The sequence below is a fragment of the Caproiciproducens galactitolivorans genome (assembly GCF_004768785.1).
In the GTDB taxonomy this organism is placed as follows: domain Bacteria; phylum Bacillota; class Clostridia; order Oscillospirales; family Acutalibacteraceae; genus Caproiciproducens; species Caproiciproducens galactitolivorans.
This window is the reverse complement of the sequence record NZ_SRMQ01000005.1, coordinates 1-57,671: the sequence shown is the minus strand read 5'-3', so window position 1 is coordinate 57,671 and position 57,671 is coordinate 1. Positions and strand designations below refer to the sequence as shown.

The 57,671-nt window shown below is 47.4% G+C and carries 56 protein-coding genes and 1 other annotated feature (1 of these 57 running past the window's edge); of the genes, 10 read left to right on the top strand and 46 right to left on the bottom strand.

Going from position 1 to position 57,671, the window contains the following annotated elements; all coding sequences use genetic code 11:
- Together yfmH and yfmF are read right to left on the bottom strand one after the other, a co-directional pair.
- Positions 1-471 carry the 5' portion of an EF-P 5-aminopentanol modification-associated protein YfmH gene (yfmH, locus tag CAGA_RS06930; RefSeq protein ID WP_135659198.1) on the bottom strand. Its footprint begins 813 nt before the window's first position, so 471 of the gene's 1,284 nt are visible here — the first part of the coding sequence; its start codon is at positions 469-471; its stop codon lies beyond the left edge, outside the window.
- Positions 468-1,751, bottom strand: coding sequence for an EF-P 5-aminopentanol modification-associated protein YfmF (yfmF, locus tag CAGA_RS06925; RefSeq protein WP_135659194.1), 1,284 nt, complete (start codon positions 1,749-1,751; stop codon positions 468-470). The genes yfmH and yfmF overlap by 4 nt, the downstream gene beginning before the upstream one ends.
- Before the next feature lie 206 nt (positions 1,752-1,957).
- Between yfmF and CAGA_RS06920 the strand changes: the two genes are divergently transcribed.
- Entirely contained in the window at positions 1,958-2,866 is a 909-nt protein-coding gene (locus CAGA_RS06920) for a DMT family transporter (RefSeq protein ID WP_135659191.1), read from the top strand.
- Between the two features lie 54 nt (positions 2,867-2,920).
- On the opposite strand, the gene uvrA is transcribed toward CAGA_RS06920, so the two are convergent.
- Genes uvrA through pyrE form a run of 4 tightly spaced genes read right to left on the bottom strand, consistent with a single transcriptional unit; the run spans position 2,921 to position 9,075 of the window.
- Positions 2,921-5,740 (bottom strand): excinuclease ABC subunit UvrA, encoded by a 2,820-nt coding sequence (gene uvrA / locus CAGA_RS06915; RefSeq protein ID WP_135659188.1) that lies wholly within the window; start codon positions 5,738-5,740, stop codon positions 2,921-2,923.
- Between the two features lie 19 nt (positions 5,741-5,759).
- Positions 5,760-7,721: an excinuclease ABC subunit UvrB gene (gene uvrB, locus CAGA_RS06910; protein WP_135659186.1), complete on the bottom strand. Its 1,962-nt coding sequence runs from the start codon at positions 7,719-7,721 to the stop codon at positions 5,760-5,762.
- Between the two features lie 3 nt (positions 7,722-7,724).
- Positions 7,725-8,474: a JAB domain-containing protein gene (locus CAGA_RS06905; protein ID WP_135659184.1), complete on the bottom strand. Its 750-nt coding sequence runs from the start codon at positions 8,472-8,474 to the stop codon at positions 7,725-7,727.
- Positions 8,475-8,493: 19 nt separating this feature from the next.
- Positions 8,494-9,075 (bottom strand): orotate phosphoribosyltransferase, encoded by a 582-nt coding sequence (pyrE, locus tag CAGA_RS06900; protein WP_135659182.1) that lies wholly within the window; start codon positions 9,073-9,075, stop codon positions 8,494-8,496.
- 161 nt (positions 9,076-9,236) lie between these two features.
- Here pyrE and CAGA_RS06895 point away from each other — a divergent pair, with 161 nt between their 5' ends.
- Entirely contained in the window at positions 9,237-10,196 is a 960-nt protein-coding gene (locus CAGA_RS06895; protein ID WP_135659180.1) for an RluA family pseudouridine synthase, read from the top strand.
- A 30-nt stretch (positions 10,197-10,226) separates the two neighbouring features.
- On the opposite strand, the gene hisE is transcribed toward CAGA_RS06895, so the two are convergent.
- The 19 genes from hisE to CAGA_RS06800 all read right to left on the bottom strand — a co-directional run bounded on the left by hisE (position 10,227) and on the right by CAGA_RS06800 (position 29,323).
- Positions 10,227-10,574, bottom strand: a complete 348-nt coding sequence (gene hisE / locus CAGA_RS06890; protein WP_135659178.1) for a phosphoribosyl-ATP diphosphatase — start codon at positions 10,572-10,574, stop codon at positions 10,227-10,229.
- The gene (gene hisI, locus CAGA_RS06885; RefSeq protein WP_135659177.1) at positions 10,546-10,905 is read right to left on the bottom strand and encodes a phosphoribosyl-AMP cyclohydrolase; all 360 of its coding nucleotides are present in this window, start codon (positions 10,903-10,905) and stop codon (positions 10,546-10,548) included. The genes hisE and hisI overlap by 29 nt, the downstream gene beginning before the upstream one ends.
- A gap of 2 nt (positions 10,906-10,907) precedes the next feature.
- Positions 10,908-11,624, bottom strand: coding sequence for a 1-(5-phosphoribosyl)-5-[(5-phosphoribosylamino)methylideneamino]imidazole-4-carboxamide isomerase (gene hisA, locus CAGA_RS06880; RefSeq protein ID WP_135659175.1), 717 nt, complete (start codon positions 11,622-11,624; stop codon positions 10,908-10,910).
- A 15-nt stretch (positions 11,625-11,639) separates the two neighbouring features.
- The gene (gene hisB, locus CAGA_RS06875; protein ID WP_135659172.1) at positions 11,640-12,218 is read right to left on the bottom strand and encodes an imidazoleglycerol-phosphate dehydratase HisB; all 579 of its coding nucleotides are present in this window, start codon (positions 12,216-12,218) and stop codon (positions 11,640-11,642) included.
- 13 nt (positions 12,219-12,231) lie between these two features.
- Complete coding sequence (hisC, locus tag CAGA_RS06870; protein WP_135659170.1) at positions 12,232-13,287, bottom strand: histidinol-phosphate transaminase; 1,056 nt, start codon at positions 13,285-13,287, stop codon at positions 12,232-12,234.
- Positions 13,288-13,289: 2 nt separating this feature from the next.
- Positions 13,290-14,573 (bottom strand): histidinol dehydrogenase, encoded by a 1,284-nt coding sequence (hisD, locus tag CAGA_RS06865; protein WP_135659168.1) that lies wholly within the window; start codon positions 14,571-14,573, stop codon positions 13,290-13,292.
- On the bottom strand, positions 14,570-15,208 hold the full coding sequence (gene hisG, locus CAGA_RS06860; RefSeq protein ID WP_207669561.1) for an ATP phosphoribosyltransferase: 639 nt from the start codon (positions 15,206-15,208) through the stop codon (positions 14,570-14,572). The genes hisD and hisG overlap by 4 nt, the downstream gene beginning before the upstream one ends.
- Positions 15,195-16,418 (bottom strand): ATP phosphoribosyltransferase regulatory subunit, encoded by a 1,224-nt coding sequence (gene hisZ, locus CAGA_RS06855; protein ID WP_135659166.1) that lies wholly within the window; start codon positions 16,416-16,418, stop codon positions 15,195-15,197. Before hisZ ends, hisG begins: the two co-directional genes overlap by 14 nt.
- Before the next feature lie 74 nt (positions 16,419-16,492).
- Positions 16,493-20,833: a PolC-type DNA polymerase III gene (locus CAGA_RS06850; protein WP_135659164.1), complete on the bottom strand. Its 4,341-nt coding sequence runs from the start codon at positions 20,831-20,833 to the stop codon at positions 16,493-16,495.
- Positions 20,834-20,846: 13 nt separating this feature from the next.
- Entirely contained in the window at positions 20,847-21,890 is a 1,044-nt protein-coding gene (gene ispG, locus CAGA_RS06845; RefSeq protein ID WP_135659162.1) for a flavodoxin-dependent (E)-4-hydroxy-3-methylbut-2-enyl-diphosphate synthase, read from the bottom strand.
- The gene (locus CAGA_RS06840; protein WP_243112972.1) at positions 21,890-22,927 is read right to left on the bottom strand and encodes a M50 family metallopeptidase; all 1,038 of its coding nucleotides are present in this window, start codon (positions 22,925-22,927) and stop codon (positions 21,890-21,892) included. Before CAGA_RS06840 ends, ispG begins: the two co-directional genes overlap by 1 nt.
- A 45-nt stretch (positions 22,928-22,972) precedes the next feature.
- Positions 22,973-24,127 carry a 1-deoxy-D-xylulose-5-phosphate reductoisomerase gene (locus CAGA_RS06835; RefSeq protein ID WP_135659158.1) on the bottom strand — a complete coding sequence of 385 codons (1,155 nt, stop codon included), beginning with the start codon at positions 24,125-24,127 and terminating at the stop codon, positions 22,973-22,975.
- A gap of 43 nt (positions 24,128-24,170) precedes the next feature.
- Positions 24,171-25,019: a phosphatidate cytidylyltransferase gene (locus tag CAGA_RS06830; RefSeq protein WP_135659156.1), complete on the bottom strand. Its 849-nt coding sequence runs from the start codon at positions 25,017-25,019 to the stop codon at positions 24,171-24,173.
- The gene (locus CAGA_RS06825; protein WP_135659154.1) at positions 25,020-25,727 is read right to left on the bottom strand and encodes an isoprenyl transferase; all 708 of its coding nucleotides are present in this window, start codon (positions 25,725-25,727) and stop codon (positions 25,020-25,022) included. It abuts the gene before it with no gap.
- Positions 25,728-25,738: 11 nt separating this feature from the next.
- Positions 25,739-26,293 (bottom strand): ribosome recycling factor, encoded by a 555-nt coding sequence (frr, locus tag CAGA_RS06820; RefSeq protein WP_135659152.1) that lies wholly within the window; start codon positions 26,291-26,293, stop codon positions 25,739-25,741.
- Positions 26,290-27,006, bottom strand: a complete 717-nt coding sequence (gene pyrH, locus CAGA_RS06815; RefSeq protein ID WP_135659150.1) for a UMP kinase — start codon at positions 27,004-27,006, stop codon at positions 26,290-26,292. Before pyrH ends, frr begins: the two co-directional genes overlap by 4 nt.
- A 188-nt stretch (positions 27,007-27,194) precedes the next feature.
- Entirely contained in the window at positions 27,195-28,109 is a 915-nt protein-coding gene (gene tsf, locus CAGA_RS06810; protein WP_135659148.1) for a translation elongation factor Ts, read from the bottom strand.
- 35 nt (positions 28,110-28,144) lie between these two features.
- A complete protein-coding gene (gene rpsB / locus CAGA_RS06805) occupies positions 28,145-28,891 on the bottom strand; it encodes a 30S ribosomal protein S2 (protein WP_135659146.1) in 747 nt (248 codons plus the stop codon).
- Positions 28,892-29,029: 138 nt separating this feature from the next.
- Entirely contained in the window at positions 29,030-29,323 is a 294-nt protein-coding gene (locus CAGA_RS06800) for a YlmC/YmxH family sporulation protein (RefSeq protein WP_243112971.1), read from the bottom strand.
- A 120-nt stretch (positions 29,324-29,443) separates the two neighbouring features.
- Here CAGA_RS06800 and CAGA_RS06795 point away from each other — a divergent pair, with 120 nt between their 5' ends.
- Positions 29,444-29,974, top strand: coding sequence for an inorganic diphosphatase (locus CAGA_RS06795; protein WP_135659144.1), 531 nt, complete (start codon positions 29,444-29,446; stop codon positions 29,972-29,974).
- A 51-nt stretch (positions 29,975-30,025) separates the two neighbouring features.
- Here the strand turns inward: CAGA_RS06795 and CAGA_RS06790 are convergent, their stop codons facing one another.
- Positions 30,026-32,089: an ArnT family glycosyltransferase gene (locus CAGA_RS06790; RefSeq protein ID WP_135659142.1), complete on the bottom strand. Its 2,064-nt coding sequence runs from the start codon at positions 32,087-32,089 to the stop codon at positions 30,026-30,028.
- 74 nt (positions 32,090-32,163) lie between these two features.
- On the bottom strand, positions 32,164-32,934 hold the full coding sequence (sigG, locus tag CAGA_RS06785) for an RNA polymerase sporulation sigma factor SigG (protein WP_135659140.1): 771 nt from the start codon (positions 32,932-32,934) through the stop codon (positions 32,164-32,166).
- Between the two features lie 174 nt (positions 32,935-33,108).
- On the opposite strand from sigG, the gene CAGA_RS06780 reads away from it, so the two are divergent.
- Both CAGA_RS06780 and CAGA_RS06775 read left to right on the top strand, forming a co-directional pair.
- The gene (locus CAGA_RS06780) at positions 33,109-34,419 is read left to right on the top strand and encodes a CCA tRNA nucleotidyltransferase (RefSeq protein ID WP_135659138.1); all 1,311 of its coding nucleotides are present in this window, start codon (positions 33,109-33,111) and stop codon (positions 34,417-34,419) included.
- On the top strand, positions 34,406-34,906 hold the full coding sequence (locus CAGA_RS06775; RefSeq protein WP_135659136.1) for a DNA-deoxyinosine glycosylase: 501 nt from the start codon (positions 34,406-34,408) through the stop codon (positions 34,904-34,906). The genes CAGA_RS06780 and CAGA_RS06775 overlap by 14 nt, the downstream gene beginning before the upstream one ends.
- Here the strand turns inward: CAGA_RS06775 and sigE are convergent.
- The 11 genes from sigE to malQ all read right to left on the bottom strand — a co-directional run bounded on the left by sigE (position 34,899) and on the right by malQ (position 44,627).
- On the bottom strand, positions 34,899-35,627 hold the full coding sequence (gene sigE / locus CAGA_RS06770) for an RNA polymerase sporulation sigma factor SigE (RefSeq protein WP_207669560.1): 729 nt from the start codon (positions 35,625-35,627) through the stop codon (positions 34,899-34,901). The two genes, CAGA_RS06775 and sigE, sit on opposite strands and share 8 nt — an antisense overlap.
- A gap of 55 nt (positions 35,628-35,682) precedes the next feature.
- A complete protein-coding gene (locus CAGA_RS06765; protein ID WP_135659134.1) occupies positions 35,683-36,504 on the bottom strand; it encodes a sigma-E processing peptidase SpoIIGA in 822 nt (273 codons plus the stop codon).
- Between the two features lie 120 nt (positions 36,505-36,624).
- Positions 36,625-36,924 carry a spore coat protein gene (locus CAGA_RS06760; RefSeq protein WP_243112970.1) on the bottom strand — a complete coding sequence of 100 codons (300 nt, stop codon included), beginning with the start codon at positions 36,922-36,924 and terminating at the stop codon, positions 36,625-36,627.
- Between the two features lie 11 nt (positions 36,925-36,935).
- Positions 36,936-37,118 (bottom strand): spore coat protein, encoded by a 183-nt coding sequence (locus tag CAGA_RS06755; protein ID WP_135659132.1) that lies wholly within the window; start codon positions 37,116-37,118, stop codon positions 36,936-36,938.
- Positions 37,119-37,203: 85 nt separating this feature from the next.
- A complete protein-coding gene (locus CAGA_RS06750; RefSeq protein ID WP_407932243.1) occupies positions 37,204-37,593 on the bottom strand; it encodes a type II toxin-antitoxin system PemK/MazF family toxin in 390 nt (129 codons plus the stop codon).
- Between the two features lie 82 nt (positions 37,594-37,675).
- Complete coding sequence (locus CAGA_RS06745; protein WP_135659127.1) at positions 37,676-38,233, bottom strand: hypothetical protein; 558 nt, start codon at positions 38,231-38,233, stop codon at positions 37,676-37,678.
- Between the two features lie 62 nt (positions 38,234-38,295).
- Complete coding sequence (locus CAGA_RS06740; RefSeq protein WP_135659125.1) at positions 38,296-39,831, bottom strand: NAD(P)H-hydrate dehydratase; 1,536 nt, start codon at positions 39,829-39,831, stop codon at positions 38,296-38,298.
- Positions 39,812-40,198, bottom strand: a complete 387-nt coding sequence (gene acpS / locus CAGA_RS06735) for a holo-ACP synthase (RefSeq protein ID WP_135659123.1) — start codon at positions 40,196-40,198, stop codon at positions 39,812-39,814. The genes CAGA_RS06740 and acpS overlap by 20 nt, the downstream gene beginning before the upstream one ends.
- Positions 40,179-40,691 carry a DUF6106 family protein gene (locus tag CAGA_RS06730; protein ID WP_135659121.1) on the bottom strand — a complete coding sequence of 171 codons (513 nt, stop codon included), beginning with the start codon at positions 40,689-40,691 and terminating at the stop codon, positions 40,179-40,181. The genes acpS and CAGA_RS06730 overlap by 20 nt, the downstream gene beginning before the upstream one ends.
- Positions 40,692-40,770: 79 nt before the next feature.
- Entirely contained in the window at positions 40,771-43,107 is a 2,337-nt protein-coding gene (locus tag CAGA_RS06725) for a glycogen/starch/alpha-glucan phosphorylase (protein WP_135659119.1), read from the bottom strand.
- Between the two features lie 20 nt (positions 43,108-43,127).
- Positions 43,128-44,627, bottom strand: coding sequence for a 4-alpha-glucanotransferase (gene malQ / locus CAGA_RS06720; RefSeq protein WP_135659117.1), 1,500 nt, complete (start codon positions 44,625-44,627; stop codon positions 43,128-43,130).
- Between the two features lie 189 nt (positions 44,628-44,816).
- Here malQ and CAGA_RS06715 point away from each other — a divergent pair, with 189 nt between their 5' ends.
- The 5 genes from CAGA_RS06715 to CAGA_RS06695 all read left to right on the top strand — a co-directional run bounded on the left by CAGA_RS06715 (position 44,817) and on the right by CAGA_RS06695 (position 50,219).
- Positions 44,817-45,812: a LacI family DNA-binding transcriptional regulator gene (locus tag CAGA_RS06715; protein WP_135659116.1), complete on the top strand. Its 996-nt coding sequence runs from the start codon at positions 44,817-44,819 to the stop codon at positions 45,810-45,812.
- Positions 45,813-45,859: 47 nt separating this feature from the next.
- Positions 45,860-46,069 (top strand) — a binding site (T-box leader).
- 58 nt (positions 46,070-46,127) lie between these two features.
- Positions 46,128-47,147, top strand: a complete 1,020-nt coding sequence (pheS, locus tag CAGA_RS06710; protein ID WP_135659113.1) for a phenylalanine--tRNA ligase subunit alpha — start codon at positions 46,128-46,130, stop codon at positions 47,145-47,147.
- Between the two features lie 13 nt (positions 47,148-47,160).
- Positions 47,161-49,539 carry a phenylalanine--tRNA ligase subunit beta gene (gene pheT / locus CAGA_RS06705; protein WP_135659111.1) on the top strand — a complete coding sequence of 793 codons (2,379 nt, stop codon included), beginning with the start codon at positions 47,161-47,163 and terminating at the stop codon, positions 49,537-49,539.
- A gap of 72 nt (positions 49,540-49,611) precedes the next feature.
- Complete coding sequence (locus CAGA_RS06700) at positions 49,612-49,857, top strand: IreB family regulatory phosphoprotein (protein WP_135659109.1); 246 nt, start codon at positions 49,612-49,614, stop codon at positions 49,855-49,857.
- A 62-nt stretch (positions 49,858-49,919) separates the two neighbouring features.
- Positions 49,920-50,219 carry a hypothetical protein gene (locus CAGA_RS06695; protein WP_135659107.1) on the top strand — a complete coding sequence of 100 codons (300 nt, stop codon included), beginning with the start codon at positions 49,920-49,922 and terminating at the stop codon, positions 50,217-50,219.
- A gap of 51 nt (positions 50,220-50,270) precedes the next feature.
- Here the strand turns inward: CAGA_RS06695 and purD are convergent, their stop codons facing one another.
- From purD to CAGA_RS06655, 8 genes are all read right to left on the bottom strand, one after another.
- The gene (gene purD, locus CAGA_RS06690) at positions 50,271-51,530 is read right to left on the bottom strand and encodes a phosphoribosylamine--glycine ligase (protein WP_135659104.1); all 1,260 of its coding nucleotides are present in this window, start codon (positions 51,528-51,530) and stop codon (positions 50,271-50,273) included.
- Positions 51,531-51,565: 35 nt separating this feature from the next.
- Positions 51,566-52,744 carry a phosphoribosylaminoimidazolecarboxamide formyltransferase gene (locus tag CAGA_RS06685; protein WP_135659101.1) on the bottom strand — a complete coding sequence of 393 codons (1,179 nt, stop codon included), beginning with the start codon at positions 52,742-52,744 and terminating at the stop codon, positions 51,566-51,568.
- A 14-nt stretch (positions 52,745-52,758) separates the two neighbouring features.
- Positions 52,759-53,457 (bottom strand): IMP cyclohydrolase, encoded by a 699-nt coding sequence (locus tag CAGA_RS06680; protein WP_135659098.1) that lies wholly within the window; start codon positions 53,455-53,457, stop codon positions 52,759-52,761.
- A complete protein-coding gene (gene purN, locus CAGA_RS06675; protein ID WP_135659096.1) occupies positions 53,454-54,089 on the bottom strand; it encodes a phosphoribosylglycinamide formyltransferase in 636 nt (211 codons plus the stop codon). Before purN ends, CAGA_RS06680 begins: the two co-directional genes overlap by 4 nt.
- A complete protein-coding gene (purM, locus tag CAGA_RS06670) occupies positions 54,083-55,117 on the bottom strand; it encodes a phosphoribosylformylglycinamidine cyclo-ligase (protein ID WP_135659094.1) in 1,035 nt (344 codons plus the stop codon). The genes purN and purM overlap by 7 nt, the downstream gene beginning before the upstream one ends.
- 20 nt (positions 55,118-55,137) lie before the next feature.
- Entirely contained in the window at positions 55,138-55,644 is a 507-nt protein-coding gene (purE, locus tag CAGA_RS06665; protein ID WP_135659092.1) for a 5-(carboxyamino)imidazole ribonucleotide mutase, read from the bottom strand.
- Between the two features lie 312 nt (positions 55,645-55,956).
- The gene (locus tag CAGA_RS06660) at positions 55,957-56,859 is read right to left on the bottom strand and encodes an SPFH domain-containing protein (protein WP_135659090.1); all 903 of its coding nucleotides are present in this window, start codon (positions 56,857-56,859) and stop codon (positions 55,957-55,959) included.
- A 13-nt stretch (positions 56,860-56,872) separates the two neighbouring features.
- Entirely contained in the window at positions 56,873-57,313 is a 441-nt protein-coding gene (locus CAGA_RS06655) for an NfeD family protein (protein WP_135659088.1), read from the bottom strand.
- Positions 57,314-57,671: the final 358 nt, after the last annotated feature.

Here is a 57,671-nt window from a genome sequence, read left to right as displayed (position 1 = left end):
TACGCGCCATTGCGGATCATCGTCGTACATGCGAATTTCCTGTCCGATAATGCCCTGCTCCTTCTGTACCGTCTGCTCAGTAAAATAAGGGGACTGGACAAAATCCAACAGGATTTCCAAAGATTCATATACATTTTCCGTACAGGAAAACAGATAGCAGGTTTTATCGAAGGAAGTATACGCGTTTGCCGAAGCGCCTGTCTTTGCAAAGCGTGCAAAAGCGTCGCCGTCTTCACTTTCAAAAAGCTTGTGTTCCAAATAGTGGGCAATCCCAGCGGGGACTTTATTCGGCTCACTATCATCACTCGACTTGAAACACATATCAATTGACCCGTACCGGGTTCCAAAAACTGCGTAAGTGGAATTATTATTCTCTTTCGGATAAACAAAAATTCTGAGCCCGGATGGATGCTCTACTTCATAATATCGGTCACCGACCCGGTCGCTTTTAATCTCCTTGATAATATTCATACTTGTTCCTCCCCGTTTCCCTCTAAACGATAAACCGTATCAAGCGTTACACGGTTTGCCGCGTCAATGATTTCCTGACGGGTGACGGAATTAACAATTGCCGCCGCTTCCTCCGGACGTTTGATCTGATTGGAGAAGGTCTGAGAAAGGTACCAAGCTTCCAAGCCGCCTAGTGAATCGGACAGTGTGCGGTAGCTGTTGCTCAAGCTCAGCTTAGCCGCATCCACTTCACTATCGTCAAATTCGCCTTTTTTAATTTTTTCAAGCTGAACCAGAATTTCTTCGCGGGCCTTGTCGATATTTTTTGTTTCGACTCCGCTTTGCACCAGCATAATGCCCTTCATCGCATTGTACAACGCGCTGCAATAATAGCAAAGGCTCAGCCTTTCACGGACATTCAAAAACAGCTTAGAGTTCGGCGTCCCGCCGTATAAAGAGGCCATTAGTGTCGATGTTTCCACTTTTTCATCGGGAATCGCCGTCTGGGTCCGGAAGCCCATAACCAGCTTGGACTGCGCGACATCCATTTTATCGGTAACGTCTTTCACCCGATCCGCCTGTTTTATGATTTTCGTCGGGCAATCTACTGTGGATTTTTTCCCTACCTTTTGGAATGCTTCACAAAAGCCCTCGTAAACCGGAGCCGGGTCGCAATCCCCTAAGACCATAATCTCCGCTTTGGCGTTGTGAATCAAATAGAGCCACGCTTCGGTAAGCTCTTCGCGCTTCAGATTCTGAATCGCTTCTCTGCTGCCGTAGCGCTTGATTCCGTACGGCTCGTTGCTGCACATAATCTCCTCGCAGCGCTGCCTCGCATAAATACGCTTATCGTTAAATTCAGAATCGATCAGCTCGATCGTCTGCCGTTTTTCCTGTTCGAAGCCCTCCTTCGGAAAGAGGCCGTCCTCAAACGGAGGGTCAAAAATAATACTGCAAAGCAGCTTAGAAAGTTCCCCCGCAATATTTTCGCCTTGTAGTGCATAACGATTTGCAATGCCGACAGCGGAAACGGAAAGAAGCTGTGCGTCGCCGAGCTTCTGGACATCCGCGTTCAATTCGGCGCCATACAATTCCGCCAGACGCTGGCCGAGTTTTGTAAAATCAGGGTACTCTCTGCTGGCCCGGCTAAGCAGAAACGGCAAAATCGCATAGGAAGCCGCGGTTTGCTTTTGTATCGGCAATAAAAAATTAACGGACATACGAACCGTTTTGAAACGGGTATCTTTCACGCTTCTGAAATTTACGCCTTCACAAACGGAACGCTGTTCTATACCTAACATTCAATTATTCATCTCCAAAATTTTACTTACTAAAATTCAAAAAACATTATATCACAAACCCTTACTTTAGAAAAGAAATAATATAATAAAAATTTATGAACATGCAATGATTTTTGTATTATATTAGCATTTTATCCGAATAACCGGCTTTGCTGCTTGCAGCAGAAACGTATAAATGATATAATAATGCAACGAGGTGTAAAGATTTGGAAATAAAAAATAAAGCAATGGCAGCCGATTTAGGACTGGTTTTTATAACCATCATCTGGGGCAGCGGATTTGTTGTCGTAAAGAATACTGTCGATGCAATTCCGCCCGGCTATATGATAGCCATGCGTTTTGGAATCGCGGTCGGCCTGATGTGTTTGATCTTCTTTAACCGGCTGAAAAAACTAAATTGGAACTGCATAAAATCCGGGATAATCCTTGGTTTGCTGATGTTCATTTCCTATTATCTGCAAACCGTTGGAATACAATATACGACAGCCGGGAACAATGCGTTTCTCACAGCAGTATATGTGGTTGTCGTCCCCTTTTTGTACTGGATTATTCGAAAAGAAAAGCCGGACGCATATAATATTTTCGCTGCGCTTCTATGCATTGTGGGTATTGGGTTGCTTACTCTTCGCTCGGGTTTCTCCATGAATACTGGCGATATGCTTTCCCTGTTCTGCGGGATCACCTTTGCCGCGCAAATCGTAGCTGTAAGTATTTTAGCCGAAAAGAATGATCCTATTCTCATTTCGTTTACGCAATTTGTTGTTACTGCAATTTTCGCATTCGCTGTGGCCCTTTTCACCGAACCGTTTCCGGAAGAAATGGACACAAACGCTGTCTTGTCCACTTTTTATATCGGAATTTGCTGTACGCTGATTGCGCTTGTTCTTCAAACGGTCTGCCAGAAATACACGCCGCCGGCAAGGGCTTCGTTGATTATGTCTTTGGAATCCCTCTTTGGTTCCATATTCGGAATCATTTTCTTGAGTGAATCGCTGACAATGAAAACCTTTTTCGGGTCAATTTTGATTTTCCTTTCTATTATGATTTCGGAAATGAAACCTTCCTTTTTAAAGCTGGAAAAGAAGAGTTTGGAAGTACCGGATCATTCAAAATAACAAAAACTTAAAAAAGAACGGCTATCTGCTTTGCTGTTGGATAGCCGTTCTTTTTTACAGCATTTTTTTCAGATACTGCCCGGTATAGGATTCTTTTACTTCCACAATTTGCTCCGGAGCCCCTTTGGCGATCACTCTACCGCCGCCGTCCCCACCTTCCGGTCCAAGATCAATAATATAATCCGCCGTCTTAATCAAATCCAGATTATGCTCGATGACTACAACCGTGTTGCCATTGTCCACCAGCTTCTGCAAGACTTCGATCAGCTTGTGGACGTCTGCAATATGCAGGCCGGTTGTCGGTTCGTCCAGAATATAAATGGTTTTGCCCGTCGGGCGCTTGGAAAGCTCGGTGGCAAGCTTTACACGCTGTGCTTCGCCGCCGGACAGCGTAGTGGCTGGTTGCCCTATTTTAATATACCCCAGCCCTACTTCTTGCAGGATTTTCAGTTTCCGCGCGATTTTCGGTATGCTGGAAAAGAACTCCAACCCTTCCTCCACCGTCATTTCCAGAACGTCGTAAATGCTTTTTCCCTTATACTTGATTTCGAGCGTTTCCCGGTTGTAGCGCCTCCCCTTACACACATCGCATGAGACGTACACATCCGGAAGAAAATGCATTTCAATTTTAATAATGCCGTCGCCTTGACAGGCTTCGCAACGCCCGCCTTTTACATTAAAGGAAAAACGGCCCGAATTGAAACCGCGCAGCTTAGCGTCCTGTGTGGAAGCGTACAGCTCGCGTATATCCGTAAACACACCCGTATAGGTTGCTGGGTTGGAGCGCGGTGTTCTTCCGATGGGGGATTGGTTAATCTGAATCACCTTGTCCAGTTCCGAAACACCCTTAATCGCTTTAAACGCGCCCGGGCGGCATTTCGCACCGTTAAGCTCCGAAGCAAGGTATTTATACAGGATTTCATTGATCAGCGAGGATTTTCCGGAACCGGAAACCCCGGTAATGCAGACAAACTCGCCGAGCGGGATTTCCACATCCACATCCTTCAGGTTGTTCTGGGCCGCTCCCAGAATCGCGAGCTTTTTCCCGTTGCCCTTGCGCCGGGTTTTGGGAACCTCGACCTTTTTCGCACCGCTCAGATACTGTCCGGTTATGGATTTTTCACATTTGATAAGATCCTCCACCTTGCCGTTAAACACGACATTCCCGCCGTGAATTCCCGCACCGGGGCCGATATCCACAACGTGGTCGGCCGCACGTATGGTATCCTCGTCATGTTCAACCACAATTACGGTGTTCCCTAAATCACGCAGGTGCTTGAGGGTGGCAAGGAGCTTGTTATTGTCGCGCTGGTGAAGCCCGATACTTGGTTCATCAAGGATATACAACACGCCCATGAGGGAGGAACCGATCTGTGTAGCAAGACGGATGCGCTGGCTCTCCCCTCCGGAAAGCGTGCCAGAGGAACGGGAAAGAGTCAGATACTCTAACCCGACACTTTTCAGGAATCCCAGCCTGCTTTTGATTTCCTTTAAAATAGAGGAAGCGATCATGGCTTCCCGGTTCGAAAGCGTAAGGTTATTGAGAAAATCCAGCGCCTGTGTGACGGATTTGTCGCAGAAATCACTAATATTGATTCCGCCGACCGTTACGCCCAGACTGATGGGAGACAAGCGCTTCCCATGACAGGCGTCGCAGGGAATTGCGCTCATGTAGGCCTCGATTTCTTCCTTAATCCAACTGCTCTGGGTTTCCCGAAAACGACGCTCCAGATTATTGATAATCCCTTCGAATTCCACCTCATAAACGCCGCTTCCGTATTCGTTGCGGCGCTCCACCTTGATTTTTTCGCCTTTCGTACCATAAAGGATAATATCGATAATTTCCGGCGGAAGCTCCCCGATTGGGGTATCCAGAGAAAAATGATAGTGCTTTGCAAGCGCGTTAAGATACATGGAGGCAATCGTACTGCCTTCCATGGCCCAGCCACTCGCCTTTAATCCGCCCTTATTAATGGAAAGTGCTTTGTTCGGAATAATCAGATCCGGGTCAATTTTCATAAATACGCCGAGCCCGGTGCATTTCGGGCAGGCGCCGAACGGGTTATTAAAGGAAAACATCCTTGGGGAAAGCTCCTCTACGCTGATGCCGTGTTCCGGACAGGCGTAGTTCTGTGAAAACGTAATGTCCTCCCCTCCAACAATGCTTACAACCGTAATTCCGCCCGCCAACGCGGAGGCCGTTTCAATCGAGTCCGATAAACGCGACTGAATCGATGGATGAATTACGAGCCTGTCCACAACGATTTCAATGGTATGCTTTTTGTTTTTCTCAAGCTTGATATTTTCGGATAGGTCGTAAATGATGCCATCCACGCGAACGCGGACAAAGCCGCCCTTCCGGGCGGCTTCAAATTCTTTTACGTGCTCTCCCTTACGGCCGCGGACAACCGGAGCCAGCACTTGAATTTTCGTTTCCTCCGGTAAATTCAGAATCCGATCGACAATCTGGTCAATCGTTTGCTGTTTGATTTCTCTGCCGCAAATCGGGCAGTGAGGTACCCCGATCCGCGCATACAAAAGGCGCAGGTAATCGTAGATTTCCGTTACGGTCCCAACCGTGGAACGCGGATTTTTCGACGTTGTTTTCTGATCGATGGAAATTGCGGGAGAAAGCCCTTCAATATAATCCACATCCGGCTTTTCCATTTGCCCCAGGAACTGGCGTGCGTAGGAAGAAAGCGATTCAACATAACGGCGCTGCCCCTCGGCATAGATCGTGTCGAAAGCAAGGGAGGATTTCCCCGACCCGGAAAGGCCGGTAAATACAATCAGTTCGTCACGTGGAATTTCAATATCGATATTTTTTAAATTATGTTCTCTCGCGCCTTTTACAAAAATGTTCTTTGTCGTCATTAAATTGAAACCTCCATGCTCATTTGCCGCCGCTGAGCTGTTTGATTTTATCACGTAGATAAGCCGCGTGTTCAAATTCAAGCAGCTTTGCAGCCGCTTTCATTTCCTTTGTAAGCTGCTCAATCATCCGTATGCGTTTGGCCGGGCTTAAGCGCTTCTGCTTCTTCTCTTTATCATCCTCTTTATGCGTCGAAATTTCAAGGATTTCCGATACTTTCTTGGTAATCGTCTTCGGAACGATGCCATGCTCCTTATTGTAAGCCGTCTGGAGCGCGCGACGGCGTTCCGTTTCCCGGATTGCCGACTCCATGGAAGGTGTGACGGAATCGGCATACATGATGACCTGTCCGTGCGCGTTGCGCGCGGCGCGGCCGATCGTCTGTATCAGCGAGCGCTCCGAACGTAGGAATCCTTCCTTATCTGCATCCAAAATGGCAACGAGGGAAACCTCCGGAATATCCAGCCCCTCGCGCAGCAAGTTGATTCCGACCAGCACGTCGAACTCGCCAAGGCGCAGGTCGCGGATAATTTCCATGCGTTCAACCGTATCAATATCATGGTGCATATAGCGCACGCGGATTCCCATACTCTCCAGATATGAGGTCAGATCCTCCGCCATTTTCTTCGTTAATGTCGTTACAAGAACGCGCTCCCCGTTTGCGGTTCGCAGATTGATTTCCGAAATCAAGTCGTCGATTTGCCCGTCCGTGGGCTTCACAATAACTTCCGGATCGACAAGGCCGGTGGGGCGAATTACCTGCTCCACAATCTGGGTTGATTTTTCCTTTTCAAAATCGCCGGGAGTTGCGCTGACAAAAACAGCCTGATTCAAATGACTGTAAAATTCATCAAAATTCAGCGGACGGTTGTCGTAAGCCGACGGAAGCCGGAACCCATATTCAATCAGCGATTCCTTGCGCGCCCGGTCGCCGGCGTACATGGAACGGACCTGGGGCAGAGTAACATGCGATTCATCCACAAATAGCAAAAAATCCTTCGGAAAATAATCCAGAAGAGTAAACGGCGCGCTTCCTGGCTCCCGTCCGGACAATACGCGTGAGTAATTTTCAATCCCTTTGCAAAAACCGATTTCCTGCAGCATCTCGACATCATACAGCGTACGCTCCCGGATCCGCTGCGCTTCAATCAGTTTATCCCTGCTTTTAAAGTTTGCAACGCACTCTTCCATTTCCTCTAGAATTTCTTTGACCGCACGTTGCATTTTTTCTTTGGGTACAATATAGTGGGACGCAGGATAAATGGCAACATGTTTCAAGACGGCTTTTAATTCTCCGGTCAAAGCATTGATTTCGCTGATCCGGTCAATTTCGTCCCCGAAAAATTCCACGCGGATAACCGTATCGTTTGACTGAGCCGGAAAAATCTCTACAACATCGCCCCGTGCGCGGAACTTATTGCGGGTTAAACTGATATCGTTCCGCTCGTATTGTATTTCGACCAGCTTGCGAAGTAGTTCGTCCCTGCTCTTCTGCATTCCCGGGCGTAGGGAAATAACCATTGTACGGTAATCAATTGGGCTGCCGAGGCTGTAGATACAGGATACGCTGGCGACAATAATTACATCGCGGCGCTCCGAAAGAGCTGAGGTAGCAGAGTGCCTCAGCTTATCGATTTCATCGTTAATCGCAGAATCCTTTTCAATATAGGTGTCCGTCGTGGCAATATACGCTTCCGGCTGGTAATAATCATAATAGCTTACAAAGTACTCAACCGAATTTTCCGGGAAAAACTCACGAAACTCGGAACAAAGCTGTGCCGCAAGCGTTTTATTGTGCGCAAGAACCAGCGTCGGGCGGTTCAGTTTTGCAATGACATTTGCCATTGTAAACGTTTTTCCGGAGCCGGTAACGCCAAGAAGCGTCTGTTCCCTATCGCCTCGTAAAATCCCGTCAACAAGCTGTTGAATTGCTTTGGGTTGATCACCCTTCGGCTGATATTTTGAAACCAATTTAAAATCCATAGTCTACTCCGTATCGATTCCGGAATCAAAAACCTCCGGTAAAATACCACTATTTGCAATAGAAAAGAAATCATTTCCGCTTACGATAATATGATCAATCAATTTAACTTCTACTGTTTTCAGCGCTTCGCTGATCCATTCGGTTGAACGAAGATCCTGCCTGGACGGCATACAATCCCCGCTTGGATGATTATGCGAAAGGATCGCATAGGCCGCGTTATATTGAACGGCAAGCCGGACAATATTTTTCACGTAAATGTTTGCCGTCGTTACCGTCCCTTCGTTCATAACGCTGCAATAAATCATCCGGTTTCTGCTGTCCAGAAGCATGAGGACAATGACTTCCTCGGGACGGCCGATAAATTTATTGACCAAAATTCTGCCGGCTTCCTCATAGCTGAAAATCATGACTTTGTCCTTGTCCAAATTCTCCTGGTACCTACGGCAAAGCTGTGGGATTAATTTTATCAGCGTAGCGGCGGACTTACCCATTCCGTCCACTTTTAGGAGCTCTTCGTACGGTGCGTCGAACACCGCAGAAAGTGAACCGAATTTCTGCAGCAGAGCATGTCCAATCGGATTCGTGTCCTTTAATGGGATTCCATAATAAAGAAGCAATTCCAAAACCGCGTGCGGTTCAAAGCCGTCAAGTCCTTCTTTCAGAAACTTGTTTTTTACTCGTTCTCTGTGTCCAGTATGAACAGGCTTGGCCGCATTTGCCTTTTTCTCATGGCCATCCTTGTTTTGAACCAACGGCGCCTGCCCCCTATTTTTATATTTTTCGGCTTCCGGGTTTTACGGGTGCCGGCGCACCGGCCTTACAGAGGGGACATTCTTCCGGCTCCCAGGACTGCACATCTACAGATATAACGGCCTTAAACGGCACGCCGAAATCAATTTTTCCTCCGGTGCGGTCTACAATAGAGCCTACGCCAACAACCACGCCGCCCGCTTCCTTCACAAGGTCAATGACCTCGCGGACGGAACCGCCGGTTGTAACAACATCCTCTACAATCAGGACTCTGTCGCCGGGTGTAACGGCAAACCCACGCCGCAAAGTCATTTTGCCGTTTTCATCCCGTTCGGTGAAAAAGTTTTCGCAATGCAGGGAGCGGCTTACCTCATAAGCCATTTGCACCGCGCCCATTGCCGGTCCGATTACGATTTGCACGTTGTCGTTCTGATACTTTTCCGCAAGGGCGGAGCAAAGCTCCTCGCTGTATTTTGTATTTCGAAATATTTTTGCACATTGCAAATATTTATTGCTATGTCTTCCGGAAGTTAATTTGAAATGCCCTTCGAGCAATACCCCCGCTTCCTGTAAGATTTCCATAACTCTCTTCTGTGTTATCATAAACAGCTCTTCTCCTTAATCACATTTCATTTTATTATATACTAAAATGTCTTTTTTGCAAAGCATTTAATCTTTCCGTATTCGTTGATCTATGTTATAATTTTACACATATTTGAGGTATTTACGGCAAATCCTTATATTAAGGAGCGGTCTTAAAAAATATGAAAGAAATAGTAATCGGAAAAAATGACGCCGGACAAAGACTGGATAAATTCCTAACCAAAACCTTCCATAACCTTCCGCAGTCCATGATGTATAAATGTATCCGGAAAAAGGATATCAAGCTGAACGGAAAGCGATGTGAAATTTCAACCCGTCTGAGCGAGGGCGACGTCCTGACAATGTATTTAAAAGACGAATTTTTTCAGCAGGAACCGGAAGAATATGATTTTCTGAAGGCTCCGGACAAGCTGAATATCCTTTATGAGGATCAAAACATCCTGATTTTAGATAAAAAGCCGGGGCTGATTGTCCACCCGGACGAAAATTATCATTTTGACTCCCTGATTGCGCGCATACAACATTATTTATATAAAAAACAGGAATACCGTCCGGAGGACGAAAATTCCTTCGCCCCCGCCCTCATTAACCGGATTGACCGGAATACTGGCGGGATTGTAATGGCGGCGAAAAATGCCGAAACGCTCCGTATAATGAATGAAAAAGTGAAAAACCGTGAAATGAAAAAGCTGTACCTGTGTATCGTAAATGGCAGGATGGAAAAGAGCGAGGACACTTTAGAAGCTTTCCTGGAAAAGAATGAAAGTCAAAATCGTGTCTATATATCCAAGAAAGCGTCAAGAGGGACAAAAACGATCCGCACCCGCTACCGCGTGTTGGACGAGAGGGTCGACTTCAGCCTTCTAGAAGTCGAACTGCTGACAGGTCGAACCCATCAAATCCGCGCACATTTAGCGTCCATCGGCCATCCGATTGCCGGGGACGGAAAATACGGAACAAACGCATTGAACAAGAAAACCGGTTTTCCTTATCAGGCGCTGTATTCCTACCGGCTAAAATTCACCTTTTCAAGCGACGCGGGAATTTTAAACTACCTGAACAATCAAAAGTATGAAGCAAAAGAAATCTGGTTTTTAAAAGATTTTTACAATTGGAAATAGCAAAGGCCGGCGTATTGTGCCGGCCTTTTGTCAACTGTTTTTATCAACCTGATGGAACGTTTTCAGGTTCCCCGTTTTTTTGCTACGTTTCTCTAGTTCCGTTTCTACATCTTCAAGGCTGATTCCCTGGTTTACCATTAAAACAGTCAGATGATAAAGCATATCGGAAATTTCAAGTACGGTTTCGGCATTGTCGCCGTTTTTTGCCGCGATGATCACTTCACTACACTCTTCCCCGCACTTTTTTAAAATTTTGTCAATTCCTTTTTCAAACAAATAGCTGGTATAAGAACCCTCTTGGTGACTCTCTTTCCTGCTCTGCACGGTTTTGTACAGTTCCTGCCAAACATCATTCACCAGAATCCCTCCAAATCTCATAAAAGAAACAACTGTGCGCGCCCGTATGGCAGGCGGCGCCAGTTTGCTTTACAATTACCAAAAGTGTGTCATTATCGCAGTCGCCGTAAATTCGCACGACCTTCTGCAAATGTCCGGAAGTTGCTCCTTTATTCCAAAGCTCCTGCCTTGAGCGGCTGTAAAACCAAGTGTATCCGGTTTCTAATGTTTTTCGCATGGATTCACGGTTCATATAGGCAAGCATTAAAACCTCGTTCGTTTCAAACTCCTGTATGATGGCCGGAATCAGCTCCGACTTTTCAAAAAATTTATCTATAAAGTCTTTTGACTTTACATCTATTTCTGTTTTCATGTTCAGTCCTCACATAAGCAGATCGCGGCTTGCAAATCCAGATCGCCAGAATAAATCGCCTTTCCGCAAATAGTGCCATAAAGGCCCAAATCCCGCAAATTTGCGATGTCTTCAAGGCTTCCGACACCGCCACTTGCGATAATATTGCTAGTTACGGCATGGTTCAGCGCATATAGCATTTCAAGGTTCGGTCCGGAAAGGGTTCCGTCCCGGCTTATATCTGTAAATATAATATACTTTACACCAATTTGTTCCATTTGCTTCGCCAGTTCGATATAATCGATATCTGAAGTTTCCGTCCAGCCTTGCGCGGCAACTTTCCCGTTTCGCGCGTCGATTCCGACAGCGATTTTTTCTCCATATTGAAGAACCGCTTTCTTCACAAGCGCGGGATTATTTAATGCGGCGGAACCTAAAATCACCCGCGAAACACCATTGTCAATATAATGGCTGATCGTCTTTTGGCTGCGTATGCCCCCGCCAACCTCGACTTTCAAGCCGCAATTTTTCACGACTTTGAAAATCAGCTCTGAATTCACCGGTTCCGCCACCTTCGCGCCGTCTAAATCGACCATGTGGATCCATTGGGCCCCGGCGGTACGAAAGCTGTCCGCGGTCTTTTCGGCATCTGCAGCAACCCTATGCGCGGTTGCATAATCTCCTTTTACAAGGCGTACGCATTCGCCGTCTTTGATATCAATGGCAGGTAAAAGAATCATTGGAACCTCCTGAAATTAGGAAAGACAGCCCTTCGTAGACAGCATGCCGGCACCCGTCTGGGTAACCGCCAGCCGCAAAGCATGGGCAACCGCTTTCATTAAGGCTTCGATTTCATGGTGCGCATTCGCGCCGTATTTCACCCGGGTGTGCAACGTAATACCGGCATTTATCGCAAAGGCGCGCAGAAATTCCTCTGTCAGGCAGGTATCGAACCCGCCGACGCGTTCCTGCTGAAAATCCGCCTGAAAAACAAGAAACGGCCTGCCGCTGATATCCACGGCGGCAAAAGCGAGCGCTTCATCCATAGGAATAAAAAAAGAACCGAAACGGGCAATACTGGAACGGTCTCCAAGCGCTTGTGCAAAAGCCTTCCCCAGCACAATCCCCACATCCTCCACGGAGTGGTGCCCGTCAACCTGTAAATCGCCTTTTGCCCGAATTTTCAAACCAAACCCGCCATGAACAGCAAAAGAATGCAACATATGGTCAAAAAAACCGATTCCCGTAGAGATTTCCGTTTCCCCTCCGTCAAGATTCAGTTCGACGCAAATATCGGTTTCTTTCGTTTTTCTCTTTTGAATGGACGTTCTCATGGATACACCTCTTTTACAAGCGGATAGCTTTTTCAAACGCCAGAAGGAATTTTTCGTTTTCTTCCTTTGTTCCGGCGGTGATTCTTAGAAAATCCCCGAAATACCGTACGGCGATACCGGATTTCACAAGTTGGTAGTAGACATCATCCGCCTGAGAAATTTTTACGAATAGGAAATTGGTAACAGAAGGATATACATGCATCCTCTGGGCGTAATTGCTTTCGAGAATGCTCATCCTTTCATAAAGCATATCACGCGAGGCTTTGACTTCTTCAATGCAGGAGCGCAGCCATTGCCCTTCCTGTAAAATAACGAAGCCTGCCTTCTGCGTCAGAGTATTTACATTATACGGAGATTTTACCGCCTTCATCGCGTTGGTCAGTTCCCGGTTCGCAACCGCGAAGCCCAACCGGATTCCCGCCATTGCAAATGCTTTGGAACATGTGCGAAGGATTATCAGGTTATCGTAGCTTACCACCTCATCCAGCAAAGATTCATCCCAAAAATCCATATAGGCTTCGTCAAGAACCACAAGGGCGTTTACGGAAGTAACCAACCGCCGGACATCCTCCCTTTTTAAGCCGAGCGAAGTTGGATTGCATGGGTTGGAGAAAATCACTAGTTTCGCATTGCTGCTGTTTGCCATGGCAATTAATTTATCAACATCAATGGTCATGTCGGGCTTCTTGTAATACAATTCGGCTTTTGCTTCGGCAATGGAGGCGTAGAAGCGGTACATGGAAAAATCCGGGGACATCGTGAGCATCGTGTCGCCTTTCATCAAAAATGCGCTGCAAATCACCGAAATCAATTCGTCAGAACCGTTTCCGGCAGTAACCAAACCCGAATTGAGATGATAGTAATTTCCAAAGCTTTCACAAAGTTCCTTTGCAAGCGGGTCCGGATACCGGTTGTATGGAATTGAAAGAACAGCATCCGAAATCTTCTGTAATATTTTTTGCGGTACTTGGATGAACGACTCGTTCGCGTCCAGCCGTACGGGAAAATCCCCGCTTATCGGGTCGTATGGCTTTAAATCGCGTATTTTTTCATTCAACTCGTATCCCAAAATCAACGCCTCACTTCAATTGAATTTGCGTGGGCAGTCAGGCCTTCCGCCTTTGCGAGCCGGATAATATCTTCCTGGGCTGCTTTCATTGCTTCCTCCGTGTAATAAATGAAACTGGATTTTTTGATAAAGCTGTCTACGGAAAGCGGAGAGAAAAATCTTGCCGTACCGCTTGTCGGAAGGACATGATTCGGGCCGGCGTAATAATCGCCAAGGGGCTCAGGCGAAAAATTCCCTAAAAAGACGGAACCCGCGTTATCGATCTTTCCGATGTATTCCATCGGATTCGCCGCGCAGATTTCCAAATGCTCGGGCGCCAGTTCGTTCGCAAACGCAACCGCTTCATCCACATCCCGGCATTGAATTACCGCACCGAAGCGGTCAAGGGACTGGCGAATGATCTCCTTGCGCGAAAGGTGCTCTAATTGCTCGTATATCTGCGCGACGGTCTGCTCCGCAATTTTTTCCGAAGGAGTCAGCAGGATTGCGGACGCAAGCACGTCATGCTCCGCCTGTGACATCAGATCGGCCGCCAGGAATTTCGGATTAGCGGTTTCGTCGGCAATAATTAAAATTTCACTCGGCCCGGCGATCATATCAATATCGACCGTTCCGTACAACTGCTTCTTCGCGGTCGCAACATAAATATTTCCCGGGCCAACAATTTTATCAACCTTCGGGATGCTTTCCGTTCCGAAAGCGAGGGCGGCAACCGCCTGCGCGCCCCCAACCAAAAAGACCCGGTCAACCCCCGCGGTAAGCGCCGCCGCCATAATTTCCGGATTCGGCTTCCCGTCTTTGCCCGGAGGCGTAACCATAACGATTTCGTCCACGCCCGCAATTTTTGCTGGAATCGCGTTCATAAGCACCGAAGAAGGGTAGGCCGCCGTGCCGCCCGGCACGTAAATCCCAACCTTTGCAAGGCCCCGGATCCGCTGTCCCATAATTACGCCGTCGGAACGGGTATTCATCCAGCTTTGCTGCTTCTGGCGCATATGAAAATCGCGGATGTTATCCGCGGCATTCTGGAGGGCGTTTAAAAATGCAGGCTCACAGCGGTCTGCCAACGCCTTGATTTCATCCCGACGGATTTCCATTTTATCAGGGATTCTGCCGTCAAATTTCTTTGTATAAGCAAGGAGTGCCTTATCGCCGTCCGTCCGGACATTTTCTATAATTTCCGCTACGGCGGCTTCCACCTGCTTATTTGTTTCCTCGCTGCGCAGTTTTAATTGCCGGATAAAGTCAATGCCAATGCTTCCGCCTTCTTTTACAACCCGAATCACAGCTTTCCCTCCTTTGCCCTATCCATTTTCTCCGCAAGATCCTCAATTTCGGCTTTCCGAAGCTTCAGACTTGCCGCATTCACAATCAGCCTTGCGGAAACATCGCAGATGGTTTCAATGACTTCCAGACCGTTTTCCTTTAGCGTAGAACCAGTTTCCACGATATCGACAATTGCGTCAGACAGTCCAAGCAGGGGGGCAAGCTCCACGGAGCCTTCGATTTTAATAATCCGCACATCCATTCCTTTGCTTTCAAAGAAATTCCTTGCCACATTGGGATATTTCGACGCAATGGTCTTAGCGGAATATCCTCCAAAAAAATCCGTACCCTTTGGGCCGGCAAGCGCAAACTTGCATTTTCCAAAGCCAAGGTCAAGCACTTCGTAAAAGCTGTTTCCCATTTCCAGAATGGTGTCTTTTCCGACGATGCCCAAATCGCAAACGCCGTGTTCGACGTAAGTAATCACATCCGCCGCCTTTGCAAGCACAACCTCAAACTGATGGCCGCCAACCGGCAGGATCAGCTTCCGGCCTTTATTTTTTAATGCGGTACAGTCAAAGCCGATTTTCTCGAACAGCGCAACTGTGTCTTTTTCCAACCTGCCCTTTGTCAAGGCAATTCTAAGTGGCTTCATAATTTTCTCCATCCTGTGCGATCGCGATTGATTCCATCGTATTTCCAATACAGTCCACACGTTTTATTCCGCAGATTTTTGCGTATTCCAATGCTTTTGACCGTTCCTCAAAAATACTGTTTTCACATTTCAAACCTTTTTGAACAAGTTCGGAAGCATATTGTAAAGCCTGAATCTCGAAGCCAGTCTCCCCATGCACAAGGACATCCGCGGGTAAAACTTTTTCGGCTTTGCCACTTCCCAGCAGGATTTTCGAAATGGCGTCTACATTGATCGCAAAACCAATGGCCGGCATCGGCGTATCAAACCGTTTCAGCAGCTCGTCATAGCGTCCGCCAAGCAGTACAGCGTCCCCGCATTCTTCCACATAAGCGCTGAAAACAATATTTGTGTAATAATCGTTTCTTTGAACCAAGCCCAAGTCCACAATGATCTTGTCCCCAAGCCCGAACTGGATTAAAGCGCGGTATAAATCATGCAAATAGGTAAGCGTATTCGCGGATTTTTCATCTAAACAGAAGGAAGCGGCGCGGTCAAAAACTTCTTCACCGCCGAACAGGCGCGGTAGCGACCGCATCGCCGTAACCTGCCTGGAAGGCGCCAAACCGTCTAGAATTGTATTGAGCGCCGCATAATTCTTTGATTCAATCGCCTGGCGGATGTCCTCCCGTTGATCTTCAGAAATGGGAAGCTGCTCCGCCAAAGCCCGGAAAAAACCGGCGTGGCCCAATTCAAAACGGAAATTCGGTACGCACCGGTTCAATGCTTCAACCGCCGTAACAATGACTTCCAGATCGACACGCATTCCCTGCGCGCCAAGCATTTCAATCCCAGTTTGTACGGTTTCATCGCTGCGCCCGGTCAAAGCCGTATTATTCCGGTAAATCGGCTGTGTATAAAAGAGCCGTATCGGTTTCGGAAGATTTTGCAGTCTTGTTGCCACAAGCCGGGCAATAGGAAGAGTTGAGTCAGGGCGCATTACAACAAGCCTGCCCCGTTTATCCGACATTTTATACATGACTTCCTGTCCGATCCCCGAAAATTCAGGGTCAAACACGTCGTAGAATTCCAACCCCGGAGTTACCACTTCGTTAAATCCGCGGGCCGAAAAAACATCGGTAAGCGTTTTTTCAACATGGCGTCTTACCAGACATTCTTCAAAAAGCAGGTCCCTCGTCCCTTCGGGAGTTATTTTGTTATACTTTTTCATTGCGTCACCCCCATGCTCCAGGATTATTCGCTTTAGCGTGCTAATATAATAGCATACTAAAACGCATATGTCAACTAGAATAATGTCATTTGGCTGCTTTGCGGCAGGCCGGCAAGTGTTCCGGCTTCTTCCAGCGTTTCGATCACCGATTTGGAAACCTTGGAGCGTGCCTGCAGATCGTCAATCGATATGTACGGGCCCTGCTCCCGCGCTGCGGCTAAGCTGTTTGCCGCAGCTTCTCCAACGCCGCTGAGAGAGGAGAACGGAAGGCGTATTTTTCCGTCTTCCACCAAAAATTTCTTGGCGTCTGATTTGTAAAGGTCAACCGGCAGCACTTCAATCCCGCGCGCGAGCATTTCATTGATAATCTGAAAGGTAGAATATGCAGCTTCTTCCTTCGCGCTGGCCTCTTTCCCCTTCATTTTGATTTCATTCATACGGCGCCGCACGGCATCCCTGCCCTTCATAACCGTTGCCCCATCGAAATCTTCCCCGCGAACAGTAAAGTAGGCGGCATAGTATTCGACCGGCCTGTGTACCTTGTACCAACCGAGACGTAAGGTGGAAATCATGTATGCGGCGGCATGGGCTTTCGGGAACATATACTTTATTTTCATACACGAATCAATGTACCACTGCGGCACACCATGATCCTTCATTGCTTTTATATGCTCTTCCGTAAGGAGCTTCGTAGCTTTTCCCTTTCGGGTAATTTCCATGATCTTGAACGCCATTTTCGGTTCTAGGCCCTTATGCAACAAATAAGTCATAATGCTGTCACGTGTACCGATTACTTCCGAAATGGTGCAGGTCTTGTTCTTAATCAATTCCTGCGCGTTGCCCAGCCAGACATCCGTACCATGGGACAAACCAGATACCTGAAGCAAATCGGAAAAGGTTTTCGGCTGGGAATCAATCAGCATCTGGCGCACAAAGCTTGTACCGACTTCCGGCAACGAGAATGTGCCGGTCTGGGAATCGATATCATCCGGCTCAACCCCGAGCTCTTTGGTCGACGTGAAGAGGGACATTACCTTGGGGTCGCTCATGGATACCTCCATGACCGGGATGCCGGTGTAATCTTCAAGGTAACGGTAGATCGACGGAACATCGTGCCCGAGTTCGTCCAGCTTGCAGATCGTATCGTGAATGGAATGGAAGTCAAAATGCGTTGTAATATTGTCGGAATTCTGATCGTTTGCCGGATGCTGAACCGGGCAGAAATCGTAAATTTCCATTCCTTTCGGTACGACAACCATACCGCCCGGATGCTGGCCGGTGGTCCGTTTAATGCCGGTGCAGCCTTTCGCCAGCCGCTGCTCTTCCGCGCGGTGCATGACGATTCCTCTTTCCTCCGCATATTTCTTTACAAATCCAATAGCGGTCTTGTCCGCAACCGTAGCAATCGTACCGGCTTTAAAAACATTATCCTTTCCAAACAGGGTCTCCGTATAGCGGTGCGCGCTTGTCTGGTATTCGCCGGAAAAGTTCAGGTCAATATCCGGCGTTTTGTCGCCGTCGAACCCAAGGAAGGTTTCAAATGGAATCATGTGCCCGTCGCGGTTATAATCTGTTCCGCAAACAGGGCATTTTTTCGGCGGCAGGTCGAATCCGCTTCCATAGCTGCCATCCGTAATAAATTCGCTGTGCTTGCATTTCGGGCAGACATAATGCGGCTCCAGCGGATTGACTTCCGATATGCCAGACATATTCGCAACAAAGGAGGAACCAACGGAACCACGCGAGCCAACCAAATAGCCGTGTGCCACCGAGTCGGCAACCAGCTTCTGTGCGGTCATATACAAAATAGAAAATCCGTGCTTTGTAATTGAGTCCAGCTCACGTTCAAGGCGTTTTTTCACGATATCCGGTAATGGATCACCGTAAATCTCTTTCGCTCTTGTCCAGGTAATGGTGGTAAGCTGTTCCTCCGCGCCCTCAATGAATGGCGGGAAGGTGCCCTCCGGAATCGGGCGGACTTCCTCGATCATATCGGCAATCAGATTGGTATTCGTTACGACTACCTCATAAGCTTTTTCCTTGCCCAGATAGGCGAATTCCTCCAGCATTTCCGCCGTTGTGCGCAAGTAAAGCGGAGGCTGCATATCCGTATCCTTGAAGCCCTGTCCCGCCAACAGAATTTTTCGGTAATCGCCGTCCTTCGGATCCATAAAATGCACATCGCAGGTAGCAACCACCGGCTTGTTCAGCGTTTCTCCCAGTTTAATAATCGTGCGGTTGAACTCCTTAAGCTTTTCTTCATCCGATACTAAGCCATCCCGCACCATGAACTGGTTGTTTGCAAGCGGCTGTATTTCAAGGTAATCGTAAAAGCTAGCAATTTCGCAAAGGGTTTCCCAAGGCTGGGCATTGAACACAGCCCTGTAAAGTTCACTAGCTTCACACGCGCTTCCAATAATCAGCCCTTCCCGGAGCTTTACCAGTTCGCTCTTTGGAATCCGCGGTTTTTTATAAAAATAATCCAGATGCGCCTTGGAAATCAGCTTATACAGATTTTTCAGCCCTGTCTTATTTTTAACCAGAATAATCTGATGATACGATTGCATTTTTTTCGGGTCGCCGCCCGCCAGCGACGTATTGATATCATCGACCGTTTGGGCAGACGTGTCCTCTTTCAGACGCTCCAATAGGGCGCTGAAAATTTCCCCCAGCACGGTAGCGTCGTCGCTTGCGCGGTGGTGGTTAAACGGAGCGAGTTTTAAATACTTTGCAACCGTATCCAGTTTGCAGTTTTTTATGCCTGTCAGCATGGAACGACACATTGGTACCGTATCGATATAAGTATACGGAAATTCCATTCCGTTCCGCTGCGCCGCAATCCGGATGAACGACGTATCGAAATCGGCGTTATGCGCCACTAAAACCGCGTCTTTTCCGCAGAAATCATAGAAAGCCTGAATTGCTTCTTTTTCTAGAGGCGCGTCCTTTACCATTTCGTCCGTGATGCCGGTCAATTCCGTTATTTTAGCAGGAATCGGTATCTGCGGGTTGACAAAGGTGTCAAAGCTTTCTATAATTTCTCCATTTTTCACCCTGACCGCGCCAATTTCGGTAATCCGCTCTTTGTTGGGGCTTAAACCGGTTGTCTCTATATCAAACGCTATAAATTCATCGTTAAGGGATTTGGAAGATTTCCCTTTTACGGCTTGTACCAGATCGTTGACAAAATAAGCCTCCACGCCGTAAATCACTTTAATATGGATATCTTTCTTTTTCAGTTCTTCAACCGTATTCATCGCTTCGGGGAATGCCTGTGCAACACCGTGGTCGGTAATCGCGATGGCGCTGTGTCCCCATTCTGCTGCGCGCTTAATGATATCGCTGGCGGAGTTTACTGCATCCATGGTGGACATATTGGTATGCAGGTGCAACTCCACCCGTTTCACATTCGCTTTGTCTACCACTTTTACCTGCTGAACCGTACGAATACATTTCGTGCGAAGCACGATTTCATGGTCGTATTTATCGTATTCAATTTCACCGTGCGCAATGATTGACATGCCGTTTTCCAGTGTGTCAATCGGTTTGCACTGGGGAACCATTTCGATAATTTTCAGGGTCATTGAGCCGGTGTAATCCGTTATATTGATCGTGATAATTTTTCTCTGCCCGTCCCGCGTGATCTTTTCGTCCTTTTGAAAAATCTCTCCCCAAATCGTTACCGTGCCAATATCAGGCGAAATCCGATTAATCGGGATGGGCTTTGCTTTTACCGAACGCCCATATAAATCACGGGCGCTTTCCGGAATAATGGTGGGAAGCAGCGTTTCTCCGGAACGAACCTGAATCGTTTTCGGCGGGTTTACACGGTTCAAGTTTGACTCGTACGTTTCCATCTGTTCCACGATAGCTTCCCGCTGGATCTTTTCCTGCTGCTTCCGCTTTTTTTCTATATAGACCGGATGCTGGCTGTCGAGCGAAAGCAAGCCGTCAAACTCGACGGTTAAACCGATACCGAATTCTTGCTGAATCAGCTTCGCGAGCAACCGGTCAACGCGGCGCGCAAGAAGCAGATCGCCGCCTCCATGCGTCAAGGAAACAATCAGCTTTCCGTTTTCCAAGCGCGCGGTAGAGTCCGTAAGAATGCCGTTCACGCTTGCTTCACGGCGCTTCAGTTCTAATACCAGGCTGGGATAATAGTCGACGCAGAAGCATTCCGAAGGAAAGGATGGAAAGATACGCACCTTGGCAAGCTTTAGTGCTTTACAGGCAACCATTCGTTTTTCCACGTCATAAAGCACGCGGCGCTCCACCAAAGATGGAAACGCCACGTCCGCAGTAATGATTCTTTTGTTCGTATCAATTTGCAGCGACGAAATATTCCCGTCATATACGGGGGAAGGAAGTCGTGCGGTTTCTATGTATTCGCTAAAAAATTCGCCAAATGTTTTCAATGGGATTCACCCTCTACATCTTTTCAATCTCCTGCATTAAGCAGTCTAATAATTCCCTTTCCGGAACCTTTCGGATAATTTGTCCCTTTTTGAAGAGCAGGCCTTCCCCGTTCCCGCCGGCAATCCCAATGTCGGCTTCGCGAGCTTCGCCCGGGCCGTTGACCGCACAGCCCATAACAGCAACCTTAATCGGCTTTTTACAGCCTTTCAAGCGCCGCTCAACTTCATCCGCAAGTCGAATTAAATTAATACGAGTTCTTCCGCAGGTAGGACAGGATATAAACTGAATGCCTTCCCGCCTTAAATTCAGAGCTCTTAAAATATCAAACCCGGCGGCAACCTCTTTAACGGGATCGGCTGTAAGCGATACACGGATGGTATCACCGATTCCGCGCTGCAAAAGCGAACCGATTCCAATCGCGGACTTTATCAGCCCCATGTGTTCCGTTCCCGCTTCGGTTACACCGAGATGCAGCGGATAGTCGCACTTTTCCGCTGCGATTTCGTATGCTCTGATCGTTGTGTCCACATCCGACGATTTCATTGAAATAACGATATCCTGAAAATCAAATTTTTCAAGCAGGGACGCGTGATATAAGGCGCTTTCCGCCAATGCCTGGGGCGTGGGGCTGCCGTATTTCGCAAGGATTTCTTTCTCCAGCGAACCGGAATTCACGCCGATGCGTATCGGTATATTTCTTCTTCTGCAAGCGTCGGCAACTGCTTTCACATGTTCGTCCGAGCCAATATTTCCCGGGTTAATCCGGATTTTATCAATGCCGGCGGCAACCGCCTCCAGCGCGAGCCGGTAATCGAAATGGATATCAGCAACCAACGGTACTTTGACAACGTTTTTGATTGCCGGAATCAGCGCGATGGCTTCCATATTCGGTAATGCGATACGTATGATGTCGCAGCCGGCTTCCGCAAGCTTCACCGCCTGCCTTACACTACCATCTATATCCGTGGAAGGTACGTTCAGCATTGACTGTACGGAAATTTGGGAACCGCCGCCGATCGGCAGTCCTCCCACGTAAATTTTTCTAGTTTTCTTCATTATGCTCCCAGCCCCTTGCCGGTTACCAGCCGAACGATATCATTAAACGTAATAAGGACCATTAACCCTATCAGTAAACAGAAACCAGCCGTATTGACCAAGCCTTCGTACTTTGGATTCAGCGGCTTGCGGCGGATTGCTTCCACAAGCAGAAAAAGGAGCCTGCCGCCATCCAAAGCCGGAAGTGGAAGTAAATTCACAACGCCAAGGTTTACTGTAATCAGCATCATCATCATGATGATATTATTCAGGGCTGCGACAAAGCTTTGCTTCAAACCGATTGAAGCAGCCTGCCCGATCATGCTTGCCGCACCGACTGGCCCCGCAACATCTTGCATTCCGAATCTTCCGGTAACCATTCCTACCAGGCTGAACCAGACCATTCGAACGGTGGATACCGTATCCTCAACCGATTTTTGCAGGAGGGTAATTGGATTTTTTTGAATGGGAGCGACATAAAAGTCCGCTACAAGAACCTTTTTCCCATTAATGTCTTTTGTTTTTAACTTGACATTATCAAAAGTCAGCAGTTTCCCGTTTCTTATGACCTGGATATCCGTTTTTTGCGGGTTCATGATGGATAACGCAAAGCTCAAGTCACGGTCACTATTGATTTTGTAACCGTCAATACTGGCGAACTTGTCACCAACCTGCAGCCCCGCAGCTTGAAAGCCGGAAGGCTCCGGAAACTTTGCAATTGTCGTAGAGGAAAAAGCAGGCTGCTGCACCAGAAGAACCATCATCAGGATAATGCCGAGAAGGATATTCATAACCGCACCCATTGCGACAACCAAAATCCGTTTCCAAACGGGCCGGTTATTAAACGCATGTTCGTCGTTGCTTTCCCCGTCTTCCCCTTCCATAGCGCAAAAGCCGCCGATTGGGAATGCACGCAGGGAATACAACGTTTCCTCTTTCTGAAAATGAAATAGCTTTGGTCCCATACCAATTGCAAACTCATTCACCCGAATTCCGGACAGTTTTGCTGTAAAGAAATGGCCGAATTCGTGAATAAAGATAATGAAACCGAAAAGCAATACCGCGATAACGATTAATAATACCTGTATAATACGATCACCTCATCATTTGCCAGATGCTTTTAGAACATATTCTCTGGCATACGTGTCTGCATTTTCTATTTCGTCAACGGAAGAAACCAACCGGACATCCGGTTGATTTTCCACCGCCTGAGCGACCAGTTCACCAATCTGAAGGAAGGAGATCCGGCGATTTAAAAACAGTTTAACCGCTACTTCGTTTGCCCCGTTCGCCACCGCGGGAGCAAGCCCGCCGCGCTCGATTGCTTTTCGGCAGGCGGCAAGGCAGGTAAAGGTCTCCAAATCCGGTTTATAAAAGGTCAACTTACCATAATCGGTCAAATCCAATTGCCCGACCGGAGAGGGGAAGCGCTGCGGCCATGTAACGGCATACTGGATCGGGATGCGCATATCGGGCAGGCCAAGCTGCGCAATCACAGAATTGTCTTCGTATTCGATCATAGAATGCACGATGCTTTCGCGGTGCACAACAACGGAAATTTTCGAAGCCGGCATGTCGAACAGCCAGGACGCTTCTATAATTTCCAGTCCTTTGTTCATCATAGTGGCAGAATCGATCGTAACCTTTGCGCCCATATTCCAGTTCGGATGTTTCAAAGCCTGCTGGGGTGTAACATCCCGTAATTCTTCTTTGGTCTTTCCAAAAAATGGCCCGCCGGAAGCGGTAAGAAGTAGGCGTTTCAATGCTTTCTTCTCCGGACAGCCCTGCAGGCATTGAAAAATCGCGGAATGTTCGCTGTCCACGGGTAAAATCCGGACAAACTTTTCTTTCGCTGCTTTCATAACCAGCGAGCCACCGGCCACAAGGGTTTCCTTATTTGCCAAAGCGACGTCTTTTCCCGCAGCAATCGCGGCAAGAGTCGGCTTTAAACCCACCATGCCGACAACCGCATTTACAATCAGATCCGCGCCGGAAAAAGCCGCGGCTTCGCAAAGGCCTTCCATTCCTCCAACAACGCGAACCGAAGTATCCGCCACCGCAATTTTCAGCTTTTTCGCAGCATCTATATCAAAAACCGCAACAAGCTCCGGCTTGAATTCACGAATTTGATCCTCCAGCAGCGCAATATTCGAATTTGCCGCCAGCGCACAAACACGAAGGTTCAACCCCCGAACAACATCCAGCGTCTGCGTGCCGATCGAGCCTGTTGAACCTAGAATCGATAAACATCTTTTCATTATTATTCACCATTTTGCAATTTTATTGCATCGCCGCCGTAAATTAATGGATAACAATCGGCATAAAATGAACGAACAGATACACAAACGGCGCTTCGAAAATCACACTATCGAAGCGGTCCAGAATTCCGCCATGGCCCGGAATCAGTTCGCCGAAATCCTTAATATGGCAGCTCCTTTTTATCAGCGAAAAACTGAGGTCTCCCAATATGGACATAATCGTCCCGAAAAATCCGATTAAAAACAGCGATAAATAGGAAACATTCACACTATAAGCATAATACACCACATGAAAAATGTAGCCGAAAACGATCATCGCAACAATGTTTAATAGAAAACCGCCAATGACCCCTTCCACCGTTTTTTTCGGGCTGATATTCGGGCAGAGCTTATGCTTTCCAAAGCGGCTCCCCGCAAAATAAGCTCCCGTATCTGCAATCCATGCGGAAAAAATCGCAATAATCACATAGAACATGCCATGTTTTCCGCCAACCGTACGCAAACTGATAATCGTCTGCAAAGCGGTCGGGATCATCAAGGACATGCTGTAGATAACGCCAACCTCACGAAACGTTATAAATTGATGGTAGAGGATCAGGGCGCTAAAAATCACAACGGTATATAGAAAATAAAATCCTTGCTGCAAAACCCCAAGATGCATATGCGGTTCGGCAACAAGCTGCAACAACGGCACCGCCGCAGAAAAAAGAAGGCTTGGGATAACCAGAACATGTTTCTTCAATAATCCCAAGGCGGCTATAATTTCGTAAACCGCCAACACGGAAATGAGGGAAATTGCAACATTCAAAGCTGCCGGGCAAGTATTGTTAAATATCACGATTGCTGCTAAAAAGATAATAAGTGAGACTCCCGAAGCAACTCTTTGTTTCAATTAAACCCCTCCAAATCGCCTGTCGCGGTTTGCATATTCTTTAAGCGCGCGATCCAAATCCTTTGTTTTGAAATCCGGCCACAAAATATCCATAATGACATATTCGGAATAGGCGGACTGCCACAGTAAAAAATTCGAAATACGGTTCTCCCCGCTCGGGCGGATAATCAAATCCGGATCCGGCTGCCCGCCTGTGTACAGTTTTTGGGCTATGGAGTTTTCATCAATCTCTTCCGGTGATAATTTGCCATTTTTCACGTCTTCCGCTAACAATTTCATCGCACGCGCAATTTCCGCGCGTCCACCGTAATTCATGGCAATATTTAACACCATACCGGTATGATCCGCCGAAACGGCTTCCGTTTCGGCAAATAATTTCTGAAGCTCCGGTGAAAAAACTGTAGTATCCCCAATAAAGCGCACTTTTATATTTTCATTTAAAAAGTCGCGCAAAGCTTCTTCTAAATACTGCTTAAACAACTTCATCAGACCAAGAATTTCTTCCTGCGGCCTTTTCCAGTTTTCCGTTGAAAAAGCGTAAATCGTCAGGTACTGTATCCCGATGGAGCTACAGTATCGTGTGATTGTTTTAAAAACAGCCGCGCCAGCCGAATGGCCAACAGAACGCGGCAAGCCGCGTTTTTTGGCCCAGCGACCGTTCCCGTCCATAATGATGCCGACATGGCGCGGCAAACGATACTCTTTCATTTTTAATGATCCTATATTTCTAAAATTTCCTTTTGCTTTTTCTCAAACACGCTGTCGACCTGTTTGCAGTATTTATCGGTTAAGTCCTGCGTTTTCTTCTCGGCCTGTTTTAATTCGTCTTCCGTAAGCTCCGAATTTTTCTTCATCCCTTTGAGCTTTTCCAACGCGTCGCGGCGGATATTCCGGATGGTAATTTTTCGCTCCTCTGCCATTTTACTGATATCCTTAACCAAATCACGGCGTCTTTCCTCAGTAAGCGGAGGGAAGGTAATTCGAATAATCTTACCGTCACACTGCGGATTGATGCCGATATCCGAAGTTTGAATCGCTTTTTCAATTGCTTGGCAAACAGAAACATCCCAAGGCTGGATTGTTAAAATTCTTGCTTCGCTCACAGATACCGCGGCAAGCTGGTTAATTGCAGTCGGAGTGCCGTAATAATCGACTTTGATTTTATCCAGAACTGCCGGGTTCGCCCTTCCAGCCCGGATTGATGCAAATTCATCCGATAACGTGTTAACACATTTCTTCATGCGTTCCTCTGCATTTGCCAATACTTCTTTCATAACGAATCCTCCTCTACAATTGTGCCGATCGGTTCTCCGCATACTGCCTTTACGATATTTTCAGGCTCGTTGATGCTGAATACCAGAATCGGAATGTTGTTATCTTTGCATAATGAAGCAGCCGTGCTATCCATTACCTGAAGGTTCTTATTCAGTACTTCCATAAAGGATAACGAATCATATTTCACGGCATTTGGATTTTTCTTAGGATCACAGTCATAAACGCCATCCACCATGGTCGCTTTCATAATTATGTCGGCGTCAATCTCAGCGGCCCGAAGCGCCGCCGCCGTGTCCGTCGAAAAGAACGGGTTTCCCGTACCGCATCCAAATACAACCACTCTTCCCTTTTCAAGGTGACGGACGGCACGGTTGCGGATATACGGTTCCGCAATCTGCTGCATAGCAATCGCGGTCTGAACGCGAACCTGCATCCCAAGCTGCTCCAATGCGTCGGCAACGCCAAGCGCATTGATCGTAGTTGCGAGCATACCCATATGGTCCGCGCGTGTTCTGTCCATCTTTCCGCTGCTGCGGCCGCGCCAGAAATTGCCTCCGCCAACTACAATCGCGATTTGAACGCCCATATCCGCACATTTCTTGATCGGTTCACAGATCTTTAAAACCGTATCAAAATCAATCCCGTGCGTTTCATTTCCGGCGAGGGATTCGCCGCTCAGCTTCAAGAGCACTCTTTTATATTTAGGTTTCAAACAGAACACCCCTATTATCTTTTTATATTATTCTACAATAAGCATTGTATAAAGTAAAGGCTTTCATAACTAAATATAGTTATTATTGTCAAGTTTTATAATTTCGAAACATTTCGCCCGGCAGGATAACCGACGAGGGCAAAAAAACAGCGCAGGATGTATCCCTGCGCCATTTATAAAAGCGATTTTTATTTAACCATGCTGGCAATTTCCTCAGCAAAATTATCTTCACGCTTTTCAATACCCTCGCCTTTTTCAAAGCGCACATAATCGACGATCGCAATTTTACCGCCCAGCTCTTTTGCAGTTGCATCCGTATACTGCTGAACGGAAAGGTTCCCGTCTTTGACATAAGTCTGATCCACAAGGCAAACTTCCTTGAAGAACTTGCCAAGTCTGCCGTTAACAATTTTTTCAGCAATTGCGGCCGGTTTGCCGTCGTTGACAATCTGCTCCTTCAAAATTGCTTTCTCGTGCTCAACCACTTCAGCCGGTACGGCTTGTTGATTCAGATACTGAGGATTAATTGCCGCAACCTGCATTGCAATATTTTTGGCATACTCTTTGAATTCTTCTTTTGCGGCAATGTCCGGAGTGGTGTCAAACTTTACCAGAACGCCGATTTTGCCATTGGCATGGATATAAGCGGAAACCACGCCTTCCATACGTTTAAAGCGGCGAATCTTAATATTTTCACCGATTGTAAGGATTTTATCCTTCAGCAAAGCATCGACGGTTTGATCCATACCCTTCGCTTTGCACTGGAGGAGCGCGTCGAGATCGGCAGGATTCTGCTCAATAACGGTATCGGCGCAAATCTTTACAAAATTCTGGAATTCTGCGTTCTTGGCAACGAAGTCGGTCTCTGCGTTCACTTCAATATCAACGCCGACATTGCCTTCTTCGTTTACGGCTGCATAAGCCACGCCTTCAGCGGCAACACGACCGGCTTTCTTCGTTGCGGCCGCAAGACCCTTTTCTCTAAGATAATCGATTGCAGCGTCCATGTTTCCATCAGAAGCTGCAAGCGCTTTTTTACAATCCATCATTCCGCAGCCGGTCTTCTCGCGAAGTGCTGCAACGTCTTTTGCTGTAAAAGCCATGAATATTTCCTCCGCTCTTGTATATTCTAAAGTAATTATTCCGCTGCTTCTTCTACTGCTTCGTCTTCTTTTTCTTCTTCTGCCGCAGCGGCGCCCATCTGGCCTTCTTTGCCTTCAACAACCGCATTCGCCATTGTCGCGGAAATCAATTTAACGGCACGAATTGCGTCATCGTTGCCGGGAATAACATAGTCGATTTCATCCGGATCGCAGTTGGTATCCACAATTGCGACAATCGGGATGCCAAGCTTCTTTGCTTCAGCTACGGCAATTCTCTCTTTGCGCGGGTCAACAATGAAGAGCGCGCCGGGAAGTTGTTTCATTTCTTTTATGCCGCCCAGGAACTTCTCGAGTTTATCAATTTCCAAGCGAAGCTTAATAACTTCCTTCTTCGGGAGAAGATCAAAGGTTCCGTCTTCTTCCATTGCTTTCAGCTGGTTCAAACGGTCGATTCTGCGGCGGATGGTACGGAAGTTTGTTAACATACCGCCGAGCCAACGAGCGTTAACATAATAAGCACCTGCACGTTCCGCTTCCTCTTTTACGGAATCCTGCGCCTGCTTTTTCGTACCTACAAACAGTACGGATTTGCCTTCCATCGAAAGGTCGCGTACAAAATTATAGGCTTCTTCCAGCTTCTTAACGGTTTTCTGAAGATCAATAATGTAAATGCCGTTGCGCTCTGTAAAAATATACGGAGCCATTTTCGGGTTCCACCTTCTGGTCTGGTGACCGAAGTGGACGCCTGCTTCCAAAAGTTGTTTCATTGATACGACTGACATAATTTTTCCTCCTTGGTTTTTCCGCCGCTCTACTTGATCAGACGCAACACCCCTAAGGGCACCAAATCGTCATAGTAAAGCGTGAGTTTTTTATCGTGCCGACTATTATACCATAAACGGGAAAGAATTTCAAGTTTTTTAATTATTTCCAAAGAATCCACCGAATCCGCGCGATCGTTTTCTCGCATGACAACAATTATTATAGCACACTAATATAGTATCGTCACCAATAACCTGTATATCCTGCCATTTAATAATAATATCGTCCTCCCTTCCCAAAAGGCCGAAGCAGCGCAGGCGGCCGTAAATTACAATTGCAACCACGCGCGCGTCCGCCGTATCTATTTCCACATCACAAACACATCCTATCCGCGTTCCATCCTTTATATTAATGACTTCTTTGTGGCGCATATCAATCAGTCTGCAATTCACGCTCCCACCTCCACTACAGTTATATGCCCGACTTTGTTATATAATTAATTAATTGATTAACCCTATCAGAAATGGTAGAATAGAGTAAAATTAATAAAATCAGGGGGTAAAAAGCTAATCATGAATATCTGGCATAACATTTCACCCAAAAGAATTCACGCTGATGATTTTTGCGCTGTAATTGAAATTCCAAAAGGCTGCAAAATCAAATACGAACTGGACAAAGAAACCGGTTTGCTCCTAATGGATCGAGTTCTTTACACATCCACCCACTATCCTGCTAACTACGGCTTTATACCGCGTACCTACGCAAGCGATAAGGATCCGCTAGACGTTTTGATCCTCTCCTCTGAGGATATCCAGTCTTTGTCACTAGTTCGGTGTTATGCGATCGGCGTAATCATTATGACGGACAATGGGATGAAGGATGAAAAAATCATCGCCATTCCCTTTAATGATCCAAACTACAACAGTTATCACGATATTAACGAACTTCCGAAACATATATTTGATGAAATGACACACTTTTTCTCCGTTTACAAACAGTTGGAAGGAAAAGTCACCGCGATTGACGAGATGAAAGGATCAGAGGATGCAAAGGAGATTATTCAGACTTGCATTGACAATTATCTAAATAAGTTTTGTAAATAGCGATAGATTTCAAAAGCCGCTGTCATATATCACAGCGGCTTTATTCTATCTTTAGGACTTAAATAAATATAACGTCCCGCCCATTTGGCCCATCGCGCCTGTCTTTCCGGAGTTGCCACCGGAGTTGTATTCGCTCGCGTCAATTTTGACCGCATTTTCCTTTACATAGGAAGCAATCTCATCATTTTGCCTGCCCTCTCCGGATAGGAGGAAATACGTGATCTTTCCTTCTGACACAAGGTTTTTCAGTTTCTCCTGCGTTAAGGAATTATCCGTTCCTAAAAATCCGCCATAGGCATAGCAGGGAAGCCCCGTATCGATTATGTACTGCGCAACGGTTGCAGAACGCTGGGCCGTAATAAGAAAACTCCCTGCCTTATAATTTTTGAGCAGGTACTGCTCCAGACCGGATACTGCGTTTTGGGGCTCCTTCTGCGTACCGAACGCGCCTCCCCGGCCGACCTTCCCGCTTTGGATCAGCTCCGGCCCGGCATAAGGCATGGTGGCATTCGGAGAACCCATTACGGGGGTCAGCGCCCAGTAAGCCGGGGCAACGAGGGACGAAAGCACAAGCAGCGTGGCTGCAAGCAGGAGAACCCCCTGTTTCGTCTTAACGCAGAACACCACTAGAAGAAGAATTCCGATCCCGGCTGCACCTGCAATAACGGGGAGCATCCACGCTACCAGCTCCGAATACCAGAATACGCATACGATTTGCAGCCCGATATTGGCAAGGAAAGCGATCAGGAGCAGTACCGGCCGCAAATAGTCCGATTTCTTTTCCTTGCGCTCTTTAAAGCCCTTATACATTTCAAAAATGCCGATTCCGCATAATACCGCAATCGCCGGTGCAAGCATACACAGGTAATAGCGGTGATAGAACCCGGCAAAGCTAAAGAAAACAGCCATGACAACAAGCCAGAGCGTCCAGAAAACCAACGCTCCCTGCTGCATACTCCTTTTCTTTCGCAGGCACAAAGGAATACTGCAAAGCGCAAAGAGCAGGAACCAGGAACCCTGGCCGTACAGATTCGACGACCAGAGCCGTAGTGGCGAGGCGTTTCCAATTTCCGAACCGCCGCCTCCGATCACGCCGCCATTCGGGTTATCCGCACGGCGCCCATCGTCCCGGTTCCTTTTCGCAAATCCATCTGTACCGTTACCGTCCTGACTGTCCGGCATACCATTCCCGTCCGGTTTTCCCGGCATATTATCTCCGGGTGTATTACTTCCGTCCGGAATTTTGGGTGCGTTGGTTCCATCCCCGGAAGGCGGTGTACCGACATTCCCTATTCCTTTTCCGCCGCCCATGCCTTGCCCAAACATCCGTTCTGTTCCATTGTGTCCTATTACCAGTTCAAGCATGGAATTGTTGCTGGTGCTGTCCACATAGGGACGGTTTTCGGAGGGATAGAATTCGACAACCAAAACCCACGCAAAAGACACGCCAAGCAGAATGACCATGCTGAGGATGCCCGCAAGGAACCGCCTGCCGAGTTTTTCTTTCGCATAAATCAGATAGGTAAGCGCAATTGCGGGCAGAATCATGTACGCCTGTAACATTTTAATATTAAAGCCAAGCCCGATAAAGACAGCCGTTGCAAAAAGATACCGCCATTTCCCTTTTTCAATCGAACGGAATAAAAACCATACGGATACAAGCAGGACGAAGACAAGCTGCATATCCATCGTATTATTCCGCGCCACAACCACCACAGCCGGAGTGAAAGCAAAGAAAAGGGAGGAAATCAGTCCCGCGGGTTTTCCGAAATACTTGGCGGTCAAAATATAGATTAGAATGCAGGACGCAGTTCCCGCTAAAGCCTGCGGAAGCATCATCGCCCAACCGTGGTAGCCGAAAATAAGTACAAAAATTGCCTGAACCCACAAACCGAGCGGGGGCTTGTCAACCGATACCATTCCGGCCGGGTCAAATGATACGAAAAAGAAATTTTTAAGGCTCTGCGTCATACTTTTAACGCAGGCCGCGTAATATTCGTTTCCGGTTCCATTATTGGATATGGCATAAAAATTCAAGCCGAAAGAGAGCACTGAAATTAAAAACAGCGCAATGAAATATTTGTTTTTCCGAACAAAAACAAAAAATCGCTGCATAGACAAGCCTCCTAAAATCTAATACAGCGATTATAATGATTCATTGTGATAACAAAGTGATAAAAAAATGACCATTATATGTCTTTTTTAATTTTGTCCAAAGCGGCTTTTTCAAGCCGGGAAACCTGCGCTTGGCTGATACCGATTTCCGAAGCAACCTCCATTTGCGTTTTCCCCTGAAAAAAGCGCATGGACAGAATACGCTTTTCCCTGCTGTTCAAATCCCGGATGGCTTCCTTGAGCGCGATTTCATCAAGCCAGTTGGAATCATCATTATTATCCCCCACCTGATCCATTACGTAAATTGTATCGCCGCCGTCCGAGAAAACCGGCTCGTAAAGGGAAACCGGTTCGGCAATGGATTCAAGCGCCAAAACGACATCCTCCCGGGGCAAGTCCAGTTCCTTTGCAATTTCTTCAATGGTCGGCTCCCGGTTGTTCTGTGCCGTCATCCTTTCCTTCGCCTGCATGGCCTTATAGGCCGTATCGCGCAAAGAGCGGCTGACACGAATGGAATTATTATCCCGCAGATAACGCCGGATTTCACCGATGATCATGGGAACGCCATATGTGCTGAAACGGACGCCCTGGCTGATATCAAAATGGTCGATCGCTTTAATCAGGCCGATGCAGCCAACCTGGAAAAGGTCATCCAGGTTTTCCCCTCTGTTCGTAAAACGCTGAATTACGCTTAACACAAGGCGCAGGTTTCCGTTGATTAAGTCCTCGCGCGCTTTTGTATCGCCTTCTTTTACACGGCGTAGCAGCTCCATCTTTTCCTTTTCGGTAAGAACCTTGAGCTTAGAGGTGTTTACCCCGCAGATTTCAACTTTGTTGTACTGCATGCCGTCCCCTCATTCCATGTAAAACTTACTATCATTATTACCATGGGTAGGGTGATTCATGCGAAGGAAAAATTAAAAATATTCGGACACCTATTTGCTTTTCCCCGTATTCCCAGTATATACTATTTATAATGAATTTTCGCAATTATTTTATAGTGTAAGAAGGGCGGAGAAATGAAGATACAATTACCGCCACAGGTTGAAAAAGCAATCGAAATATTGGTGCGCGCCGGCTTTGAGGCCTACATAGTCGGTGGCTGCGTGCGCGACACCATAATGGGCAAGAAGCCTTTTGACTGGGATGTTACGACTTCCGCAAGGCCGGAGGAAATAAAGAAGGCTTTTACAAATTATAAATGTATTGAAACCGGAATAAAGCACGGAACCTTAACCGTGCAAATTGACCATATGCCAATTGAGGTTACCGCCTATCGGATAGATGGCGAATATACCGACAGCCGCCACCCTAACAGTATCCGCTTTACGCGGAATCTGAAAGAGGATTTGGCGCGCAGGGATTTTACCATGAACGCGTTGGCTTATAATCCCGCAAACGGACTGGTCGACTGTTTCAAAGGGCTGGAAGATATACGGCACCGGCGAATCTGCTGCGTAGGCAATCCAGACCTTCGATTTCAGGAGGACGGTCTGCGGATTTTACGCGCGCTGCGTTTTTCTTCCGTCCTAGGTTTTGAAATTGAAAGAGAAACATCGGAAAGCATCCGAAGAAATCGCGGTCGTCTCCGCCTGATTTCGGCCGAACGGATCCATACGGAATTCACCAAGCTCATTTGTGGCTGCGGAGCCGAAGGAATTCTAAGGGATTTTCGCATAGCCATCGAACAGTTTCTCCCCGAAATTGAACCCTTGCCCACATTGCACAACAGCTGTGGCCAGAATATTTGGGAGCACACTCTGAAAGCCATCAGCGCCGTGGAAGCAGCGCCCATACTGCGCCTGACAATGCTTCTTCATGAGATCAGCAAAACAGAGCATGAATATCCCGATTTGAAGGGTGCCGAAATGGTAGAACAGGCGCTAAAAAGACTCCGATACGACGGAGGGACTGTCCGTACTGTATCGGAGCTGGTAAAGCAGCGGAATCTTCCGCTGCCTTCTGAACAAAAACAGATTTTAAGGTATTTGAACCAACTTGGAGCCGATCATTTCCGGCTGCTGCTAAAAGTAAAAGAGGCGGATGCGAAAGCACGGCTCCCGGTTGATAGCAAAGCGCTGGAAAAATTGGCGGAAACGGAAAAAATTCTGGACGACATTCTGAAATCCGGCCTTTGCTATTCCATAAAGGGGCTTGCCGTCAACGGTGTGGATTTGATGAAGCTGGGCATTCCCAAGGGCGCCGAGATCGGCAAAACGCTTTCTTTTCTTCTGAACGCCGTAATGGACGGAAAATGCCCGAACCAAAATTCGGAGTTGATAAAATATATGATTCAACAAAAGGAAGGAATCTGCAATGGAAACGGTTGAACATACTTTACCGCCGATTTACGACGTAGATTCCCGCGTTTTGATTTTGGGCACCATGCCGTCGCCCAAATCCCGCGAGGCGGGTTTTTATTACTCCCATCCACAAAACCGTTTCTGGCGCGTAGTTTCCGACCTGCTGTCCCAGGAACTTCCGGTAACAAATGAGGAAAAAACCGATTTCCTGCTTCGGAACCATATTGCGCTTTGGGACGTTCTGAAAAGCTGTACCATTACCGGCGCGGACGACAACAGCATACAGAACCCTGTACCGAACGACATTGGCGATTTCCTGAGAAAAAACGGAATAAGCACCGTATTTACAACTGGCGCAAAAGCAGCTTCCTTGTACCATCGCTTCTGCGAGAAAAACACCGGAATTCCTTCTATCCCCCTGCCTTCTACAAGTCCGGCCAACTGCCGGTATTACAATTATGAACGCTTAAAAGAGGCCTACAGCATAATCCTCCCCTATTTAAAAGCTAACTGACCCGCTCCAAATCCTTCTTCAGCCGTTCAATGATGCGCTTTTCCAGGCGCGATATGTAGGATTGGGAAATTCCAAGGGTATCGGCGACTTCCTTCTGCGTATGCTCCTTGGTATTATTTAAACCAAAGCGAAGCTGCATAATCTCCCGCTCACGCGGAGCAAGATGTGCGACTGCATCCAGCAGCAGATCCCGTTCCACCTCCTGCTCAATATTGCGATTGACCGTATCCTGCTCACTACCTAAAATATCGGAAAGCAAAAGCTCGTTCCCATCCCAGTCGACATTTAGCGGGTCATCGATCGACACCTCGTTTTTAAGCTGGGAACTTTTGCGCAGGTACATCAGAATTTCGTTTTCAATACAGCGGGAAGCGTATGTAGCAAGCTTGATGTTCCGTTCAGGGCAAAAAGTGTTTACGGCCTTAATCAGGCCGATGGTCCCGATGGAAATCAAATCTTCGACTCCGGCGCTACTTGATTCGAATTTTTTTGCGATATAAACAACCAGCCTGAGATTATGGGTGATGAGCGGTTCCCGCGCATTCGGAATATTATTCAGAATATTCTGCATCACCTTCTCCTCTTCTTTCTTGGTCAGCGGCGGAGGAAGCGTTTCGGGCCCGTTGATATAGTGAATATGCCCGTTCAGACCCAGCCGAAGCCATATTTGTGACAGCTTATTTCCCAATTCCCGTATCAAATTATTCATTCCCATTTTCATCTGTCCCTTTTGCCGCTGCCGCCGCGGCGGATAAATCGTCCGCCTACGGCCAAATTTAGGCAGACGTTTTTTGACACAGATCCGGGTTCAGAAGCGCGCTGAATGCTCCCAGCTTGGATTTTGTAACCGCTATGTACACTTCGTGAATTTCCGTTTTCCGGCTTCCGATACATACGGTCAGTTTATCCGGCTTAAACGCGGGAAGAAGCCCGGTGCCGGAAACGGACTGATAAGGAACCAAACGGATTTTTTTATTCTCCTTTGGTATGATTTCTGTTATGCAGTCTTCACACACCACAGCAACCGGGGCATTTGAAAACGGCTCTTTCAGCGTATTCCCGGTATCCACCTTCGCTGAACAGGAAACGGTCCTGCCATTCATATCGATTTGAATGGTGCAGAACAGGTCTTCCGGGGCCTGCCGCCCGGTTATGCGATGAATGAGCCGGATGATGAAATAACAGATAACGGTCATCCCCACTAGAAACAGCGGTGAAATATTGAAGTAGACAACCGAATTTTTTATAATTAGCCCCTGAGGGGCGAAAAAATACCACAATGCAATCATGAATCCCGCAAAGGAAAAGCTGATGACGTAAAACGCAGCGAGTTCACGCAGAAAGGATTTCAGCCCGGCAAGCGGATACGCCGCCAGAATAATGAGCGCCGACATTGCCATCTTTAATAAAAATGAAAAAAACATCGGAATTTCCGGCAGTAAAATCGAAAGGGAACCAACAGCGCCCAAAGAAGCGGCAAGGAGAAGGCGCGAACGTTTTACCGGAAGCGACAGAAGCTTTGAAACAGCAAGCAATAAAAAATAATTGATAAAAAGATTTACGCCGACCAGAATATCTATGTAAATCTTCTGCTTCAAAGAGGATCCCTCCCTGCGATAAAGTTATTATAGCGGTATAAGGTCAAACATTGTGTCAAATATTGTATTGGAACAAGAATTAAAAATACCGGCTTCGGGAAGAAGCCGGCAGATCGGTAATTACTGTTGGTTCTGATTTTGGAATTTTTGCTTTGCTTGCTGGATTTTCTGCTGTTCCGCAGCGGGCGTCGGATACCAGCCGCGTTTTTTCATGTCGTCAAAAACTTCGGCTTGGATTTTGTGCTCATCTTCAAGAATACGCATGAATTCGTCTCTGATATTCGGGGTCGCGCACTCATTTGCAAACGAATTATAGGTTTCTGTCACATGTTTCTGGGAAGTCAGGACATCGGTCAAAATCTCCTTATCCTGCATCTGAGCGCCGCTGGACTGTGAATTGCTCGATTGTGAATTGTTCATGTTCCCACTCCTTAACTCAAAAAGTTTAAAAGCCTGTCATAATGTTCCTGATGCCGGCTCGCAATGGAATTGCATTTCTGCTTGATATCCGAATCCGAGCACATCTGGGAGTAGGCTTTAAACTTTGTGATAAGAAGCTTTTCGTTACTAAGCTGGTCCTCAATTGCGGACAGCTCCTTTTCCGTTAACGCCAATTGTAACACACTCCTTTTTATTTGGTTTTCTTAGTTTTCCGCATTCCCAAATAAATATACGTCGCTATTATGATTTCAGGCACTTCTATGTAGCCTCACGTTGTTCCTGAGCAAAATCAAGGCCAAAGCTAATAGACAAAGCCTGATCGACCTGTGACATGCACGTATTATCAAGGCGCCCCATGCGCTCCTTCAGTCTGTGCTTATCGATTGTACGAACCTGTTCCAGCAATACGACGGAATCTTTCGCAAGTCCGGTGGTTTCCGCGTTCAGCATAATATGCGTTGGAAGATTGGCTTTCGACCGCTGGCTGGTAATGGCCGCCGCAATTACGGTTGGACTGAACCGGTTTCCAACATCATTCTGAACAATCAGAACCGGACGGACACCGCCCTGCTCAGAACCGACGACAGGGCTTAGGTCAGCATAATAGATATCGCCTCTTCGAATATTCACCACTTTCACACTCCGCATAATTTATGATATAGTTTCTGCCAATATTCTTGACATTGCTGAATGGTTTTATTCATAGGCAGTCCCTAACACATAATATTATTTATCTGTGCCTGATGACATAAATATAAAACAAAAAGGTGTAACAGACGTTACACCTTTTTTCTTTATTGTGATTATAAAATTTAACGGATAAATTTGTTTCAGGAATAACGAGCGTTTGGATATCCCCTGTATTTTTATCGACGGTGATCGTGAAGTCCTTATCCTCAAAAGTTCCGGTGAAGCTTCCATCTGCGCCCGAAGTCAAGGAATCGCTTCTCTCCGCATAATCCAGAACCTTAACAAGAACGGATGCAAAGGCCGTATCCGGCAGCACGCAGTCCTCGCTCTTCGCACAAAGGTCCTTGTATGAAATGGAAAAGCCGTCCCCGTCCCAATCAAAAGACAACCCATCTAAATCCCCGCTTAAAACCTGAACGCTTGCCCTGCCCGGCGCGGTACGGCTCAGATTGCAGAGGAACTGTTCTCCGTTGGTGTTTACATCGGCTTTGCATTGAAAAGAAAAATGAATCTCGGCTGCTTGCACCGTTGGCGAAGAACAAGCGGCAAGCGGCAAAACCAGAACAAGAAAAGCGAAAATACAAAATATTCGGCGCATGGCTGTACATTCTCCGCAAAAAAATATTGAGCGCCGCGGTATTTCGCGGAAAACAGGCGGCTTTACTGCTCAATTTCCAAGAACAGCCCCGGAAGCATATCAAGGATGTCGGTCGGCAGCATCGCGGTTTTGGAAAATTCTTTGGCACATCGGTCGCCGGCAGCTCCGTGAAGGTAAACCGCACCAACCGCCGCCTTTACCGGGTCCATCCCCTGCGCGGCAAAGGAAGCAAGCATGCCCGCCAGCACATCACCGCTGCCGCCTTTTGCCATTCCGGCATTCCCCGTCATATTCAAATGCGCCATCCCGTTTGGTTCCGCAATGATCGTGCCGGCTCCTTTAAGCACCAAAATCACATTGTGCTCCTTCGCAAAATCCCGGGCGTATGCAAGCCGATGTGCCTGCACGTCTTTTGCTGAAGTTTGAAGCAGGCGGGCCATTTCGCCGGGGTGGGGCGTCAATATGACCGGAACCTGGACTGTTTTCAATATATTTATATTCTCTGCTAGTATGTTTATGCCATCTGCGTCAACAATGAGCGGTACTTGTGATTTGGAAATCAACTCCAGGACAAGCTCCGTTGCCTGTTTGCTTTGTCCAAGCCCGCACCCGATCAGGCAGGCGCTTGCCGAGGAAAGGGCATAAAACAGGGCTGTGAGGCTGTCGTTCTGCAAATTTCCTCTGTGATCATAATCAAGCAAAGTATAAATCGGTTCAATTACCTGAGAAGCGACAATCGGATAAATCGACCTGGGCAAAGCTACGTTTACCAAACCGGCCCCGCAGCGGACAGCGGCTTTTGCGCTCATTACGGCCGCCCCCGCCATTCCGTCGCTCCCGCACAGGCACAGCAGGCGACCATAATCCCCTTTGTTGCTTTCCTGGTTCCTTGGCGTAAAATACGAACGGACGTCGGCCTGCTCCGTAACCTCAAGGGAATGCTCCTGCGAATTGATCAGATCCGAACGGATACCGATCGGCGCAACGGCGATTTCCCCGCAGTATTCCTGTGCAGGCCGAATCATATGTCCGTTTTTCAAAGTGGAAAACGTAACCGTATAATCCGCTTTGATGCATTCCCCTTCCACAGCGCCGGTTTCACAGTTGGCCCCACTTGGCATATCCACAGCGATGACGGTCGCGGAGGAATGGCGCACCGAATGGAAAAGCGGAAGTAGGTTTTCTGCGGCGGAACCATGAAAACCCGTTCCGTAAATTGCATCCAGAATAAAATCCGCTCCGCTTACCAGCAGATGGACAGTACCCGCATTGTCCGCATAATGAACAATACGCACCGCTGTGTCGCTCAGACGAGAAAACATAGTTTTGGCGATTTCCGTCACCGGGTATCCGTCCACAAGAACCACGGAAACCTGTGCGCCGTATTCAGAAAGAAGGCGGCCGGCAACAAACCCGTCCCCTCCGTTATTTCCCTTCCCGCAGAGAATAACCACCTTCTTATTGGTCAGGCTGAATTTTTTCCGCATAAAGCGAACGGCTGCGGCGCCGGCGTTTTCCATCAGCTCCAAATAACTCATTCCTGCGTCTACAGCCTTTTTTTCAAGCTCCTTCGACTGCTCACAATTTAATACCTTCATTGTTTTTTTCCTCCCCGATTACTACTGCGGAAGCATATTCTTTCGTATGCGTTACACTAACACGAAAGACGATTCCCCGGCTTTCCGCAATCCGCTGAGCTTCCCCGCTTAAACACAAATACGGTTCCCCACTACTTTTGCGTAGCAGCTCGACTTCGCTCAACGAAAACCCGCGCATTCCGGTTCCAAGCGCTTTGGAAAAAGCCTCTTTCGCACAGAAACTTGCCGCAACGCTCTGAACAGGAAATCCGCGCATCTCAAGCTGGGAATACTCGGATGTTCCCAGTATTCTCCTTAAAAAGCGCGGATTAGATATCGATTTTTGTATTCTTTTATTTTCGACCAGATCAATTCCTACCAAAAACATCAATTGCTACCTGCCTTGTGAGAAATGGCTTTATGGAAGTTAAAACCTTTTCATTCGGGCTGAACAGCACAAAGACATTTCCCTTCTGTGGATGGCGCGCTGTAAAGCACCACGCGTCCTCTCCTTTTTCGTTATCCGATGCATTGATGCGCTGCGCACCGGATTTAGCATGAGGATCCTTCGGGGTGTACTTCCCCAAAAACTCTATGTCGTGCGCATCCACGGAAAGAACATTTTTTCTTTTCCGGCGGTTAATAATCTTATCAATCGTAATGTCGCTGTTTGTTACGCTGTACTCGTATTCGATATTGCGGGAAGATAAAATAAAATACGCCGCGGCGATAAGTCCGATCAGTACAGGTAGAAGCAGGACAGGAGCCATGGCAAAAACCAGAAAAAGTATGATTGCAATACCAAGCAGGACGCCGACCCAAATGAGAATGTCCTTGCTTCCTTTTTTTCTCTTAACAAGCTGTTCAATAAAAATATCCATGCATATCTCCCCAACCATTATTACTCGTTATTGTAGCATAACCTTCTCCGGTTTGCAAGGACGAGCCGTGCCCGCGCCTTTATACATACCATATCTGCTCCGCATACTCCTGAATGGTTCTGTCGCTGGAAAACGCGCCCGCGTTGGCGGTATTCAAAAAGCATTTCTGGGTAAAACGGAAGCGATCCGCATAATCCTGAATTGCCTGAAGCTTTTTCTCGCAATAGGGCAGAAAATCATAAAGCAGGAAATAGGCGTCCGGTTGATGCCAGCTTGCGCCTATTAACAAGGAATCGAATAATTCTCTGAATATCTTCGTCCCGCCGTCGTCCAGTTCCCCACTGACCAGGCTGTCCACCACTCTGCGTACCCTTTCTTCACGCTGATAGATTTCTTTCGGGTCATAGAATGATTTTATCTTTTCTAATTCCTCAACGCGCGCGCCGAAGATATAATTATTCTCCTCCCCCGCCTGCTGCACAATTTCAATATTCGCCCCGTCATACGTCCCCAGCGTTACAGCCCCGTTGAGCATCAACTTCATATTTCCGGTTCCGGAAGCTTCCGTTCCCGCGGTTGAAATCTGCTCGGAAATATCCGCTGCGGGCATAATTTTTTCCGCATAGGAAACATTGTAATTTGAAAGAAAAACGACTTTCATCTTGTCGTTTACTTCCGGGTCATTATTGATTTGATTAGCAATCTCGTTGATAAACTTGATAATCCCCTTCGCACGGAGATAACCGGGGGCTGCTTTCCCGCCGAAAAGAAAAGCCGTCGGCTGGAAGTTTTGAATTCTCCCTTCCTTAATCCCGTAGTAAATATCCATGATGGAAAAAGCGTTTAACAATTGACGCTTATATTCGTGCATCCGTTTTACCTGAACGTCAAAAAGAAAGCTCGGATCCAGTTTGATTCCTTCCTGCCCTTCAATATACTCCACTAGCTGGCGCTTCTTAATCTGCTTGATTTCCGCAAACTGCCGAATCATTTCCGGATCATCTTTATATCTTTCCAGATTCTTTAATTTATTAAGATCGGTCAGCCATCCGCTGCCGATTTTCTCAGTAATGAACCCGGACAGTTCCCGGTTGCTGAGCGCAAGCCAGCGCCGCTGTGTAATCCCGTTTGTTTTATTGTTGAACCGCTGGGGGTAAAGGGCATACCATTCTTTCAGCGTATTATTTTTCAAAATTTCCGTGTGAATTTTTGCAACACCGTTGACCGAATGCGTGGCAAACACCGCCAGACTTGCCATATGGATTTGATTGTTTTCATCGATAATACGATACTCTCCCCGCTCGTCTTCGGGAATCCCCATTTTCGCAAGTTCTTTAACCAGAGCCTTGTCGATCATTACAACATAACGGTACACGTTCGGAATGACGCTCTTAAAAAGACTGACATCCCATTTTTCCAAGGCTTCCGACATGATCGTATGGTTTGTATAGGCAAACATCTGCCTAGCAAGCTTTAACGCTTTCGAAAAAGTGACTCTCTCATTTGTAACCAAAAGGCGTATGAACTCCGGAATCGACACAACCGGATGCGTATCGTTCAACTGCACGGCGTATTCATCCGGAAAATGTGAAAAGTTGTTCCCATACCTTTTTTTATAGCTACATATCATATCCTGCAGGGAGGCGCTGGTAAAGAAATACTGCTGTTTCAGGCGGAGCTTTTTCCCCTTCAAAGAGGAATCATTCGGATACAATACACTAGAAATCGCCTCCGCTTCATTCCGCTCCCGAACCGCCATTTCGAATTTCTGATCATTGAAGAGTTGGAAATCAAAGGGATGAATGGGTTCCGCCTGCCAAAGGCGAAGCGTATTGATCATTTGCGCCCCGTAGCCAATTACCGGCATATCATATGGCACTGCGTAAACCGTCTGGTTCTTAAACCGAACGGTTACTTTTTCCTCTTCGCGCCGCAACGACCATGGATCGCCAAACCGTTGCCAATCATCTACAACTTCTTTCTGGAAGCCATTTTCAAAATACTGCTTAAATAGGCCGTAGCGATAACGGATTCCATATCCGTTGAGGGGAATCTCCTTTGTGGCCGCGGAATCGAGGAAACAGGCGGCAAGCCTGCCAAGCCCACCGTTTCCAAGGGCGGCGTCTTCTACTTCTTCCAAAACTTGAACATCGACATTGTGTTCATGAAACAATTCCGAAAGCGTGTTTAAAAGGCCTAAATTCATCAGATTGCTGTAAATCAGCCGGCCGGTTAAGAACTCAGCAGAGAAATAACAGGCTTTTTTCCCTGGTACCGGGACTTCCCATTTTGCTGTTACCTGCTTCATGGCAGCTTTTGTAATTGCATGATATAGCTCAACGGTACTTGCCTGCTGAACTGTTTTCCCATACTCCAATTCCAGCAACAAGATAACGTCGTTTTTAAATGTGTTCATATTCTTCTCCCATAATAAAATCACCGGTCATAAACAACGGTTAAACGCTCCAGCTTTTTCGCAAGTTCCCGGTTAAGCTCATTTTTCCCCAATCGCCAGCGCCAGTTATTGCCGATTGTCGAAGGGAAATTCATTCTTGCGCCGGCAGGCAGCATTAAAATATCCTGCGCCTGTAAAATAACCGTATCCGCCACGCTTGCATATAAAGCGCATATAGCAGCCTGCGGCAGTTCTTTTTTCTTTTTCACATGAAGGTATTCTTTGGCGAATTTCAAATGTTTTCTTTTCAAGCTGTCAAAAAAACCGACAAGGGTATTATTATCATGCGTCCCGGAATAGGCCACCAAATTGTTGGTATAATGGCAGGGCAAATGCTCGTTTTGAGGGTCCCCTTCAAAAGCGAACTGCAAAACCCGCATTCCGGGATAGCCTGTTTTTTTCAGAAGGAGTTTTACTTCCGGCGCCACAACGCCCAAATCCTCCGCAATAATTCTTGTTTTCCCTACGGAGGAATTTATCGCGTTCGTAAGCTTCAGACCGGGGCCCGTTTCCCAGATTCCGTTAACCGCCGTTGTTTCCCCCGCCGGAATAGCATAATACTGCACAATGCCGATAAAATGGTCGATTCGGATCTTGTCATAGATTTTTGCCGAATACTCCATCCGTTTTTTCCACCAGTCAAAGCCCTGCCGCTCCATTGCTTCCCAATCATACAGCGGATTACCCCAAAGCTGTCCCTTTTTTGAAAAGGCATCCGGCGGAACGCCGGAAACTTTTACCGGCCTGCGCCGAGCGTCCAATTGGAACAATTCGCTGTGCGACCATACATCCGCGCTGTCCATAGCGACATAAATCGGGATGTCACCTATCACTTTTATATCGTTATGATTTGCATAATCCTTTACCTTCTTCCACTGTTCAAAAAATTTAAATTGCAAAAACTTCCAAAATTCGGTTTCGTATTTTAACTCTTTTTCGTATTTCCGAATGGCGGAAACTTCATAAAAGCGGATGTCTTCCGGCCAGAGCCACCACGCCTGCTGATCAAAATGGAATTTCAGCGCCATATAGAGGCTGTAATCATTCAGCCAATATGCATTTTCCCCGCAAAATACTTCGTATTCCTGTGTGGCTGAATGTCTGCTTCTGTTATAGGCCATGCGCAAAAGCTTATACCGCGATGCAAAAAGGGAGGAATAATCCACTTCATTCCGGTTTCCCCAGTTAAACGCCCCGGCCTCCTCTTTCGTTATCAATCCTTCCTCAATTAAAATGTTCAAGTCGATAAAATAAGGATTCCCCGCAAAAGCTGAAAAAGACTGGTAAGGGCTGTCCCCAATACTCGTAGGGCCAAGTGGGAGAATCTGCCAGTACTTTTGCCTGGCGCTTTTTAAAAAATCAAGAAAACGGAAAGCCTCGCTTCCAAAAGCACCTATGCCATAATCGGAAGGCAGACTGCTTACCGGGAGCAAAATTCCTGAACTTCGCTTATTTTGTTTGTGTTTGACGGTATCAGGCATGAATATCAGCCCCTTGTTTCGAAAAATAACGAAAATATCACCTTATAATAACAAGGTGGATAATGAATGTCAAATGCATAATATTCAAAATTTCTTTTTTCTATTTTATAATTCCAATTTTTTATTGTATGATTTCAAATAGGTTGCGGAATGATTCCCGCTTAGGAATAAAATAAATGAGGGATTGCAGTGGTCACAATAAAAGACATTGCAAATAAGCTGGGAGTTTCGATCAGCACCGTGTCCAAAGGGCTTAACGGCGCCGACGACATCAGCGAAGAAATGCGGCAAATGGTGCTGGATACCGCTGTGGAAATGGGGTACGCCCCAAAAAGGGGAAAGAAACCCGGAAAACGCAGGGTCTGTATTTTAATTGAAAACTTGGAATACGAAAATATTGACCAGTTCGGTTATGAAATCGTCCTTGGCTTTAAACTCAGCGCGGTTCGGCACCATTGCGAGGTTTCCGTAATCCCCACGAACTTGAACCTGCTGACGCGGGAAAAATACGATTGCTTTATGCTAAAGAACGGCTTCAGCGGGGCTTTTCTTTTAGGCTTTGCCCTTCACGACGATTATATCCAACAGTTGAATAAAACGAATGTGGCTACCGTTTTGCTTGATAACTACAATCCCAACCCGTTTGTCGGCTATGTCGGTACTGACGGATATCATGGCATCGACATGGCGATAAAACATTTACACGACTATGGGCATAAAAAGATTGCCCTTCTGAACGGCTCAAAGAACTGCATGGTAACGAATGACCGCCGCCTTGCGTTCCTTCAAGCTATGGAACGGTATTCTTTAAAAGCCGATCCAAAGCTGATCGCCAACGGGTATTATGTGGCGGACTGTGCAAAGGATTATGTGAGTACGTTTCTTAATCATGGGGCGACCGCCATCATGTGCGCTAGCGATTTAATCGCGTCCGGCGTATTATATGAGCTGAAACGCCTTGGCGTCCGGGTTCCAAGGGACGTGAGCGTGGTTGGTTTTGACGACCTTCCGATTGCGCGGCGCCTTTCCCCCTCGCTTACCACAATACGCCAGGACCGTCTCTCCCTCGGGAAAAGCGCGTTCATGATGCTTGAAGAATTGATCAACGGCATTAACATCAGCAAGGTTCTGCTGAAGCCAGAACTGATTGTCCGCGATTCGACAGGCCCGAATCCGAAATTATAAGGTTGTACTTGCAATCTTCGCATGAAGATGATATAGTATTTAATTAATATAACACGATGATGAAGGAAGTAACTGTTTATCCCGCCTGCCAAGAGAGGGTGCGTCACGGCTGAAAGCGTGCCTGCAGATGCTAACAGCGAAGTTCCCTTCGGAGTGGCACGGCTGAAATAGCAGTAGGTTGTGACGGCAGGCACCGTTAGAGGCCCCAAAAGAATCAATTAGGGTGGTACCACGGAGGTTTCGTCTTCGTCCCTTTGGGACGGGGGCGTTTTTTAATTCCAATGGAAAGTTTCTAACTGAAAGGAAGATTATGCTATGAAGCAGGAGCTTGAGGCAATTCGCGAAAGAGCAGTGCGTGAATTGAATGAAGCAAAAGGGCAGCAGGTTCTGGAAAATCTGCGAATAAAATACCTCGGTAAAAAAGGAGAACTCACCTCCATTTTAAAACAAATGGGCAGCCTTTCGGCGGAAGAACGCCCGAAAATCGGGCAACTGGCCAACGAAGTGCGCTCTTTTATAGAGAAAGATTTAGTAAAACGCGCAGCCGAAATAAAAGAAGCCGAAATGCAAAAAAGGTTGGAAAGGGAAAAAATCGACGTTACCCTGCCGGGAACCCGCCGCGAACTCGGTGCAAAGCATCCGCTGAGCATTGAGCTTGACACCATAAAAGAAATTTTTATCGGCATGGGTTTTGAAATCGTGGAAGGCCCTGAGGTCGAATACGATTATTATAATTTCGAAGCGCTGAATATTCCGAAAGACCATCCCGCGCGCGACACACAGGATACTTTCTACATCAATGACAATATTCTTCTGCGCACACAAACCTCCCCGGTTCAGGTACGCGTGATGGAAAAGCAAAAACCGCCTATCCGCATTATTTCCCCCGGCCGGGTTTACCGTTCCGACGCTGTGGACGCTACCCACTCCCCCCTCTTCCATCAGATTGAGGGTTTAGTGGTTGACAAGGGAATCACTTTTGCGGATTTGAAGGGAACCCTCGAAACCTTTGTGAAACGCATGTATGGCGAAGATTCCGTTGTGCGTTTCCGTCCGCACCACTTCCCATTTACCGAACCGTCCGCCGAAGTGGATGTACAATGCTTCAACTGCCACGGAGAAGGCTGCCGCCTTTGCAAGGGCGAAGGATGGATTGAAATTCTCGGCTGCGGCATGGTTCATCCGAAGGTGCTTTCCAACTGCGGCATCGACCCGGAGGTATACAGCGGCTTTGCGCTCGGCATGGGACTGGAACGCGTAGTCATGCGGAAATACAACATTGACGATTTACGCCTTTTCTACGAAAACGACGTACGTTTCCTGAAGCAATTTTAAGGGGGCCTGAATAATGAATCTTTCTATGAGATGGTTAAAAGAATTTGTAACGCTGGAGGAAATGCCGATCCGGGATTTCGCCGAGGCGATGACGATGAGCGGCTCCAAAGTAGAGGGCTGGGAAGTCGAAGGCAGCGAAATTGAGAATGTTATTGTCGGCAAGGTGCTTTCTCTGAATAAGCATCCGGATTCCGATCATTTATGGATTACACAGATTGACGTTGATTCCTGTGAACCTATTCAAATTGTCACCGGCGCGCAGAATCTAAAAGTCGGCGACATAGTTCCCGTTGCCATGCATAATTCCACTCTTCCGGGAGGTAAAAAAATTAAAAAAGGCAAACTGCGTGGCGTGGAAAGCAATGGCATGCTTTGCTCGTTAGGCGAACTGGGGCTTACAAAGCATGATTTTCCCTATGCCATTGAGGACGGCATTTTCGTTTTGCAGGAGGATTGCAAGCTGGGGCAGCCGATCTGTGAGGCGCTCGGCTTTAACGATACAAAGGTGGAGTTCGAAATCACCTCGAACCGCCCGGACTGCTTCTCCGTCATCGGGCTTGCGCGGGAAGCCGCCGCTACTTTCGACAAACCGTTAAAGCTGCACAAGCCCGTTGTGAAAGCGGGAAACGGCTCCTGCAAGGGAATGCTGGACATAAAAGTCGAGGAGCCCGAGCTATGCCCCATTTATTCCGCGCGCGTTGTAAAAAATGTGCGTGTAAAGCCGTCGCCGCGCTGGATGCGCGAGCGCCTACGCGCCATGGGTGTACGCCCTATTAATAATATCGTCGATATTACGAATTACGTTATGCTGGAATACGGCCAGCCGATGCATTCTTTTGATATTCGTTTCATCGACGAAGGGAAAATCCGTGTGCGCCGCGCAAAAGACGGCGAAAGCATCACCACGCTTGACGGCGTTGAGCGGAAGCTGACTCCAAAAAACCTTGTCATTGCCGACGCAAACAAACCGATTGCCATTGCCGGCGTAATGGGCGGCGAGTACAGCGGGATTATGGACGACACAACCGCCATCGTTTTCGAATCCGCCTGCTTCAACGGGGCTTCCGTGCGTACAACCGCCAGGAACCAGGGCATGCGCACAGACGCTTCCTCCCTGTACGAAAAAGGGCTTGACCCGAACAACTGCCTACCCGCTCTTGAGCGCGCGTGCGAGCTGGTGGAATTGTTGGACGCGGGCGATGTTTTGGATGACGTGATTCTGGACGACCATTCCCACAGGAAACCCAAAAGAATCCATCTGGACGCCGATTGGATCAATCATTTCCTCAATATAAACCTGAGCGCCGACCAGATGAAAGCGATCCTTGCCAAACTGGGCTGCGAATTTGACGGTAACGATATTTTGGTGCCAACCTTCCGTCCTGATCTGGAGCATAAAGCCGACATTGCGGAGGAAATCGCCAGATTTTACGGTTACAACAAAATTCTCTCAACGTCCCTCAGCGGCGGCGCGCAGGGAAAATATTCCCCGCGCCAGAAATTCAACCGCGCCATCAGCGATACCATGCTTGCGCTCGGCGCCAGCGAAATTATGACGTATTCTTTTATCAGCCCGAAATACTACGATAAAATCCGCATGCCCGCCGATTCCCCGCTTCGCAAGTCCATTACCATTTCCAATCCGCTCGGGGAAGATACCAGCATCATGCGCACAACCGCCCTTCCCTCCATGCTGGAAGTGCTTTCCCGCAACTTTAATAACCGCAACGCGGAGGCGTGCCTGTTTGAGCTGGCCAGCGAATATATTCCGACAACCGACGATAAGTTGCCAATCGAAAAAACCAGCCTGATTGTTGGAATGTACGGAAATAAATCGGATTACTTTACCGCGAAGGGTATGGCAGAGCAGCTTTTGGAAAAACTTAGTGTATACGATTATGAAATTGAAGCTTCATCCGAAGAAACAAGCTTCCACCCCGGCCGCTGCGCCGTTCTGAGCATTGACGGGCATCGTCTGGGTGTTATTGGTGAAATTCACCCGAAGGTTGCTGAAAATTACGGCATTGATGAAAGGGTTTATTGCTTTTCATTGGATGTTGAGCTGATGTTCCAATACGCGAAAACAGAGAAAACGTATGTGCCGCTACCGAAATTTCCGGCTGTTACCCGCGATCTTGCGCTGATTTGCGACGACAGCATTCCTGTTTTAACGCTTGAAAAGGCAATTGTCCGCGGCGCGGGAAATCTGCTGGAAAACATTAAACTGTTCGATGTCTACAAGGGAGAACAGATTGACGCAGGCAAAAAGAGCGTTGCATTCAGTATTGTTTTACGTTCTTTAACCGAAACACTTACCGAAGAACGCGTAAGCGGAATCATCAAAAAAACAATAAATGAACTTGAAAAAGTGGGGGCCAGATTGCGCTCTTAAACATGTGTTCACAAAATAGTTCTTGAAATTATTGTATGTATGTTGTATGATGACATTGTTGGAGGTGTTTCCATGCTTGATAAAACAATGACCTTTTCACTCGGTAACGACCGTGAAGAGGATATTAAAAAAACACTCACCCAGGTGTACGATGCTTTGAAAGAAAAGGGGTACAACCCCATCAGCCAAATTGTTGGCTATATTCTTTCGGAAGATCCCACATATATTACTACACACAATAATGCGCGCAGCCTGATCCGCAAAATTGATCGCGACGAGTTGTTACAAGTATTATTAAAATCGTATTTAGGTGAGTAAATCACAGCACTTGTAAAGAAGCACTTATCATATGAATCGAATAATAAGGAGGACACTTTTGAATGAATGACTCTAAGGAGAGCACACCTCAGTTTCCAACCTATAAGGGCAAACCGTTGGTGCGCTGCGGTGATGTGATTTATTACGGAAGCATGAAAGATAAATATGTTGTCCGGCTTGAAATCAAAAGCAAAAAAAAAGTTAAGGACATGGACGTTGCCGATAAAGTAACCATTCAACTAATGTATACCGACCAAAACATCCGCGCACGGAAACAGATTGTAAAATCCAGCGAAAAAGAAGGATTATATTTAGCGATGGATATTGCGGACGCATGGCTTACAAGGGCTTTGGCTGAATAACAATAGATAAAAGGCGATACGGAATAACCGTATCGCCCTTTTCATGCTTCTTTATTTTCCGATGTCGTGCCGGAAATGCGCGCCTTCGAAATGGATTTTATCTACTGCTTCATACGCCTTCCGCAACGCTTTCTCCAGCGTTTTTCCTAAAGCAGTAACGCCGAGCACACGCCCGCCGTTGGTATAAAACGCACCGTCTTTGCAGCTGGTTCCCGCATGGTATACGGTGGCGCCTTCCACCTGCCCGTTTTCGTCCAGTCCGGTTATTTCAAGCCCCTTGGCGTATTTTCCCGGGTAGCCGCCGGAAGCCATTACTACACAGGCACAGGCGTCGCTGCTCCACTCGATGGGCTGTTCTTCCAAGCGGCCGTCAATCACAGCGTTCAGAATATCGACAAAATCCGTTTTTAAACGCGGCAGCACAACCTGCGCTTCCGGATCACCGAAACGGGAATTGTATTCAATTACCTTCGGCCCGTCCTTTGTCAGCATTAGGCCAAAGTACAGACAGCCCTTAAACATCCTTCCCTCCGCGTTCATCGCTTGTATTGTGGGAAGAAAAATTGTATCCATACAGAGCTTGGCGATTTCTTCGGAATAGTAGGGGTTCGGGCTGACCGTTCCCATTCCCCCGGTATTCAGGCCCTTGTCGTTGTCAAGGGCACGCTTGTGATCCTTCGAGGAGACCATCGGTTTGACGCATTTGCCGTCAGTGAACGCTAAGACAGACACTTCCGGCCCCATAATAAATTCTTCGACGACAATCTGATTTCCGGAAGCGCCGAATACCTTGTCCTCCATAATGGATTTTACGGCATTCTCCGCTTCCTTGAAATCCGCGGCGATGATCACGCCTTTGCCAAGCGCCAGTCCGTCTGCTTTAATCACAATGGGATACTGCCCGTTCTTTCGGATATAGTCCAAAGCCTTGCCCGAATCGCTGAATACTTCGTAATTTGCAGTAGGAATATGATACCGCTTCATCAAATTCTTGGAAAACACCTTGCTGCTCTCGATGATTGCCGCATTGGAACGCGGTCCGAATGCACGGATTCCGTTTTCCTCCAGAGCGTCCACCATTCCGGCGGCAAGCGGGTCGTCCGGAGCAACAAACACCAGATCCATTTTCTTCTCTTTGGAAAACTTTACAACGCCGTCAATATCTGTTGCAGCAATATCCACACAGACTGCGTCCCGGGATATTCCTCCGTTCCCGGGCGCACAGTAGATTTCCGTTACTTTGGGGCTTTCCTTCAGCTTTCGGATAATTGCGTGCTCCCGACCTCCCCCGCCGATTACCAATATCTTCATCGCTTTCGCCTCAATTCCTTTTATTTACTTGTCAATTAATGGTGGAACAGCCGCACGCCGGTGAATGCCATGGCGATACCGTATTTATTGCAGGTGTCAATTACATGGTCGTCCCGAATAGAGCCGCCTGGCTGTGCAATATATTTCACGCCCGTCTTGTGCGCGCGCTCAATATTGTCGCCGAACGGGAAAAAGGCATCCGAACCAAGCGCAACATTCTGAAGGGTATCGAGCCACGCGCGCTTTTCTTCGCGGGTAAGCGGTTCCGGCTTTTCTGCAAACAAGTTCCGCCATGTGCCTTCCGCCAGAACATCCATATATTCCTCGGAAATATAAACGTCGATGGTATTGTCACGATCGGGACGGCGGATGCCTTCCTTAAACTTCAGACCAAGCACCTTCGGATGCTGGCGCAGGTACCAGGTATCCGCTTTATTGCCCGCCAGGCGTGTGCAGTGAATTCGGGACTGCTGCCCCGCACCCACGCCGATAACCTGACCGCCTTTCGCATAGCAGACGGAATTCGACTGCGTATATTTTAGCGTAATCAATGCAATCAGCAAATCGCGCTTTGCGTTTTCCGGAATGTTTTTATTCTCGGTAACAACATTTTCGAGCATTTGGTTGTCAATTTTAACTTCGTTGCGGCCCTGTTCAAAAGTAATTCCGAATACGTCCTTGCATTCAATCGGCTCCGGCCGGTAATCGGGATCGATCGCAACGACATTATAACTGCCCTTACGTTTGGATTTGAGAATTTCCAGCGCTTCATCCGAATAGCCCGGCGCGATAATGCCGTCAGAAACCTCGCGTGCGATCAGCGTTGCGGTTTGCACGTCGCAGGGATCGGAAAGGGCAATCCAGTCGCCGTAGGAGGACATCCGGTCCGCTCCTCTGGCCATGGCGTATGCGCTGGCCAAAGGGGAAAGATCAAGATCGTCTACAAAATAAATCTTCTTTAAGGTATCGGAAAGTTCGGTTGCCACCGCGGCGCCCGCCGGGCTGACATGCTTAAAGGAAGCCGCCGCAGGCAGCCCCGTCGCTTCCTTCAGCTCTTTCACAAGCTGCCAGCTATTGAAAGCGTCGAGAAAATTGATATAACCCGGTCTGCCGTTCAGCACCTGTACCGGCAAATCTCCGCCGTCTTTTCTGTAAATGCGCGACGGCTTTTGATTTGGATTGCATCCATATTTCAACGTAAGCTCGTTTGCCATTTCAACCTCTCCTGTCATTGATTTTTATTTACGATCCGTGTTTCTGTCGCACCGGTTTCCAAATTGATGAACCGGGTAAAGAGTGAAACTTTATTGTCTTCGTTCAGGCTTTCCCATATTTTCCCGGTAAATTCGTCAATATCACCGGAAATGCCAACAAGCGTCGGTTCGCCTTCAAAAGACAGAAGCGGACTCCCGTCCCCGCAATAGGTATGGATAAAGTGCCCTTCTCCGCTGACAGGAGAAGTATATTCAAAGAAATAACGCTGTACGGAATCCGGATTGCCGTTTGCGCTTTTCAGAATGGAAAGCCGGTAATCCCCCGATTTATCCATAATACAGGAAATGCGGGGCGTATAATTCGGCCCGTCGGGTTCAAAAGTACGCGTGCGCAGGGCGTCGGCAAAAGACTTACCTTCTTTCATAAACGCATAGATCGTGTCCGTCTGGTCGCCGTTTGTAACAATTGTCGTACCATCCAACACCCGCACCGGAGAATAGATAATCAAAGAAGGATCAACCAGCTTGGCGGGATCAAACGCTTCAGTTCGGATACCCTCGCCGTCCTGAACAAAAATACGGTTGCGGCTGTTTTCGCTGCGGCCCATGATAAAATAAGCAATGACCGCACACGAACCGATTCTTCCAGCGACAATCCCCCGACCAGGGTAAGCATTTGCTTTCAGATTTTCTAAAAGGCATTGTTTTTTCATATCGAATCCTCCCGAATCTTAGTTTTCCCGTTATGAACCGTTATTTTCCCTTCGCAAAATAGAGCAACCGCTTTAGGAAGCAGTATCCATTCGGCCTGTTCCATCACCCTGCGCTGGAGAATTTCGGGCGTATCACCCTCAAGCACCTTCACCGCTTTCTGCAAAATAATCGGACCACCGTCACAGACCTCATTGACAAAATGTACTGTCGCGCCAGTCAGCTTTACGCCCCTTTCAAGCACCGCCCTATGTACCCGCAGGCCATAAAACCCTGCGCCGCAAAACGACGGAATCAGCGACGGGTGAACATTTATGATCTTATTTTCATAATGACGGATAACGTTATCGCTGATTATAGTCATGAAACCAGCAAGAACAATCAAACCGATTTGATAGCGACCCAAAATTCGAAGCAGCGCCGCATCATAGTCTTCCTGGGTGGAATATTCTTTCCGGATGAGTGTTTCCGTTGGAATTCCGGCTTTTTTCGCGCGCTCCAGCGCGTAGGCCTCCGCCTTGCTGGAAATGACAACCGCAATTCTGCCGCCCAGTATCTCGGAACGGTTCTGGGCGTCAATCAGCGCCTGCAAATTCGTGCCGCCGCCGGATACCAGCACGGCAATATTCAACATAGGGATACCCCTTCCCCGCCGCTGACAACACTTCCGATGATATAGGCCTGTTCGCCCATGGAATTCAGCTCTTGAACCGCCGTATCGGCCTGGTTCTTCGAAACTGCCATACACATACCGATTCCCATGTTGAACGTATTGTACATTTCGCGTTCCGGAATATTCCCCTCACGCTGCAGCACGGAAAAGACCGGCAGCTTCGGCAGGGACGCAAGCTCAATTTTCGCAGTAGTATCCGGTTTAAGCATGCGTGGGATATTTTCAAAAAATCCGCCGCCGGTAATATGGGAAATTGCTTTGATACAGACTTTTTCCATCAGCGCAAGCACCGGTTTTACATAAATTTTTGTCGGCGTTAGAAGCTCTTCGCCAAGTGTATGACCGAATTCATCGATATGCATATTGATGTTCTTTTCACTAATATTGAAGATTTTGCGAACAAGCGAGAAACCGTTGGAATGGACGCCGGATGAGCGCAGGCCAATCAGTACGTCGCCCACTTCAATCTGCGATCCGTCGATTATTTTTTCGCGATCCACTATGCCCACGGAAAAGCCGGCAAGGTCGTATTCGTCGACCGGATAAAAGCCGGGCATTTCTGCGGTTTCCCCGCCGATCAGCGCACAGTTGGACTGCACACAGCCTTCCGCCACGCCGGATACGATCTGCGCGACTTTTTCCGGGAAATTTTTCCCTACAGCAAGATAATCTAGGAAAAACAGCGGCTTTGCCCCGCAGCAAACCACATCGTTTACACACATGGCGACGCAGTCAATGCCAATGGTGTCATGCTTGTCCATTAAAAAAGCAATTTTCAGTTTTGTTCCCACACCGTCCGTGCCGCTCACGAATACAGGCGTTTTCATTCCCGACAGATCGGGCTGAAACAGGCCGCCGAAGCCGCCGAGCCCGGAAACAACGCCCGGTATGTTTGTACGCGCAACATGGCTTTTCATGAGTTCAACCGCTTTATATCCCGCAGTAACATCCACTCCGGCCGCCTTATAGCTGTCGCTGAAACTTTTCATTTTTATCCTCCCTACTCCTGTCACAGTTCCTGAACCTTTGCCTGTATTGCCGCGTCCTTCTGCGCAACGCCCTGTGCCATTTGCTTTTTCATTTCCACCAGCTTTGCGGCAAGGGTTTCATCGGAAAGAGCAAGGATTTGCGCAGCAAGAATGGCCGCATTGTCCGCGCCGTCAATTGCCACGGTAGCAACCGGAATGCCGCTTGGCATCTGTACGGTGGCTAAAAGTGCATCCAGCCCGTCCAGCGTTGACGACTTAATCGGAATCCCGATAACCGGAAGGGTCGTATGCGCGGCAAGTACGCCCGCCAAATGCGCTGCCTTTCCTGCCGCGGCGATGATGACGCCGAAACCGTTCTTCACAGCGGAAACGGAGAACTCCGCCGCTGCCTGCGGCGTCCTGTGAGCGGACATTACGTGTACCTCCATGGGAATGTCCAGTAATTTTAAACGCTTTACAGCGGCTGAAACGGTTGGAAAGTCGCTGTCACTACCCATAATAATCGCTGCCTTTTTTACACCCATCATTACACTCTCCTATTGTTTTCGTCGGCCCGTAAAAAGAACATAAAAAGAAGGCTGCACCCCACGAAAAGGCACAGCCTAAGCTTATGATAACAAACGGGATATTGGCGCAACTCGACAATGAATTCCTTGCATTTCAAAATTGCTGGAAACGGAAAATCCTGTCATTTGCGTTCCCTCCGACAACTTATGATATATTTATTGTAGGGGATTCAAACCTGAATTTCAATAGATGATCGTACGAAAAATTATTTTTGTACAGAACTATTGCTGTAAGGTATGAACCTCGGCATTACTTTGTATAATATGCCGCCGCTATTCTGCCGGTTTCGGTTCATCTGCGACCAATTCCTTTACGGAGGCTACCAAGCCGGCTATAGATTGGATATTGGAAGGAATAATAAGCTTTGTTGCTTTGCCATCGGCAGCCTTTGCAAATGCGTCTAGGCTCTTCAGGGCAATAACGCCGTCGCGCGGGTTTGCTTCGTTCAAAAGCTTGATACTGTCCGCGTAAGCCTGCTGTACCAGCAGGATTGCCTGCGCTTCACCCTGTGCTTCACGAATCTTGGATTCCTTCTTCGCTTCGGCACGCAGGATCGCGGATTCTTTTTCACCTTCGGCAATCAGAATCGCACTACTCTTTTCGCCTTCCGCCGTCAGGATCTGCGCACGGCGTTCACGCTCAGCCTTCATCTGCTTCTCCATAGATTCCTGAATTTCCTTCGGCGGGATGATATTCTTCAGTTCAACACGGTTTACCTTAATGCCCCAGGCATCGGTTGCCTCATCGAGGATAGTGCGGATTTTCGTATTGATTACGTCACGGGAAGTAAGCGTGTGATCCAATTCCAGCTCACCGATAATATTACGCAATGTCGTGGCGGATAAATTTTCAATTGCAGAAATCGGGCGTTCAACACCATAAGCATACAACTTCGGATCCGTTATCTGGAAATAAACAACTGTATCGATCTGCATGGTAACGTTATCCTTTGTAATAACAGGCTGGGGCGGGAAATCAATCACCTGTTCCTTTAAAGATACTTTTTTCGCAACCTTATCGATGAACGGAATCTTGAAATGAAGCCCGGTTAACCATGTGCTATTGTAGGCGCCTAAACGCTCAATAACATAAGAATGTGCCTGCGGAACGACCTTAATATTCGTAATAAAAATTATAATGACGACAATGATTAAAAATAACAAAATATAACCCATTAAAAAATCCTCCTTATTTATGGATGGGTGCTACAATCAGTTTTACTCCTTCAATGGAGTTGATTCGTACATTTTCTCCCGTTTGAATAATGGAACCGTCCTCGCTGCGCGCGGTCCAGATACTGCCACGGACTTTTACCTGGCCAACGCCGAGGGTATTATTGATTTCAGCAATGACAAGGCCTGTTTCACCAATATAGCGACCGGTATTCGTATCCTCCTTTTTAAAACGCATCAGTTTTCCAACAACCGGCCTCGTCGCTATTAATGTAACCGTCGTCACCCCAGCGAAGAAAACGGTTTGGAGCCACATCGGAGCGCCTAAAAGATTCGCAATCAGCGCGGCCACACCGCCTATTACAAACCAAATTGACACAAGCTGTGCGGTTAACCCTTCCAGAATTGCAGCAATAATGATTACTCCAAGCCAGATATACGGTAAATATGCTTCCATGTTACCACCCCTTTCCTGATTGTAGTTGCTATCTTATCACAAATCGGATTTCAACACAAAGACGGTAATAAGCTAAAAAAACCGAATTTAACGCATTTTCATGGAATCCGCCATACCGTCTTATGGAATCGAATCGGGGCGAAATGGCTCGAGTTGGTTCACATCCGCTTGATAATTTCTATTGTAGAAAAACATATAATCTTATAGCCCATTATACTATAGTTGGAAATAGGCTATGTCAAGAGAAGTTCGCAATTTGGGGACTCCACGAAATGAATTAAGCTGCGCTTAGCAGAAGTGTCTGAATCGATTTGGGATTCAAATATGCTCTGGAAACGGACCAGTCTTCAGCGTATTC

Bases quoted from the DNA above. Each gene is read 5' to 3' on its own strand.
- CAGA_RS06740 (WP_135659125.1), bottom strand. From the start codon at position 39,831: ATGAAGGTATTAAATTGTGAGCAGTCGAAGGAGCTTGAAAAAAAGGCT.
- CAGA_RS06750 (WP_407932243.1), bottom strand. From the start codon at position 37,593: ATGCGGAGTGTGAAAGTGGTGAATATTCGAAGAGGCGATATCTATTAT.
- sigE (WP_207669560.1), bottom strand. From the start codon at position 35,627: ATGAAAATGGGAATGAATAATTTGATACGGGAATTGGGAAATAAGCTG.
- pyrE (WP_135659182.1), bottom strand. From the start codon at position 9,075: ATGATAACACAGAAGAGAGTTATGGAAATCTTACAGGAAGCGGGGGTA.
- CAGA_RS06790 (WP_135659142.1), bottom strand. From the start codon at position 32,089: ATGCAGCGATTTTTTGTTTTTGTTCGGAAAAACAAATATTTCATTGCG.
- pheS (WP_135659113.1), top strand. From the start codon at position 46,128: ATGAAGCAGGAGCTTGAGGCAATTCGCGAAAGAGCAGTGCGTGAATTG.
- sigG (WP_135659140.1), bottom strand. From the start codon at position 32,934: ATGCAGTACAACAAAGTTGAAATCTGCGGGGTAAACACCTCTAAGCTC.
- uvrB (WP_135659186.1), bottom strand. From the start codon at position 7,721: ATGGATTTTAAATTGGTTTCAAAATATCAGCCGAAGGGTGATCAACCC.
- CAGA_RS06725 (WP_135659119.1), bottom strand. From the start codon at position 43,107: ATGAACACATTTAAAAACGACGTTATCTTGTTGCTGGAATTGGAGTAT.
- purD (WP_135659104.1), bottom strand. From the start codon at position 51,530: ATGAAGATATTGGTAATCGGCGGGGGAGGTCGGGAGCACGCAATTATC.
- yfmF (WP_135659194.1), bottom strand. From the start codon at position 1,751: ATGTTAGGTATAGAACAGCGTTCCGTTTGTGAAGGCGTAAATTTCAGA.
- purM (WP_135659094.1), bottom strand. From the start codon at position 55,117: ATGAAAAGTTTCAGCGACAGCTATAAGGCGGCCGGAGTGGATGTTACT.
- ispG (WP_135659162.1), bottom strand. From the start codon at position 21,890: ATGAAGAAAACTAGAAAAATTTACGTGGGAGGACTGCCGATCGGCGGC.
- tsf (WP_135659148.1), bottom strand. From the start codon at position 28,109: ATGGCTTTTACAGCAAAAGACGTTGCAGCACTTCGCGAGAAGACCGGC.
- hisA (WP_135659175.1), bottom strand. From the start codon at position 11,624: ATGATTCTTTTACCTGCCATTGATATCAAAGACGGCGAATGCGTACGC.
- hisG (WP_207669561.1), bottom strand. From the start codon at position 15,208: ATGAAGCCACTTAGAATTGCCTTGACAAAGGGCAGGTTGGAAAAAGAC.
- acpS (WP_135659123.1), bottom strand. From the start codon at position 40,198: ATGTTTTTGGTAGGAATTGATCTGGTCGAAAATAAAAGAATACAAAAA.
- CAGA_RS06660 (WP_135659090.1), bottom strand. From the start codon at position 56,859: ATGGGTTATATTTTGTTATTTTTAATCATTGTCGTCATTATAATTTTT.
- CAGA_RS06745 (WP_135659127.1), bottom strand. From the start codon at position 38,233: ATGCGCCGAATATTTTGTATTTTCGCTTTTCTTGTTCTGGTTTTGCCG.
- CAGA_RS06700 (WP_135659109.1), top strand. From the start codon at position 49,612: ATGCTTGATAAAACAATGACCTTTTCACTCGGTAACGACCGTGAAGAG.
- pheT (WP_135659111.1), top strand. From the start codon at position 47,161: ATGAATCTTTCTATGAGATGGTTAAAAGAATTTGTAACGCTGGAGGAA.
- hisE (WP_135659178.1), bottom strand. From the start codon at position 10,574: ATGAGATTTGGAGGGATTCTGGTGAATGATGTTTGGCAGGAACTGTAC.
- frr (WP_135659152.1), bottom strand. From the start codon at position 26,293: ATGAAAGAAGTATTGGCAAATGCAGAGGAACGCATGAAGAAATGTGTT.
- hisI (WP_135659177.1), bottom strand. From the start codon at position 10,905: ATGAAAACAGAAATAGATGTAAAGTCAAAAGACTTTATAGATAAATTT.
- CAGA_RS06685 (WP_135659101.1), bottom strand. From the start codon at position 52,744: ATGGCAAACGAGCTTACGTTGAAATATGGATGCAATCCAAATCAAAAG.
- CAGA_RS06680 (WP_135659098.1), bottom strand. From the start codon at position 53,457: ATGAAAAAACAATGCCTTTTAGAAAATCTGAAAGCAAATGCTTACCCT.
- CAGA_RS06895 (WP_135659180.1), top strand. From the start codon at position 9,237: ATGAAAGAAATAGTAATCGGAAAAAATGACGCCGGACAAAGACTGGAT.
- CAGA_RS06795 (WP_135659144.1), top strand. From the start codon at position 29,444: ATGAATATCTGGCATAACATTTCACCCAAAAGAATTCACGCTGATGAT.
- CAGA_RS06760 (WP_243112970.1), bottom strand. From the start codon at position 36,924: ATGAACAATTCACAATCGAGCAATTCACAGTCCAGCGGCGCTCAGATG.
- CAGA_RS06835 (WP_135659158.1), bottom strand. From the start codon at position 24,127: ATGAAAAGATGTTTATCGATTCTAGGTTCAACAGGCTCGATCGGCACG.
- malQ (WP_135659117.1), bottom strand. From the start codon at position 44,627: ATGCCTGATACCGTCAAACACAAACAAAATAAGCGAAGTTCAGGAATT.
- uvrA (WP_135659188.1), bottom strand. From the start codon at position 5,740: ATGACGACAAAGAACATTTTTGTAAAAGGCGCGAGAGAACATAATTTA.
- CAGA_RS06730 (WP_135659121.1), bottom strand. From the start codon at position 40,691: ATGGATATTTTTATTGAACAGCTTGTTAAGAGAAAAAAAGGAAGCAAG.
- purN (WP_135659096.1), bottom strand. From the start codon at position 54,089: ATGTTGAATATTGCCGTGCTGGTATCCGGCGGCGGCACGAATTTGCAG.
- hisZ (WP_135659166.1), bottom strand. From the start codon at position 16,418: ATGAAAAAGTATAACAAAATAACTCCCGAAGGGACGAGGGACCTGCTT.
- CAGA_RS06775 (WP_135659136.1), top strand. From the start codon at position 34,406: ATGGAAACGGTTGAACATACTTTACCGCCGATTTACGACGTAGATTCC.
- CAGA_RS06825 (WP_135659154.1), bottom strand. From the start codon at position 25,727: ATGAAAGAGTATCGTTTGCCGCGCCATGTCGGCATCATTATGGACGGG.
- CAGA_RS06695 (WP_135659107.1), top strand. From the start codon at position 49,920: ATGAATGACTCTAAGGAGAGCACACCTCAGTTTCCAACCTATAAGGGC.
- hisB (WP_135659172.1), bottom strand. From the start codon at position 12,218: ATGAGAACGTCCATTCAAAAGAGAAAAACGAAAGAAACCGATATTTGC.
- purE (WP_135659092.1), bottom strand. From the start codon at position 55,644: ATGATGGGTGTAAAAAAGGCAGCGATTATTATGGGTAGTGACAGCGAC.
- rpsB (WP_135659146.1), bottom strand. From the start codon at position 28,891: ATGTCAGTCGTATCAATGAAACAACTTTTGGAAGCAGGCGTCCACTTC.
- CAGA_RS06780 (WP_135659138.1), top strand. From the start codon at position 33,109: ATGAAGATACAATTACCGCCACAGGTTGAAAAAGCAATCGAAATATTG.
- CAGA_RS06655 (WP_135659088.1), bottom strand. From the start codon at position 57,313: ATGGAAGCATATTTACCGTATATCTGGCTTGGAGTAATCATTATTGCT.